This window comes from Kitasatospora sp. NPDC058048 (genome assembly GCF_042885555.1).
Lineage (GTDB): Bacteria > Actinomycetota > Actinomycetes > Streptomycetales > Streptomycetaceae > Kitasatospora > Kitasatospora lactacystinica.
Map to the genome: position 1 here is coordinate 227,429 of NZ_JBHVRT010000003.1, position 46,070 is coordinate 273,498.

At 74.5% G+C, this 46,070-nt stretch carries 45 protein-coding genes and 1 riboswitch (1 of these 46 cut by a window edge); of the genes, 22 read left to right on the forward strand and 23 right to left on the reverse strand.

Features of this window, described 5'->3' with window-relative positions:
* The 5 genes from ACFVVA_RS04770 to ACFVVA_RS04790 all read left to right on the forward strand — a co-directional run.
* Window positions 1-103 carry the 3' end of a DedA family protein gene (locus ACFVVA_RS04770; RefSeq protein WP_359905395.1) on the forward strand. The gene continues 566 nt to the left of window position 1, outside the view, so 103 of the gene's 669 nt are visible here — the last part of the coding sequence; its start codon lies beyond the left edge, outside the window; it ends in the stop codon at window positions 101-103.
* Complete coding sequence (locus tag ACFVVA_RS04775) at window positions 100-762, forward strand: phosphatase PAP2 family protein (protein ID WP_387685711.1); 663 nt, start codon at window positions 100-102, stop codon at window positions 760-762. Before ACFVVA_RS04770 ends, ACFVVA_RS04775 begins: the two co-directional genes overlap by 4 nt.
* Window positions 763-962: 200 nt before the next feature.
* On the forward strand, window positions 963-1,478 hold the full coding sequence (locus tag ACFVVA_RS04780) for a pyridoxamine 5'-phosphate oxidase family protein (RefSeq protein WP_387685713.1): 516 nt from the start codon (window positions 963-965) through the stop codon (window positions 1,476-1,478).
* A 160-nt stretch (window positions 1,479-1,638) separates the two neighbouring features.
* The gene (locus ACFVVA_RS04785; protein WP_387685715.1) at window positions 1,639-2,760 is read left to right on the forward strand and encodes a TIGR03364 family FAD-dependent oxidoreductase; all 1,122 of its coding nucleotides are present in this window, start codon (window positions 1,639-1,641) and stop codon (window positions 2,758-2,760) included.
* A gap of 11 nt (window positions 2,761-2,771) precedes the next feature.
* Complete coding sequence (locus ACFVVA_RS04790) at window positions 2,772-3,446, forward strand: phosphonatase-like hydrolase (protein WP_387685717.1); 675 nt, start codon at window positions 2,772-2,774, stop codon at window positions 3,444-3,446.
* A 46-nt stretch (window positions 3,447-3,492) separates the two neighbouring features.
* On the opposite strand, the gene ACFVVA_RS04795 is transcribed toward ACFVVA_RS04790, so the two are convergent.
* From ACFVVA_RS04795 to ACFVVA_RS04845, 11 genes are all read right to left on the reverse strand, one after another.
* Window positions 3,493-4,155, reverse strand: coding sequence for a hypothetical protein (locus tag ACFVVA_RS04795; protein WP_387685719.1), 663 nt, complete (start codon window positions 4,153-4,155; stop codon window positions 3,493-3,495).
* A complete protein-coding gene (locus ACFVVA_RS04800) occupies window positions 4,152-4,838 on the reverse strand; it encodes a hypothetical protein (protein ID WP_387685721.1) in 687 nt (228 codons plus the stop codon). Before ACFVVA_RS04800 ends, ACFVVA_RS04795 begins: the two co-directional genes overlap by 4 nt.
* A complete protein-coding gene (locus ACFVVA_RS04805; RefSeq protein WP_387685723.1) occupies window positions 4,828-6,156 on the reverse strand; it encodes a WXG100 family type VII secretion target in 1,329 nt (442 codons plus the stop codon). Before ACFVVA_RS04805 ends, ACFVVA_RS04800 begins: the two co-directional genes overlap by 11 nt.
* Window positions 6,153-6,449 (reverse strand): hypothetical protein, encoded by a 297-nt coding sequence (locus ACFVVA_RS04810; RefSeq protein WP_387685725.1) that lies wholly within the window; start codon window positions 6,447-6,449, stop codon window positions 6,153-6,155. Before ACFVVA_RS04810 ends, ACFVVA_RS04805 begins: the two co-directional genes overlap by 4 nt.
* A 170-nt stretch (window positions 6,450-6,619) precedes the next feature.
* A complete protein-coding gene (locus tag ACFVVA_RS04815; protein WP_387685726.1) occupies window positions 6,620-7,111 on the reverse strand; it encodes a hypothetical protein in 492 nt (163 codons plus the stop codon).
* A gap of 111 nt (window positions 7,112-7,222) precedes the next feature.
* Entirely contained in the window at window positions 7,223-7,546 is a 324-nt protein-coding gene (locus ACFVVA_RS04820) for a DMT family transporter (RefSeq protein WP_387685728.1), read from the reverse strand.
* A 1-nt stretch (window position 7,547) separates the two neighbouring features.
* The gene (locus ACFVVA_RS04825) at window positions 7,548-8,273 is read right to left on the reverse strand and encodes an HAD family hydrolase (protein WP_387685731.1); all 726 of its coding nucleotides are present in this window, start codon (window positions 8,271-8,273) and stop codon (window positions 7,548-7,550) included.
* 60 nt (window positions 8,274-8,333) lie between these two features.
* Window positions 8,334-9,419 carry an ABC transporter ATP-binding protein gene (locus tag ACFVVA_RS04830; RefSeq protein WP_387685733.1) on the reverse strand — a complete coding sequence of 362 codons (1,086 nt, stop codon included), beginning with the start codon at window positions 9,417-9,419 and terminating at the stop codon, window positions 8,334-8,336.
* 21 nt (window positions 9,420-9,440) lie between these two features.
* On the reverse strand, window positions 9,441-10,286 hold the full coding sequence (locus ACFVVA_RS04835; protein ID WP_387685735.1) for an ABC transporter permease: 846 nt from the start codon (window positions 10,284-10,286) through the stop codon (window positions 9,441-9,443).
* Window positions 10,274-11,254: an ABC transporter permease gene (locus ACFVVA_RS04840; RefSeq protein ID WP_387685737.1), complete on the reverse strand. Its 981-nt coding sequence runs from the start codon at window positions 11,252-11,254 to the stop codon at window positions 10,274-10,276. Before ACFVVA_RS04840 ends, ACFVVA_RS04835 begins: the two co-directional genes overlap by 13 nt.
* Before the next feature lie 43 nt (window positions 11,255-11,297).
* Window positions 11,298-12,467 carry an ABC transporter substrate-binding protein gene (locus ACFVVA_RS04845; RefSeq protein WP_387685739.1) on the reverse strand — a complete coding sequence of 390 codons (1,170 nt, stop codon included), beginning with the start codon at window positions 12,465-12,467 and terminating at the stop codon, window positions 11,298-11,300.
* 341 nt (window positions 12,468-12,808) lie between these two features.
* Here ACFVVA_RS04845 and ACFVVA_RS04850 point away from each other — a divergent pair, with 341 nt between their 5' ends.
* A complete protein-coding gene (locus ACFVVA_RS04850; RefSeq protein ID WP_387685741.1) occupies window positions 12,809-13,639 on the forward strand; it encodes a GntR family transcriptional regulator in 831 nt (276 codons plus the stop codon).
* Between the two features lie 112 nt (window positions 13,640-13,751).
* Here ACFVVA_RS04850 and ACFVVA_RS04855 read toward each other — a convergent pair whose 3' ends face one another.
* Window positions 13,752-15,350 carry a TauD/TfdA family dioxygenase gene (locus ACFVVA_RS04855; RefSeq protein ID WP_387685743.1) on the reverse strand — a complete coding sequence of 533 codons (1,599 nt, stop codon included), beginning with the start codon at window positions 15,348-15,350 and terminating at the stop codon, window positions 13,752-13,754.
* A gap of 258 nt (window positions 15,351-15,608) precedes the next feature.
* Here ACFVVA_RS04855 and ACFVVA_RS04860 point away from each other — a divergent pair, with 258 nt between their 5' ends.
* Entirely contained in the window at window positions 15,609-17,246 is a 1,638-nt protein-coding gene (locus ACFVVA_RS04860) for an APC family permease (RefSeq protein ID WP_380353748.1), read from the forward strand.
* Between the two features lie 67 nt (window positions 17,247-17,313).
* Here the strand turns inward: ACFVVA_RS04860 and ACFVVA_RS04865 are convergent, their stop codons facing one another.
* Complete coding sequence (locus tag ACFVVA_RS04865) at window positions 17,314-18,399, reverse strand: pyridoxal-phosphate-dependent aminotransferase family protein (protein ID WP_387685746.1); 1,086 nt, start codon at window positions 18,397-18,399, stop codon at window positions 17,314-17,316.
* 93 nt (window positions 18,400-18,492) lie between these two features.
* On the opposite strand from ACFVVA_RS04865, the gene ACFVVA_RS04870 reads away from it, so the two are divergent.
* From ACFVVA_RS04870 to ACFVVA_RS04900, 7 genes are all read left to right on the forward strand, one after another.
* Window positions 18,493-19,584, forward strand: a complete 1,092-nt coding sequence (locus ACFVVA_RS04870; RefSeq protein WP_387685748.1) for an amidohydrolase family protein — start codon at window positions 18,493-18,495, stop codon at window positions 19,582-19,584.
* 115 nt (window positions 19,585-19,699) lie between these two features.
* On the forward strand, window positions 19,700-20,377 hold the full coding sequence (locus tag ACFVVA_RS04875; RefSeq protein ID WP_359903447.1) for a uracil-DNA glycosylase: 678 nt from the start codon (window positions 19,700-19,702) through the stop codon (window positions 20,375-20,377).
* 224 nt (window positions 20,378-20,601) lie between these two features.
* The gene (locus tag ACFVVA_RS04880; protein ID WP_387685751.1) at window positions 20,602-21,588 is read left to right on the forward strand and encodes an SCO1860 family LAETG-anchored protein; all 987 of its coding nucleotides are present in this window, start codon (window positions 20,602-20,604) and stop codon (window positions 21,586-21,588) included.
* Window positions 21,589-21,773: 185 nt separating this feature from the next.
* The gene (gene glnII / locus ACFVVA_RS04885; RefSeq protein WP_387685753.1) at window positions 21,774-22,796 is read left to right on the forward strand and encodes a glutamine synthetase; all 1,023 of its coding nucleotides are present in this window, start codon (window positions 21,774-21,776) and stop codon (window positions 22,794-22,796) included.
* A 294-nt stretch (window positions 22,797-23,090) separates the two neighbouring features.
* Window positions 23,091-24,188, forward strand: a complete 1,098-nt coding sequence (locus ACFVVA_RS04890) for an LLM class flavin-dependent oxidoreductase (RefSeq protein ID WP_387685755.1) — start codon at window positions 23,091-23,093, stop codon at window positions 24,186-24,188.
* 153 nt (window positions 24,189-24,341) lie between these two features.
* Window positions 24,342-24,935 carry a hypothetical protein gene (locus ACFVVA_RS04895; RefSeq protein ID WP_387685757.1) on the forward strand — a complete coding sequence of 198 codons (594 nt, stop codon included), beginning with the start codon at window positions 24,342-24,344 and terminating at the stop codon, window positions 24,933-24,935.
* Window positions 24,936-25,031: 96 nt separating this feature from the next.
* Window positions 25,032-26,099, forward strand: coding sequence for a cobalamin-independent methionine synthase II family protein (locus ACFVVA_RS04900; RefSeq protein ID WP_387685759.1), 1,068 nt, complete (start codon window positions 25,032-25,034; stop codon window positions 26,097-26,099).
* Between the two features lie 158 nt (window positions 26,100-26,257).
* Here ACFVVA_RS04900 and cobC read toward each other — a convergent pair whose 3' ends face one another.
* Together cobC and ACFVVA_RS04910 are read right to left on the reverse strand one after the other, a co-directional pair.
* On the reverse strand, window positions 26,258-27,304 hold the full coding sequence (cobC, locus tag ACFVVA_RS04905) for an Rv2231c family pyridoxal phosphate-dependent protein CobC (RefSeq protein ID WP_387685761.1): 1,047 nt from the start codon (window positions 27,302-27,304) through the stop codon (window positions 26,258-26,260).
* Window positions 27,301-27,870, reverse strand: coding sequence for a cobalamin biosynthesis protein (locus ACFVVA_RS04910; protein WP_387685763.1), 570 nt, complete (start codon window positions 27,868-27,870; stop codon window positions 27,301-27,303). Before ACFVVA_RS04910 ends, cobC begins: the two co-directional genes overlap by 4 nt.
* A 400-nt stretch (window positions 27,871-28,270) precedes the next feature.
* Between ACFVVA_RS04910 and ACFVVA_RS04915 the strand changes: the two genes are divergently transcribed.
* The 3 genes from ACFVVA_RS04915 to ACFVVA_RS04925 all read left to right on the forward strand — a co-directional run bounded on the left by ACFVVA_RS04915 (window position 28,271) and on the right by ACFVVA_RS04925 (window position 31,649).
* Window positions 28,271-29,695, forward strand: coding sequence for an MFS transporter (locus ACFVVA_RS04915; RefSeq protein WP_387685765.1), 1,425 nt, complete (start codon window positions 28,271-28,273; stop codon window positions 29,693-29,695).
* Window positions 29,692-30,723, forward strand: a complete 1,032-nt coding sequence (locus ACFVVA_RS04920) for a TolB family protein (protein WP_387685767.1) — start codon at window positions 29,692-29,694, stop codon at window positions 30,721-30,723. Before ACFVVA_RS04915 ends, ACFVVA_RS04920 begins: the two co-directional genes overlap by 4 nt.
* An 83-nt stretch (window positions 30,724-30,806) precedes the next feature.
* Entirely contained in the window at window positions 30,807-31,649 is an 843-nt protein-coding gene (locus ACFVVA_RS04925) for a hypothetical protein (RefSeq protein ID WP_387685770.1), read from the forward strand.
* A gap of 138 nt (window positions 31,650-31,787) precedes the next feature.
* Here the strand turns inward: ACFVVA_RS04925 and ACFVVA_RS04930 are convergent, their stop codons facing one another.
* A complete protein-coding gene (locus ACFVVA_RS04930) occupies window positions 31,788-32,741 on the reverse strand; it encodes an EamA family transporter (RefSeq protein ID WP_387685772.1) in 954 nt (317 codons plus the stop codon).
* A 140-nt stretch (window positions 32,742-32,881) separates the two neighbouring features.
* On the opposite strand from ACFVVA_RS04930, the gene ACFVVA_RS04935 reads away from it, so the two are divergent.
* Together ACFVVA_RS04935 and ACFVVA_RS04940 are read left to right on the forward strand one after the other, a co-directional pair.
* Window positions 32,882-33,391, forward strand: a complete 510-nt coding sequence (locus ACFVVA_RS04935; protein WP_387685775.1) for a MarR family winged helix-turn-helix transcriptional regulator — start codon at window positions 32,882-32,884, stop codon at window positions 33,389-33,391.
* 85 nt (window positions 33,392-33,476) lie between these two features.
* Complete coding sequence (locus tag ACFVVA_RS04940) at window positions 33,477-33,929, forward strand: hypothetical protein (RefSeq protein ID WP_387685777.1); 453 nt, start codon at window positions 33,477-33,479, stop codon at window positions 33,927-33,929.
* A gap of 16 nt (window positions 33,930-33,945) precedes the next feature.
* Here ACFVVA_RS04940 and ACFVVA_RS04945 read toward each other — a convergent pair whose 3' ends face one another.
* Window positions 33,946-35,127, reverse strand: a complete 1,182-nt coding sequence (locus tag ACFVVA_RS04945) for an FAD-dependent monooxygenase (protein ID WP_387685779.1) — start codon at window positions 35,125-35,127, stop codon at window positions 33,946-33,948.
* A gap of 141 nt (window positions 35,128-35,268) precedes the next feature.
* Between ACFVVA_RS04945 and ACFVVA_RS04950 the strand changes: the two genes are divergently transcribed.
* Window positions 35,269-35,856, forward strand: a complete 588-nt coding sequence (locus ACFVVA_RS04950; protein ID WP_387685782.1) for a TetR/AcrR family transcriptional regulator — start codon at window positions 35,269-35,271, stop codon at window positions 35,854-35,856.
* Between the two features lie 52 nt (window positions 35,857-35,908).
* Window positions 35,909-36,247 carry a protein kinase gene (locus ACFVVA_RS04955; RefSeq protein ID WP_387685902.1) on the forward strand — a complete coding sequence of 113 codons (339 nt, stop codon included), beginning with the start codon at window positions 35,909-35,911 and terminating at the stop codon, window positions 36,245-36,247.
* 202 nt (window positions 36,248-36,449) lie between these two features.
* Here ACFVVA_RS04955 and cpt read toward each other — a convergent pair whose 3' ends face one another.
* The 6 genes from cpt to ACFVVA_RS04985 form a co-directional block, all read right to left on the reverse strand.
* On the reverse strand, window positions 36,450-36,986 hold the full coding sequence (cpt, locus tag ACFVVA_RS04960) for a chloramphenicol phosphotransferase CPT (RefSeq protein WP_387685904.1): 537 nt from the start codon (window positions 36,984-36,986) through the stop codon (window positions 36,450-36,452).
* An 85-nt stretch (window positions 36,987-37,071) separates the two neighbouring features.
* Window positions 37,072-38,472 (reverse strand): cobyrinate a,c-diamide synthase, encoded by a 1,401-nt coding sequence (locus ACFVVA_RS04965; RefSeq protein ID WP_387685784.1) that lies wholly within the window; start codon window positions 38,470-38,472, stop codon window positions 37,072-37,074.
* 4 nt (window positions 38,473-38,476) lie between these two features.
* Entirely contained in the window at window positions 38,477-39,082 is a 606-nt protein-coding gene (gene cobO / locus ACFVVA_RS04970; RefSeq protein ID WP_049655361.1) for a cob(I)yrinic acid a,c-diamide adenosyltransferase, read from the reverse strand.
* 6 nt (window positions 39,083-39,088) lie between these two features.
* Window positions 39,089-41,224 carry a putative cobaltochelatase gene (locus ACFVVA_RS04975; protein ID WP_387685786.1) on the reverse strand — a complete coding sequence of 712 codons (2,136 nt, stop codon included), beginning with the start codon at window positions 41,222-41,224 and terminating at the stop codon, window positions 39,089-39,091.
* 154 nt (window positions 41,225-41,378) lie between these two features.
* The gene (locus tag ACFVVA_RS04980) at window positions 41,379-42,917 is read right to left on the reverse strand and encodes a cobyric acid synthase (protein WP_380354269.1); all 1,539 of its coding nucleotides are present in this window, start codon (window positions 42,915-42,917) and stop codon (window positions 41,379-41,381) included.
* Window positions 42,914-43,906, reverse strand: a complete 993-nt coding sequence (locus tag ACFVVA_RS04985) for a cobalamin biosynthesis protein (RefSeq protein ID WP_387685789.1) — start codon at window positions 43,904-43,906, stop codon at window positions 42,914-42,916. The genes ACFVVA_RS04980 and ACFVVA_RS04985 overlap by 4 nt, the downstream gene beginning before the upstream one ends.
* Window positions 43,907-44,013: 107 nt before the next feature.
* Window positions 44,014-44,146: riboswitch (cobalamin riboswitch) on the reverse strand.
* Between the two features lie 368 nt (window positions 44,147-44,514).
* On the opposite strand from ACFVVA_RS04985, the gene ACFVVA_RS04990 reads away from it, so the two are divergent.
* The gene (locus ACFVVA_RS04990) at window positions 44,515-45,621 is read left to right on the forward strand and encodes an alpha/beta hydrolase (protein WP_387685791.1); all 1,107 of its coding nucleotides are present in this window, start codon (window positions 44,515-44,517) and stop codon (window positions 45,619-45,621) included.
* The last annotated feature ends 449 nt before the right edge of the window (window positions 45,622-46,070 follow it).

The following is a 46,070-nucleotide window of genomic DNA, read 5'->3' on the forward strand; positions in this document are numbered from 1 at the left end:
TCTGCTGCCCATCATCGGTCTGGTAGTAGTTGTCTCCGTGCTCCCCATTGTTCTCGAACTGTTCCGCGCCCGTAAGGCGCGACGTCACGGAGGTGACATGTGACGCCATCCCGGGCGCTCGCCGTGTACGACGGCAGCGGAATCGACGGCGGCCTGTACAGCCGGGTCAACGGCTGGGCGCAGTCGGCCCCGCACTGGCTGGACGAGCTGATCAAGGTCTGGTCGGCGCTCGGCCTCGGACTGTTCGCGGTCTTCATGCTCCTCGCGTGGTGGCGGGCGCGCGGCGCGGACTCGGCCGTGATGGCCAGGGTGCTCGCCTCGCCGGTGATCGTGGTCGTCGCGTACGGCGTCAACTCGGTGTTCAAGGGCGCGGTCGAGGAGCTCCGGCCGTGCGCCCAGATCCCCGGCAGCGTCGCGCTGGAGACCTGCCCGGGCACCGGGGACTGGTCCTTCCCGAGCAACCACTCGGTGATCGCCTTCGCCGCCGCGGCCGCGCTCTGGTTCGTCGACCGGCGGCTCGGCTGGGTGGCCGGCCTGTTCGCGGCGCTGATGGCCGCCTCCCGGGTCTGGGTCGGCGTGCACTACCCGCACGACGTGGCGGTGGGCGCACTGGTCGGGCTGCTGGTCGCGGTGGTGCTGGCGCCGCTCGCCGGGCGCTGCGGACCGCTGGTGGACCGGATGCGGGCGGGTGCGCTGCGGCCGCTGCTCGGGCCGGGCGCGCTGCCCCCGGTCGACCGCGGCTACGCGACGCAGGGGCGCTGACCCCGCCGCCGACGCCGCCGGGCACTCCGGACGCCGCTGCGCGCTCGGACGCCGTTTCTCGGGCCGCCCGCCCCTTGTCCGGTTTCGGACGACGGGTGGAGCATGTGAGCCGGGCGTGGGGCCTCCTCCGGGGGGCGCCCGCCCGGCTCAGTCGTGCTCGGGCGCGCCGGCGCCGGGCGTGCCAGCGGAGGGAGTGCCGAATGCCGTACCGACTCGACATCACGCAGGGGGACTGGCCGGGGGACCTGCTGCACAAGGGCGTCGAGGGGCTGCTGGCCGAGGCCATGGTGCTCACCCTCGCCACCGCGGGGCACGAGCACGGCCCGCACGCCAACCTGGCCTTCTTCGCGTACGACGACGACCTCGTCCTCTACTTCGTCAGCGAGCGCTCCACCCGGCACAGCCACCACCTGGCCGAGGAGGCCCGGGCCGCCGCCACCGTCTTCCTGCCGCCGCCGGCCTTCGGCGAGCAGCTGCGCGGCCTCCAGCTGACCGGCAGCGCGGGCGAGGCCTGGGGGCGGCAGGCCGAGGCGGCGCTGGCCGCCTACCAGGGGCGCTATCCGGCCTTCGCGCGGGACGAGGAGGCCCGGCGGCAGTTCCTGACCGGCGGCGGGGCGGCGGCGCTGTACCGGTTCCAGGTGGAGGAGCTGACGGCGGTGGACGAGCCGAACTTCGGCCGGCGCAACTACCTGCGGGCGCGGGTGGTGCGGTCGTAGCCGCCCCGGTCGTCCCGGCGGGCCCGGCGGCCGCGACCGCCGGGGCCGTGGGCGGCGCCACCGAATAGCCGTCGGGTTGTCTGTACAACTTCCCAGGTGGTTCATCTCCGGGACGGCAGCCCGACGCCCCTCGGACACCCGGGCGCATCAGCCTGGACGCATGAGAGTCATCGTCGTAGGAGCAGGCGTGCTCGGCAGCATGCACGCCTGGCAGGCCGTCGAGCGCGGCCACGAGGTCGTCCACCTGGAGCGCGAGACCGAGGCCCGCGGCGCCTCCGTGCGCAACTTCGGCCTGGTCTGGGTCAGCGGCCGGGCACAGGGCGAGGAACTGGACACCGCGCTGCGGGCCCGCGAACTGTGGGAGTCCATCGGCGCCCGCGTCCCGGACCTCGGCTTCCGGGCGAACGGGTCGCTCACCGCGATCCGCACCGAGGCCGAACTGGCCGTCGCCGAGCAGGCCCTGACCCTGCCGGACGCCGCCGCCCGCGGCTACCGGCTGCTCGACCCGGACGAGACCCGCGCCGTCAACCCGGCCCTGCGCGGCAAGCTGCTCGGCGCCCTGCGGTGCGAGCGCGACGCCGCCGTCGAGCCCCGCACCGCCCAGCGCGCGCTGCGCGGCCACCTGGAGTCCACCGGCCGGTACACCTTCCTGCCCGGGCGCGAGGTGCGCGAGGTGGTCGGCGAGAACGCCGTCCGCGACGACCACGGCGACGTCCACACCGGCGACCTGGTGATCCTCTGCACCGGCGCCTGGCTCGGCGGCCTGGTCCGCGAACTCGCCCCCGCCCTGCCGGTCCGCCGGGTCCGCCTCCAGATGATGCAGACCGACCCGCTCGGCGAGACCCTGACCACCTCCGTCGCCGACGGCGACAGCTTCCGCTACTACCCGGCCTTCGCCGGCACCGCCCTGGACCGGCTGCGCGAGACCCAGCCGCAGCCGCCGGTCGCCGCCGAGCACAGGATGCAGCTGCTGATGGTCCAGCGCCGCGACGGCGGCCTGACCATCGGCGACACCCACGAGTACGACCAGCCGTTCGGCTTCGACGTCGTCGAGGACCCGTACGACCACCTGGCCGGCGTGGTCGAGGAACTGCTCGGCCGCCCGATGCCGCGGATCCGCCGCCGCTGGGCCGGGGTGTACGCCCAGTGCGTCGACACCACCCGGGTCGTCCACCGCGAGCGCGTGCGCGACGGCGTCTGGCTGGTCACCGGCCCCGGTGGCCGCGGCATGACCTGTTCGCCCGCCATCGCCGAGACCACCGCCGAACTCGCCAACCTGTAAGGAACCTTGTTGTGACCACCGATATCCGCCTGGTCGTGCTCGACATGGCCGGCACCACCGTCGCCGACGACGGCCTGGTCGAGCAGGCCTTCACCGCGGCCGCCGCGTCGCTCGGCGTCGAGGCCGGCAGCCCGGAGTTCGACCCGATGCTGGCCCACGTCCGGGCCACCATGGGCGAGTCCAAGATCTCCGTCTTCCGGCACCTGTTCGGCGAGGAGGAGAAGGCCCAGCGGGCCAACGCCGCCTTCGAGACCGCCTACGACGACCTGGTCGACGCCGGCCACTGCGCCGCCCTGCCCGGCGCCGCCGAGGCCATCGCCGAACTGCGCGGCCGGGGCCGCAAGGTGGTCCTCACCACCGGCTTCTCCCGGACCACCCAGGACCGCATCCTGGACGCCCTGGGCTGGCGGTCCGTCGCCGACCTGACCCTCTGCCCCGCCGAGGCCGGCCGCGGACGCCCGTACCCCGACCTGGTGCTCACCGCGCTGCTGCGCACCGGCACCGACTCGGTCCACCAGGTCGCGGTCGCCGGCGACACCGGCTACGACATGCTGACCGGCACCCGGGCCGGCGCCCCGGTGGTCGCCGGCGTCCTCACCGGCGCCCACGACGAGGCCCGCCTGCGGGCCGACGGCGCGACCCACGTCCTCGGCTCGATCGCCGAACTGCCCGTCCTGCTGGGCTGATCCGGCACCCCGCCCCGGGCCCGGCCCGGGGCGGCGGCCGGCCGGTTCAGGCGCCCGCCCGGCTCGGACGGTCGACGGCTCGGACGGCCGACGGCCCGGGCCGGCGCACCGACCAGAGCACGGCGCCGTCGATCAGGACGTTGCAGCCGAGGAACAGCAGCAGGTAGGCGGGGGAGTCGACCTCGCCGGGGAGCTTGGGGGCGACCCGCCCGGCCGGGTCCATCCGGACGGTGACCACGTCTCCGCGCTCGAACAGCGCGTCGCGCTCCTCCAGCGGGCCGCCCGGGACCTCGTCGTTCAGCTCCGTGGCGGCCAGGGTGTACGCCCGCCCGGTGCCGTGGAGCGAGTCGGTGACCTTCTCGTCGACCACCACGGCCCGCACCGTCCGGCCCGAGCCCAGGATCAGGTTGGTCCAGGCGGTGGAACCCGCGAGGTACGCGACGAAGGCGACCGCGCAGATGCCCGCGCTCCAGCCGAACATCCTCTTCTGGAAGGCGGGGTTGGTGTCGGCGTCGCGGCGCAGGGCGAACGCGATCAGCATCACCAGGGGGTAGCCGAACCCGACGATGGTGGCGAGGAACGAGTTGACGTAGACGTCCAGCGCGACGACGGCGACGAGCATGGCGGTGGAGAGCGCGATGAGCGCCACCGCGCCCCCGAACCGGCGCGGGCCGCTTCGAGTCCCCTGGTCGGGCGGAGCGACCGTCATCCGAAGGCCTTCCGGACGTTGTCCCACTGGTCGGGCGGCACGGTGTCGCGGCTCTCGTCCCGGGGCGGGTGGAAGGAGATGCCCCGGTACGCGGCGGCGACCAGCGGCAGCCACTCGTCCCAGTGGTCGACGTCCTCGGTGGTGAAGACGGCGGCGACCACGTACGGGCTCCACGGGTGCGGGATCAGCAGTTCGAGCTGGCGGACCGTGCCGACGGCCGACTCCGGTACGCCGAAGACCGCGCCGGGCACCGGGACGGTCAGCTCGCGGGCGGCCAGGGCGGCGCGGCCGAGCGGCAGGTCCACCACGCCGACGTCGGCGTCCGGCCAGGCCTCGGCCAGCTCCGCGGCGACCCGCGCGGGGTAGCTGCCCGGCGCGCCGAGGTCCTGCGGGCGGAGGAAGACGGAGAGCACGCCGTGGATCGGACCGCCGTCCCCGGCCCGGACCAGGCAGCCGGACACGTGGACGGCGCCCTCCCGCAGCTGGGCCTGGAGCGCGGTCTCGGAGGCGATCACGGCGGCGAGCTTCTGCTCGGCCCCGGCGTCGGGGAAGAGCGCGTCCAACTGCTCCGCGGCCCGGGCCATCCGGTCGCCGGGGTCCTCGTCCAGGTCGACGGCGGTGAAGCCCGCGGGCAGGTCGAGCCAGAGCGGCGGGGCGGTGGCGCCCGGGGTCTCAGCGGCCATAGCCGGCCGCCCATCCGCCCATGCCGAGCAGGTTGCCGACGGTGGACACGCTGCCGATGATGACGTTGGCCTTGCCGCCGCCGGCCGCCATGCCCGCCGAGCCGATGACGTTGTTGCCACCGGTCGTGTAGTTGACCGCACCGGCGAGGTTGTCGCTCGGGTTGTCCTGGGTGAGCGCGTACGCGGTCGGGGCGTTGAGCCCGGCGGTGGTGGCGGCCTGGACGCCGTCGGAGACGTTCATCGCGGTGGCCTTGGAGACGCCGAGCTTGATGGCCGGCTTCTCGATCGCCGTGGTGAAGACCGGGTTGGCCGGGTCGATCCCCCGGGCGGCGGTCCGGACCTCGGTGGACCCGGCGGAGACCGCGCCGCGCACGCCCGCACCGGCGGCGCGGGCCTCCCGGACGGCGGTCACGCCCTTGGCCGCGACGCCCACGCCGGGGATCGCGCCGAGGACGTCGCCGCCCAGGGTCAGCCAGTTGCCGATGTTCTTCTGCGGCGGCCACAGCTGGCCCTTGGCGGCGTACTGGGTCGCGTGCGCGCCCGCGGCGGCGGCGCTCAGCAGGAGCGCCGGCAGCGCGAAGGCGGGGAAGAAGATCGCCGCGACGCCGCAGACGCCGGCCGCGACGGTCAGCAGGTCCGCGCCGTGGTTCTTGAACCAGTCGCCGACCTTGCTGAGCCAGCCGGGCTCCGGCGGGGCCTTGCTGTCGGCGGCCTTGCGGACGGCCTCGGCCGTCTTCTTCGCGTCCGACTGGTGGGTCCCGGCGAGCTCGTGGGCCTGCTTCTGGAGGCCGGCCAGCTCGTTGGAGGCGCTGGTGAGCAGGCCGGCGGCCGAGTCGAGGTGGCTCTTCGCCGTGTTGTAGCGCTGTTCGGCGGCGGCGAGGCTCGCGTCGTCGGAGTAGTGGCGGCCGGCCAGTTGGAGGTCGGGGGCGGCGGCCGCGGCGCTGTGCGCCCGGTCCGCTTCGTCCTGCTTCTTCTTGGCGGCGACCGCGGAGGCGGCCAACTCGGCCGCCTTGGGCTGGTGTTCGGTCAGCGCCTTGTACCAGACGTCGAGCGCGGTGTAGGCCGCGGTGATCGAGTCGGCGGCGTCCTGGAGGTAGCCGGGGAGCTTGTCGAACTGCTTGGCGAACTGCTTGGCGGCCTCGCCCGTCCACTCGCCCTGGTTGGAGGAGAGCTGGGAGAGTGTGGTGTGCACGCCGGTCAGGTGCTGGCCCACCCGGCGCAGGCCGGCGCTGAGCGCGGTGACGGCGGCGGAGTCGCCGGGGGTGGGGTTGAAGCCGAGGCCGGACCAGTCGGGCGCCGGTGGCGTCGGGGCGCTCACGACTGCCCCGCCGGGGTGAGGACCTTGACGATGCTCTGCTCGGTGCCGTCGTAGTTCTTCTGCACCTGCTCCAGGCCCTCGTCCAGGACCTTGACGCACTCGCGGACCTTCTTCAGGCCGAACTGCCACTTGTCCTTGAAGTGCCCGCAGGCCTCGTCCAGGAAGTCGAAGCCGGTGCCGGTGTGGCCGGCCGCTTCGAAGGCCTTGAGCCCCTGTTCGAGTTCGTCGCCGCAGCCTTTGAGGTCCTGGGCCAGCTTGGCGAGGAATTCTGAACTGACTTTGAAGTCGGACACTTTCGCCCCCCGATGCGTCGTTTGTCGGACCGGGCGAGCATAGCCCCGACCAGTGCGCCGATGATCGCCCGCGCAGGGGTCCGGGGGAGGATGTTTGCGGGACCTTTACGGGCCGTCGACGCCTTCTTGACGTCGGCGGCCCGGCCCGGGACGTACCCGCGGGGTCGGTCTCAGCGGCGCCAGAAGCCGCGCTTCTTCGGGGTGACGAGCCGTACCACGGCGGTGACGAACAGTTCGGCGACGGGCGAGGGCCCCGGGCCGTGGTTGAGGTGGCTCTCGGCGGTCCACTCGCCGAGGACGGTGCCGGGGCTGCCGTCGAAGGGGCTGAACGCGTGCTCCAGGGTCATGTAGCGCACCGACCTGGCGCCCTGGGGCTGGACGGCGGCGACGAAGTGGGCCTCGGTGGCGCCGACCGCGGTGGGCAGGGTGACCAGCAGCATGTGGTGGCCGTCGACCGACAGGTGCCGGCAGTCGAGGCCGTGGTGGGGCAGGCGGTCCTCGGGCGGCAGGGCGGCGCCGAGGTCGTCCCAGATCTGGGTGACGACGGGCAGCAGGCTGCCGCCGTCCGGGGTCGGGGTGGCCACGCGCGGGCCGAACTCCAGTACCTGGCGGGCGAGTTCGCGGTGGACGAAGCGGTAGTGATGGGGTCGGGGGTCCGTCATGGGGGACACCGTAGCGAAGGCTTCGGGGCGGGAGGTCGGCACGTCCGACGTCCCGCCCCGAAAGGGTGGTTGACCAGCGTATTCGGAAATTGACGAACCGTCAGAACGGTGTCAGGAGTGTCCGCCCTTGAGGTTGAGCACGACCACCCCGACGATCACCAGCGCTATGCCCACCAACTGGAGCCGCCCGAGCGACTCGCCGAAGGCGACCACGCCGATCCCGGCGACCGCCGCGGTGCCGGCCCCGGACCAGACCGCGTAGGCGACCGAGACCGGTATGTGCTTGAGTGCGCGGCCGAGCAGCACGAAGGAGAGCGCGTAGCCGATGCCGACGCCGAGGCTCGGCCAGAGCCGGGTGAACCCCTCGGTGAGCTTGAGGCAGCTGGTGGCGCAGACCTCGCTGACGATGGCGAGGGCGAGCAGGAGATAGGGCATGTCAGGGTCGAACCGCGCCGGGACCGGCGAGCTTCCCGAGCAGGGCGAGGTCGGCCTGCTCCAGGCTGGCGAGCAGGGTGATCCGCTCGCCCCGGGGCATCGGCACCGCGGTGGACGGCACGGCGAGCACGGCGCAGCCGGCCGCGGTGGCGGAGGCGACCCCGGTCGGGGTGTCCTCGACGGCGAGGCAGGCCGCCGGGTCCAGGCCGAGCCGCTCGGCGGCGGCGAGGTACGGGTCGGGCGCGGGCTTGGTGCGCTCGGTGTCCTCGGCGGCCAGGGTGATGGCGAACCAGTCCCGGCCGATGGCGGACAGCACCAGGTCCACCACCCGGCGCGGGGAGGCGGAGACCAGCGCGGTGGGCACCCGGGCGTCGCGCAGCGAGGCCAGCAGGGCGAGCGCGCCGGGGCGCGGAACGGTTTCGGCGGCGACCTTGCCGGCGAAGGAATCGCCGAGCCGGGCGGCTAGTTCGGCCTCGCCGAGCGTGGTGCCGCTGACCCTGTGCAGGTGGGCGGCGGTGTGCTCGATGGCCTGGCCGAGCACCTCGGGGGCGTCCTGGTCGGTGAGCGGGCGGTTCAGTTCCTCGGCGAGTTCGGCGGCGGCCTGCCACCACAGCTGCTCGGTGTCCACCAGGGTGCCGTCCATGTCGAAGAGGACGGCGGCGGGCAGCGCGGCGGGCGGGGCGGAGTTCCCGGGCAGGGCGGAGTCGGGCAGGGCGGAGTCAGGCATGGCGGTACCTTCGGTGGTTCTTCGGTGCTCCGGTGGACGGAGCAGGGAGGTACGAGGTTCTCAGGCGGTGCGGCGGTCCACCAGCACCGGGCGCTCCGGCAGGGTGAGCGCGGCCCGGGCGCCGGCCGGCAGGGCGGCGGCGGCCTCGGTGGGCAGGTCGGCCTTGACCTCGGTGCCGTCGTCCAGGCGGACGGTGAGCCGGGTGACGGCGCCCAGGAAGGAGGCGGTGACCACCAGCGCGGGGCCGTCCTCGGCCGGGGTCAGGGTGACGTTCTCCGGGCGGACCAGCACCTGGAGCTCGCCGTCGGCCGGGATCGCGCCGTCCACCGCGTGCCGGCGGCCGAGCACCTCGACGCCGTCCGAGGTGCGGGTGCACGGGATGCGGCTCATGGTGCCGACGAACTCGGCGACGAAGGCGGTGGCCGGCCGGCTGTACAGCTCGGACGGGACGGCGCACTGCTCCAGCCTGCCGGCCCGCAGCACCGCGACCCGGTCGGCCATCGACAGCGCCTCCTCCTGGTCGTGGGTGACGAACAGGGTGGTGATGCCCAGCTCCTGCTGGAGGCGGCGGATCTCGTCGCGCAGCTGGAGGCGGACCTTGGCGTCCAGCGCGGACAGCGGCTCGTCCAGCAGCAGGACGCGCGGCTGGAGGGCGAGCGCGCGGGCGAGCGCGATGCGCTGCTGCTGGCCGCCGGACATCTGGTGCGGGTAGTGGTCGGCGCGGTGCGGCAGGCCGACCAGCTCCAGCAGCTCCTGGGCCCGCTTGCGGCGCTCGGCCTTGCCGGTGCCGCGCATCCGCAGCCCGAAGGCGACGTTGTCCAGGGCGGTCAGGTGCGGGAAGAGGCTGTACGACTGGAACACCATGCCCGCGTCGCGCTTGTGCGCGGGGATCGCGGTGATGTCCCGGCCGTCGACCAGCACCTCGCCGGAGTCGTGCTGCTCGAAGCCGGCCAGGATGCGCAGCGCGGTGGTCTTGCCGCAGCCGGACGGGCCGAGCAGGGCGATCAGCTCGCCCGGGTGGACGGTCAGGTCCAGGCCGTCGAGGGCGGTGGTGGCGCCGAACGCGCGGCGCAGGGAGCGGAATTCGACGGTGGCGCTGCCGGGGGAGAGCGAGACGCCGTTGGCGATGGCGGTGGCCGTGGTCATGACTGGTGACTCCGGGGGGTTTCAGGAGGTGGCGGTCTTGGCGCGGCGCTCGCGCCCGGCGGTGGCCAGCAGGAGCAGCAGCAGCCAGGTGAGCAGCAGGCTCAGGATGGAGACCGCGACCGACATGTGGGCCTGGCTGTTGCCGACCGAGTAGATCCAGACCGGGAAGGGCTGGTAGCCGAGGATCGAGGCGGTGGTGAACTCGCCGAGGACCAGGGCCAGGGTGAGGAAGGAGGCGTTCAGCAGGGCCCCGCGCAGGTTGGGCAGGACCACGGTGAACACCGCGCGCGGCCAGCTCGCGCCGCAGTTGCGGGCGGCCTCGACCAGGGTGCGCACGTCCATCGAGCGCAGGCCGGCGTCCAGGGCGCGGTAGGCGAGCGGCAGGGCCATCAGCACGTAGGCGACGACCAGCACCAGCGGGAAGTCCGGGTCCTGGACGAACACGAAGGTCTGGAAGAACGGGGTGTCCATCAGGTAGTCCGGGCCCCAGCGCAGCACGCCGATGAGGCCGGCGGTCAGGGCGACCGGCGGGACGACCAGCGGAAGGGTGCAGAGCACGTCGATGACCGGGCGCAGCTTCGGCGAGCCGAGCCGGACGGCGATCAGCGCCGGGACGAGCAGGAGCAGCAGCACCACGACGGTGACCACGGCGAGGCCGAGGGTCAGCCAGAGGCTGTCCAGGAAGCCGGGGGCGGAGAGCAGTCCGGTGTAGGCGGAGAAGGAGATGCCCTTGGGCTCGTCGATCGAGAACCAGAAGGAGGCCGCGAGCGGGACGACGAAGTAGACGCCGGCGAGCAGCAGCACGGCACCGCGCCACCAGCGCACGTCGCGTCGGCCGGGGCGGGCGGGGGTGGTCAGCTGAGCCATCGGGCGCTCCGGCGCTGGAGGGGGAGGTACACGGCCATCACCAGGACGGCCACGACGATCATGTTGAGGCTGAGGGCGAGGGCGAGGTTGCCCTGGCCGACCAGCACGTTGCCGGAGAGCGCGTCCGCGATCGAGCGGCTGACCAGCGGGACGGTCGCGCCGACCATGGCGGCGGCCGTCGCGTAGGCGGCGAAGGCGCTGCCGAAGAGCAGCACGAAGCCGCCGAGCAGGGAGGGCAGCAGGATCGGCAGGGCGACGTGGAGCCAGTACTGGACGGTGGTGGCCCGGTTGTTCTGGGCCGCCTCGCGCCACTGGGTCCGCAGGCCGTCCAGGGCCGGGGTGATGGTGAGCACCATCAGCGGGATGAGGAAGTACAGGTAGACGACCGTCAGGCCGGTGAAGGAGTACAGCGACCAGCCGTGGTCGGTGAGGTGCAGCAGCCTGGTGATCTCACCGGCGTTGCCGAGGGTGGCGACGAACGCGAAGGCGAGCGGCAGGCCGCCGAAGTTGGCGAGCACGCCGGAGGCGGTGAGCACCGCCTGGCGCAGCCAGCCGCGCCGGGAGGTGACGACGGCCTGGGCGAGCGGTACGCCGAGCACGGTGGCGAGCAGCGCGGTCAGCGCGGAGAGCTTGAGGCTGCTCAGCATGGCCGTCCGGTAGCCGCCCTGGACGGAGGCCGTCAGGTTGTCGAAGGTGAACTGCCCGGCGCCGCTCTCCGCGTCGCTGGAGGCGGTGAACGCGCCGATCACGATGGCGACGCAGGGAAGTCCGAAGCCGATCAGGAAGAACAGCAGCAGCGGCACGGTGGCCAGCCAGGAGGCGCCGCCGAGGCGGGCGAGCGGCCGGCGCCGCGGGGCGGGGGCGGTGCTCGTGGGGGAGGTGGTCGTGGCGGTGGCGGACGCCCCCGCGCCGCCACCGGGGGAGGTGGCGGCGGGGGTGGTCGGCACCGGGGTGGGAGCCGTGGTCATGAGTGCCTTTTCTCAGCCCGAAGTGCGGTACGTGGCCGGGGTGTCAGCCCGCGACGGCCTTGGTCCAGTTCTCGGTGACGACCTTCTTGGCCGCGTTGATCTGGTCGATGGTCGGGAAGGTGGTGAACGGCTTCTCGACGGCCGGCAGCTTGGCGGCCGCGGTGGTGTCCAGGGTGCCGTCCTTCTTCAGGGCCTCGAAGGTGGACGGGGTGGCGTAGCCGCCGAGGAAGAGGTTCTGGCCCTCGGTGCTGAACAGGTACTCCTGCCACAGGCGGGCGGCCGCCGGGTGCGGGGCCCACTTGTTGACGGCCTGGTTGTAGAACTGGGCGTAGGAGCCGTCGGTCGGGATGGAGACCTTCCAGTCGACGCCCTTGTCCTTGAACTCGTCGGTGTAACCGGCGTTCAGGTAGGACCAGTCGATCGAGATCGGGGTCTCGCCCTTCTCGATGGTGGCCGGGGTCGACTCGACCGGGTTGAAGTTGCCGGACTGCTTCAGCTTGCCGAAGAAGTCGATGCCGGGCTGGACGTTGTCCAGCGAACCGCCGTTGGCGAGCGCGGCCGCGTAGACGCCGCCGAAGGCGGAGCCGGACTTGGTCGGGTTGCCGTTGAGGGCGACCTGGCCCTTGTACTCGGGCTTGAGCAGGTCGGCGAAGGTCTTCGGGCAGTTGGCGATCTTCTTGGCGTCGCAGCCGATGGAGACGTAGCCGCCGTAGTCGTTGACGGCGGCGCCGTTCGCGTCCTTCATGGTGTCCGGCACCTTGTCGAAGGTGGCGACCTTGTAGGGGGCGAGGATGCCGTCCTTGACCGCCTGGAGGGCGAAGGCGCTGCCCAGGTCGACCACGTCGGGGGCGCGGTCCTGGCCCTTGCGGGAGTTGACCGCGTTGATCTCGTCCTGGCTGGAGCCGTCCGGGTTCTCCTCCTCGACCTCGATGCCGTACTTGGCCTTGAAGCCGTCGATGATCTTGCCGTAGTTCGCCCAGTCCCGGGGCAGCGTGATGACGTGCAGCTTGCCCTCCTTCTTGGCCGCGGCGATCAGGCCGTCCATGCCGCCGAAGTCGGCGGCCGAGGTGGCCGTCTTGGCGTCCTTGGCGCCGTCCTTGGCGGCGTCGCCGGACTTGGCGCTCGAACCGGCGGAGCCGCAGGCAGTGAGGGAGAGCGCGGCGGCGGTCAGTACGGCCGCGAAGGCGGCGGCGCGGGCGCGGTGCACGGTCACGGGGAAGTCTCCTGTTAAGGGGGCGTACTGCGAGGGGCGTTCGCGGGGGGTTCCGCGGGCCTGCGTCTCGCGAAGGGCGGCGGACCGGCCGGGTGAGCGATCGATCGACGTCGTCCGAGTTGACTAGCCAACTTCGCTGACAGCAGTAAGTACGCCGGAGGCCGGTGACGGGAAGATGAACGGACGGCCCAGAACCGGGGTCGGCTGCGGGAACGGTGGAATCCGGCCATCGGAGCGTGAACCGTTCGGTGCGATGCTTCGAAGGCGCAGCGGGATAAGGTCGGGCAGTCCGCGCCGGCACGGCTGCGCAGGACACCGCCCCAGGAGGGACATTGACTGACGTGGCAACTGAGCCCCAGCGCCCCGGGGCCGAGGGGCGCCCGGCCGCCGGGGACCGCTCGGCCGCCGCGGAGCCCGCGGCCGAGCGCCCCGGCGCGCTGTACCGGAAGGTGGCCGCCGACCTGCGCGAGGCGATCACCACCGGCGCGTACGGCGAGGCCGGCCGGCTGCCCGCCGAGGGCGCGCTGGCCGAGCAGTACGGCGTCTCCCGCGGCACCGTCCGCCAGGCCCTCGCGGTGCTGCGCTCCGACGGACTGGTCACCTCCCGCCGCGGCACCCGCCGGGTGGTCCTCGGCGGCGCCCGGGTGCAGAGCTTCTCCGAACTCCTCAGCTTCACGCACTGGGCGTACTCGATGGGCGAGGAGCCCGGCGGCATCCTGGACTCGCTGGTGCGCCGCCCGGCCGACGCCGCCGAGCGCGAGCAACTGCGCCTGGAGCCGGGCGCCGAGGTGTACGTCATCGTCCGGCTGCGGACGCTGTCCGGCACGCCGGTGATGGTCGAGCGCACCGTGTACCCGCCGCGGGTCGGCGAGATCGTCGCCGAGCTGCCGCCGGACGTGGTCTCGCACACCGAAGTGCTGCGCGAGCACGGCATCCTGTTCACCGACGCCGACCACACCATCGACGTCGTCCCGGCCAACGCCGAGGACGCCCGGCTGCTCGGCTGCCGCCGGGGCGGTCCGCTGCTGCGCGAGCGGCGGCGCACGACCGACCCGACGGGCACGCCGGTGGAGTGGTCCCAGGACCGCTACCTGCCCGGGACGGTGGCGTTCAGCGTGCACAACTCCCTGGCCACCTCGGCGCTTTCGCGGCACGCGCGGGAGCTGGACTGAGCCCCTCGCGCGTGCCGCACGGGCGTCCTCACGGCGTCGGCGCCCTACGGCGTCAGCGCCCTCACAGCGTCAGCGCCCTCCTGCGGCGAGCGCCCTCACGGCGTGAGCGTCCTCACCGCATGAGGGCGGCGAGCAGCGGGCGGTAGTGCTCGAAACCGGGCGTCGGGGCGCCCGCCACCTTCGCCTGCTCGTCCCAGCGCCGCACCGCCACCGCGTCCCGCGCGCCCGGGAGTTCGGCGAAGGCGGCGGCCCGGCGCTCGTCCATCGGGCCGCCCTGGACGCCCAGCGTGTACTCGGAGGCCGCGGAGAGCCGCTCCCGGTACCCGGGCTCGACCGCGCACAGGTAGCGCTTGGCGGCCACGTGCAGCCGGACCGGCTCGGTGACCTCCGGGCCGAACCAGCGGGCCAGCCAGTCGGCCCCGGAGTCGCTGTGGCGATTGTCCTGACCCTCCATCAGATCCCGTCCGTGCGAGGATCCCTGGCCGTGTTCGTCGAAGAAGTGGCCGACGTCGTGCAGCAGCGCGGCGGCGACCAGGTGCGCCGGCGCCCCGGCGGCCTCGGCGGCAGCGGCGGCCTGGAGCATGTGCTCGGCCATGGTGACCTCCTCGCCCAGGTACTCCCCGGCGCCCTCGCCCGCGAACAGGGCGGCGATCGCGTCCAGCGCGGCGGCGCGGCGGCGCAGCACCGCGAGGGTGCTGTGCAGGGAGTCGAGGTCGGCGTAGCAGCCCTGGAGGTGGCGGTGGCCGTCCTGCCGGAAGGCCGTCCGGGCGTGCATCAGGCGGGTGTTGTCGAAGATCAGGCAGTCGCCGGGGCCGAGTCGGAAGGTGAGCCGGAGCCCGGGGCGCAGGGTGATCGCGGCGAAGCGGCGGTAGGCGGCGTAGAAGGCGTTCAGGCCGTCCGGGGCGCCGGCCCGGACGGTGCCGATCGAGCGGTTGTTGAACCTGACCTCGCGGATCCGGCCCAGCGGGTCCACGTCGATCAGCGGGCGGTCGGCGCGCAGTTCGGTGCCCCGGTCGCGGAAGACGAACGGGACGGGCGTACGGGTGAGGACCTCGAACGCGGCCGGCGCCTCCTCCCGGAGGAGCGCCGCGGCCTTGAACCCGTCCACCAGCCCGGAGTCGCCGCCGGTCGCCGAGTTCTCCAGGCAGTGCAGCAGCTGGAGGGTCGGCACCGGGTCCCGGTACGGGTTGTCGGTGTGCGGGGCGATGGCGACGCTGGTGAAGGCGAGGTTGTTCGGGTCCGGCTCGACCCGGACGTCGAACAGCTCCCCGTAGTTGGTGACCCGTACGTGGCCGAAGCTCTCCGCCACCCGCAGCACCTGCCGCTCGACGGCCGGCACCCCGCGCAGCACCGCGAAGCCGTCGTCCCGTACGGCGGCCAGCACCGCGGCCCGCTCGGCCGGGTCGGCCAGGTAGGCCTCCCACCGCGCCTGCGGGAGGCCGGACGCGAAGTCCGCCGCCGTCCAGAGCCGCTTGCCCCGCTCGGTGCGCCCGTCGCCCTCGTCGGCCCGGTCGAGCCACTCCAGCGGGTAGCGGGAGCGGTGGCCGTCCGACCAGCGCACCTCCAGGTGTCCGTCGGCCTCCGCGCTCCCGGCGACCGCCAGGTCCTCGGGCAGGTCGTCGATCTGGAACAGCTTCTGTCCGTTGCGCGGGTCCCGGCACTCGGCGCACGGGCAGTTGTCGCGCAGCCAGTACGGCGGCAGTTCGGTCATCGGTCTTCTCCTCGGCGGCACTACGGCTGTCGTATGGGCTGAAGTTGTATAGCCAACTTCAAGCTCTGTCCGGGAGCCTGCCTGCCGCCGGTGAGTTCCACGTGCCGGGCGGGTGAACGCTTCGGAAACTGTGCCGGTGGGCGGTTCCCGCGGGCTGTTCGGGTGAGGGGCACGGGGTGCGGGGCGTTTCGGGGAGGGGAGGCGCCCGGGCTGGGGCACTGTCGGAGGACTTCCTCCTGCTTCGAGAGGCGATCGGCCATGGCCCATTCCTCCTCCAATCCGCCCGGCTCCGGGCACACCGGGCTGCGGCGCGAGGTCGGCGTCATCGGACTGCTCTGGGCCTCGGTCGGGGCGATCATCGGCTCCGGCTGGCTCTTCGGGGCGCAGAAGGCGGCGGTGGCCGCCGGGCCGGCGGCGCTGCTGTCCTGGGGCATCGGCGCGGTGGCGATCATCCTGCTGGCGCTGGTCCACGCCGAGCTGGGCGGGCTGTTCCCGGTGGCGGGCGGGACGGCGCGCTACCCGCACTACGCCTTCGGCGGGTTCGCCGGGATGTCCTTCGGCTGGTTCACCTGGCTGCAGGCCGCGACCATCGCGCCGATCGAGGTGCAGGCGATGATCAACTACGCCCAGCACTGGAGCTGGGCGGACGGCCTGCTGAACAAGAACCTGACGCTGACCGGCTGGGGATTCGTCGTCGCGGCCGCCCTGCTCGGAGTCTTCGTCGCGGTCAACTTCCTCGGCGTGCGGCTGCTCGCCCACACCAACAGCGCGGCCACCGTGTGGAAGGTCGCCATCCCGGTGCTGACCATCTTCGCGCTCGGCCTCACCGAGTTCCACGGCTCCAACTTCGACGTGCACGGCTTCGCGCCGGACGGCGCCAAGGGCGTGCTCACCGCGATCAGCAGCAGCGGGGTGATCTTCGCGCTGCTCGGTTTCGAACAGGCCATCCAGTGGGCGGGGGAGAGCCGCAACCCGCGCCGGGACATCCCCCGCGCGGTGCTCGGCTCGGTGGTGGTCGGCACCATCGTCTACGTGATGCTCCAGGTGGTGTTCATCGGGGCCCTGCCGCCGGAGACCTTCGCCCAGGGCTGGAGCACCCTCGACTACCCCGGGATCAGCGGACCGTTCGCCGGCCTGGCGACCCTGATCGGCCTGGGCTGGCTGGCCACCGTGCTGTTCATCGACGCGGTCATCTCGCCGGCCGGCACCGGGCTGGTCTACATCACCTCCAGCTCCCGGGTCACCTACGGCCTGAGCCGCAACGGCTACGCGCCGCAGGTGCTGCAGTCCACCGACAAGCGCGCGGTGCCCTGGCTGGGCCTGCTCATCGCCTGGGTGGCCGGGGTGATCTGCTTCCTGCCCTTCCCGAGCTGGCAGCGGCTGGTCGGCTTCATCACCTCGGCGGTGGTGCTGATGTACGCGGGCGCCCCGCTGGCCTTCGGGGTGCTGCGCAAGCGGCTGCCGAAGATGGAGCGCTCGTACCACCTGCCCGGCGGCTCGGTGATCTCGCCGCTGGCCTTCGTGGTGGCGAGCCTGGTCATCTACTGGTCCGGCTGGGACACCCTGTGGCGCCTGGGCCTGGCGATCGTGATCGGCTACGCGCTGCTCGGCGGGTACTCCTGGTACGCGCGCTCCAAGGGGCTGCCGAACGCGCCCCGGATGGACTTCCGGGCCGGGCAGTGGCTGCCGGTCTACCTGCTCGGCATGGGCCTGACCTCCTGGCAGGGCACCTTCGGCGCGGGCGCGAAGGGGAACCTGCCGCTGTGGTGGGACATCGTGGTCGTGGTGGTGTTCTCGCTGGTCGTCTACTACTGGGCGCTGGCGATCGCGCTGCCGACGGAGGAGATCGAGCGGAACATTCGCGGCGTCGAGGTGGTGGACGTCAACGGGCACTGAGCCCGGGCACGGCCGAGGCCCCCGCAGGACGTCCTGCGGGGGCCTCGGCCGTGGGAGCCCGAACCGCTCAGGCCCGGACGGTCGCGCTCCAGGCGGCCTCGGCGGCGGCCAGCGCGGGCGCCGGGTCGGCGTCCGTCGCCCCGGCCAGGCCCGACAGGCAGGCGCGGACGGTGTCCAGCGCGGCCGCCCGTCCGTAGTGGTTGACCCGCAGCATCGAGCCGGCCAGGGCGCCGCCGCCCGGCTGGACGGGCAGGGCCGGGTCGAGACGGGCGGCGAGGGCGGTCGCGTCGACGCCGTCCGGGGTGCGCAGGGTGGTGGCGACCGGGGCCGCGTGGGCGTCCTCGACGACGTACGGGGCCAGGGTGCCGAGCGCGCGGACGCCGGCCCGGGTGGCGGCCGAGGCGGCGCGGTGGCGGGCGATCACGGCCGGCAGGCCGTCGGCGGCGATCCGGTCCAGGCAGGCGCCGAGCGCGAGCATCTCCAGCTGGGCCGGGGCGTGCGGCAGCACCGCGCGGCCGGCGTCGGTCCAGCGCTCCTTCCAGTCGAGCAGCGAGAGGTAGGAGCGGCGCGGGGCGGCCGGGTTGGCGGCGATCCGCTCCCAGGCGCGCGCGGAGACGGAGACGGCGGAGACCCCGGCCGGGCCGCCCATCGCCTTCTGGCCGCCGATGACGCACAGGTCGACACCCCACTCGTCGGTGAGCAGCGGCTCGGCGGCGACGGAGGCGACCGCGTCGAGCATCAGCAGCGCGCCGTGCTCGCGGACCACGGCACCGATCCCGGCGACCGGGTTGGTGTTGCCGGTCGCGGCCTCGGCGTGCACCAGGGAGACGAAGTCGATCCCCGGGTTGGCGTCGAGGGCCTCGGCCACCTGCTCGGCGCTCACCGCGCTGTCGAAGGGCACGGCCAGGTCGACGACCTTCGCCCCGCAGGAGCGCAGCCAGTTGCCGAAGGTCTGCCCGTACGGGCCGGTGACGATGTTGAGGGCGGTCGAGCCGGGGTGCGCGGCGCCGCGGATCGCGGCCTCCAGGGGCAGGAGCGCCTCGCCCTGGGTGACGATCACATCGGCCTCGGTGTGCAGCAGTGCGGCCACCCGGTCCTCGATCGCCGCGAACTCGGCGGCGCTGAGCGGGGGCAGGTCGAGGAAGGGACTCACGTCTTGATCGCCTTTCGCGGGGGTGGGGTGCGGAAACGAGTCTGCCGCATCGTGACTGCTTACACGGAACCCGCCCGTCGGTAGAGTGCGGCCATGAGCGATGGCGCGGTGCTGCACGTGCGGGGTCGGGTGCTGGTCGGTCCGCAGGACGTCCGGGACGAACTCTGGGTGGTGGACGGCCGGGTGAGCTTCACCCGCCCGCCGACCGCCGGGGACGTGCGGACGGTGAACGGCTGGGTGCTGCCCGGCCTGGTGGACGCGCACTGCCACGTCGGCCTGGACGCGCACGGCGCGGTGGACGCCGCGACCAGCGAGAAGCAGGCGCTCACCGACCGGGACGCCGGCACCCTGCTGATCCGCGACGCCGGCTCGGCCGCCGACACCCGGTGGATCGACGAGCGCGAGGACCTGCCCCGGATCATCCGGGCCGGGCGGCACATCGCCCGCACCCGCCGCTACATCCGCAACTACGCGCACGAGATCGAACCCGGCGACCTGGCCGCCTACGTGCGGGCCGAGGCCCGGCGCGGGGACGGCTGGGTGAAGCTGGTCGGCGACTGGATCGACCGCGAGCGCGGCGACCTCGCCGCCTGCTGGCCCGGCGACGCGCTGGCCGAGGCGATCGCGGCGGCGCACGAGGAGGGTGCCCGGGTCACCGCGCACTGCTTCTCCGCCGAGTCGCTGCCGGACCTGCTGGCGGCCGGGATCGACTGCGTCGAGCACGCCACCGGGCTGACCGAGGAGCTGATCCCGGCCTTCGCCGAGCGCGGGGTGGCGATCGTGCCGACCCTGGTCAACATCGCCACCTTCCCGGACCTCGCGGCCGGCGGCGAGGACAAGTTCCCGGCCTGGTCGGCGCACATGCGGCGGCTGCACGAGCGCCGGTACGACACCGTGGGCGCCGCGCACGACGCCGGCATCCCGGTGTTCGTCGGGACCGACGCGGGCGGCTCGCTGGCGCACGGGCTGGTCGCGGACGAGGTGGCGGAGCTGGTGAAGGCGGGGCTGAGCCCGGCGCAGGCGCTGTCGGCGGCGAGCTGGGGAGCGCGTGAGTGGCTGGGGCGGCCGGGCCTGGAGGAGGGCGCGCCGGCGGACTTCGTGGTGTACGCGCAGGATCCGCGGGCGGACGTCCGGGTGCTCGCGGACCCGCGGCTGGTGGTGCTGCGGGGGCGGCCGGTCGGGTAGACCCGCGGTGTCCTCGGTCGGGCCGAGGACACCGCCCGCGGACCCCGTCGACCTGCCTCGATCCCATGATCATCCACTGAAGGCGCTGTCGGCGTAGGCCGATAGGGTGGCGACCATGGCACCGCGTCCACTGAACGAGATCGTCGAGCCCGGCTGGGCCACCGCCCTGGAACCCGTCGCCGGACGGGTCGCCGCGATGGGCGACTTCCTGCGCGCCGAACTGGCCGCAGGCCGAACCTACCTGCCCTCCGGCCCGAACGTGCTGCGGGCCTTCCAGCAGCCCTTTGCCGACGTGCGGGTGCTGATCGTCGGGCAGGACCCGTACCCGACGCCCGGCCACGCCGTCGGGCTCAGCTTCTCGGTGGCGCCGGAGGTGCGGCCGATCCCGGCGAGCCTGATCAACATCTACCGGGAGTACGGCACCGACCTGGGCCTGCCGCAGCCGTCCAACGGGGACCTCACCCCGTGGACGCAGCAGGGCGTGCTGCTGCTCAACCGCGTGCTCACCGTGCAGCCGCGCAAGAGCGGCCAGCACCGCGGCAAGGGCTGGGAGGCGGTCACCGAGCAGGCGATCCGGGCGCTGGTGGCGCGCGGCGGCCCGCTGGTGGCGATCCTGTGGGGGAGCGACGCCCGCAACCTGCGCCCGCTGCTGGGCAACGTGCCGTCGGTGGAGTCGGTCCACCCCAGCCCGATGTCGGCCGACCGCGGCTTCTTCGGTTCGCGGCCGTTCAGCCGGGCGAACGAGCTGCTGGTGCGGCAGGGGGCGCAGCCGGTGGACTGGCGGCTGCCGTAGCCGCCGGTGCGGCGCGGCCGCGGCAGGCCCGTACGGTGCGGCCGCGGCAGGCCCGTACAGTGCGGCCGCGGTAGGCCGGTACGGTGCGGCCGCTGTAGCAGAGCTGGGTCAGCGCAGAACGCCAATCTCACTCCAACGAGTGAAATGACTTTCTGTGTTACTCATGTGACGGATTGTTCGAGAAGACTGGCGTCTCATCGTTTCATCTGTGTGGGGGTATCGCCATGTCTTCTCGCCGAATCGTTTCCGCCGCCGCGGCCACCGCCGTGGTGGCGAGCACCCTGCTCACCGCCGCGCCCGTCCACGCGGCCGAGCCCGCCCCGTCACCCGGCAAGGCCCGCGCCGTCACCGCCGAACTCGACCTGGACGTCAGCCTGTTGAACAAGGCGGTGGACGTCCCGGTGAACATCGCGCTGAACAAGGTGGAGTCGCCGGCGCAGCGCGACGGATCGATCCTGACGGCCACGGTGGCCGGGGTCGACCAGACCGGCCCGGTCGAGCTCGTCAAGGCCGACATCGGCAAGTCGGTGACCAGGGTCGACGCCAAGGGCGCCACCGCCTCCGTCAAGCTGGTCAACGCCGACGTGCACGCCCCCGGGCTGCCCACCACCGCGCTGCTCGGCCTGGAGGCGATGAGCGCCGAGGCGACCTGTCCGGTCGACGGGCAGCCGACCGCCGACGTGGTCGCGCCGGTCAAGCTCAGCGTGCTCGGCAAGCCGGTCACCGTCGGCGTGTACGGCCCGACCAAGGTGGACGTGCCGCTGGTCGGCAGTGTCTCGGTGGAGTTCTCCAAGAAGACCGTCACCACGACCACCGCCGCCGCCTCCGCGCTGGAGGTGCAGGTGGAGGTGAACCCGCTCAACCTGAACGTCGCCAAGGTCACCGGGAAGGTCACCGTCGCCTCGGTGAGCTGCGAGAAGCCCTCCGCGCCGTCGACCGCCCCGACCGCTCCGACCACCACGGGTACCGCGCCGGCCGACACGTCCGCCAGTGCGCCCGCGGCTCAGCCGGTCGCCGACACCACCACCTCGCGGGCCGCCGGTCCGCAGGCCGCGGTGGAGAAGTCGGAGAAGGCGGAGAAGCTGGCCGCCACCGGCGGCAGCAGCGCCACCGGCCCGCTCGCCGCGGGGGCCGCCGCCCTGGTCGCGGGCGGAGCGGCCGCGCTGTGGGCCACCCGGCGCCGTCGCGCCGCGCACGCCCGTCGTCACTGACCATGCCCGCGCCGTCACCGACGGCACCCGGAACAGCGGGAGTGCCACCCCCGGCACTCCCGCACCGTGACCGTGCCAACGCGGACGGTTGGTTCACATGCGCGTTACACGAGAGGAACAACCGGGAAACGGCGGCTTGCAACGCTACGCGGGCACCCACCACCCAGCAATGCGAGGGACACGACGTGGCAATCAAGGCCGAGTACATCTGGATCGACGGCACCAAGCCGACCGCGAAGCTCCGTTCCAAGACTCGCGTCCTGCCCAACGCCGACAAGATCCCCACCTGGGGCTTCGACGGTTCCTCGACCAGCCAGGCCGAGGGCCACGCCTCGGACCGCGTGCTGGACCCGGTGCGCGTGACGCCGGACCCGATCCGCGGCGGCGACAACATCCTGGTCCTCTGCGAGGTCCTGGAGACGGACGGCACCCCGCACGTCTCCAACACCCGCGCCCTGCTGCGTGAGGTCGCCGAGAAGTACGCCGCGCAGGAGTCGATCTTCGGCATCGAGCAGGAGTACACCTTCTTCAAGGGCTCCCGCCCGCTCGGCTTCCCGGAGGGTGGCTTCCCGGCCCCGCAGGGCGGCTACTACTGCGGTGTCGGCGCCGAGGAGGTCTTCGGCCGCGAGATCGTCGAGCTGCACCTGGACCGCTGCATCGACGCCGGCCTGGCCATCTGCGGCATCAACGCCGAGGTCATGCCCGGCCAGTGGGAGTTCCAGATCGGCCCGGTCGACGCGCTGACCGTCTCCGACGACATGTGGATCGCCCGCTACCTGCTGTACCGCACCGCCGAGGAGTTCGGCATCGACGCCACCCTGGACGCCAAGCCGGCCAGGGGCGACTGGAACGGCGCGGGCGCCCACACCAACTTCTCCACCAAGGCGATGCGCGAGGGCTACGACGCCATCATCACCGCCTGCGAGTCGCTCGGCGCCTCCCAGGAGAAGGTGCTGGAGCACGTCAGCCAGTACGGCGACGACATCCAGTCCCGCCTCACCGGCAAGCACGAGACCGCCCCGTGGAACGTCTACAGCTACGGCGTCTCCGACCGCGGCGCCTCCGTGCGCATCCCGTGGCAGGTCGAGGTGGACAAGAAGGGCTACATCGAGGACCGCCGCCCGAACGCCAACGTCGACCCCTACGTCGTCACCCGCCTCCTGATCAACACCTGCTGCGCGGCCCTGGAGAAGGCCGGCCAGGTCTGATCCACCGCTGTACCCGGCACCCTCGCCACGTCACGCCCGCAGGCCCCCTCCCGGTGCAGGAGGGGGCCCGCGGGCGTTGCGGCGTCGGGGCCTCCGAGGGTCGGGGCCGGGAGCCCGGGGGCTTGATCGGGGTGGGGGAGACGCGGAGAATCGGGGCATGACTGCTCCGGGCCGCCCCCTTCTCGTGCGCAGGCTGCACGTGGACCTGGGGCGGGTGTGGGCGGACGGGTGTCGCCGCGAGTGGGTTCCGACAACCGACCGCAGGCAGCACCGGCCCCAGGAGTGTGTCCGTCCATGGCTCTCACCTTCCACTGGTTCCTCCCCACCAACGGCGACAGCCGGCTGATCGTCGGCGGCGGGCACGGCTCCACGCCCGGCGCCGCCGGGTCGGACCGGCCGCCGGGCATCGGCTACCTCGGCCAGATCGCCCGCAGCGCCGAGCAGTTGGGCTTCGAGGGCGTGCTCACGCCGACCGGGGCCTGGTGCGAGGACGCCTGGCTGACCACCGCGATGCTCAGCCAGGTGACCGAGCGGCTGAAGTACCTGGTGGCGTTCCGGCCCGGACAGATCAGCCCGACACTGGCCGCGCAGATGGCCGCGACCTACCAGCGGCACTCCGGTGGGCGGCTGTTGCTCAACGTGGTGACCGGCGGGGAGTCCGCCGAGCAACGCGCCTTCGGGGACTTCCTGGACAAGGACGCCCGGTACGCGCGGACCGGCGAGTTCCTGGACATCACCCGACGGCTCTGGGCGGGGGAGACGGTCGACCACCACGGGCCGCACCTGCGGGTCGAGGGCGCGCGGCTGAACCGGCTGCCGGACCCGGTGCCGGCGGTGTACTTCGGCGGCTCCTCCCCGGCCGCCGGCGACGTCGCGGCCCGGTACGCCGACGTCTACCTGACCTGGGGCGAGCCGCCCGCCCAGGTCCGGGAGAAGATCCGCTGGATCCGCGAACTGGCCGCCGCCCGGGGCCGGGCCGTCCGGTTCGGCATCCGCCTGCACGTGATCACCCGGGACACCGCCGCGCAGGCCTGGGCGGAGACCGAACGGCTGCTCGCCGCGATGGACCCGGCCCGGGTGCGGCAGACCCAACGGGCGCTCGCCGAGAGCGAGTCGGAGGGGCAGCGGCGGATGCTCGCGCTGCACGGCGGCTCCGCGCAGCGGCTGGAGGTGTACCCCGGCCTCTGGGCCGGCATCGGCCTGCTGCGCGGCGGCGCCGGGACGGCACTGGTGGGCAGCCATCGGGAGGTCGCGGACCTGATCTGCGAGTACCACGCGCTGGGCATCGACGAGTTCGTGCTGAGCGGAATGCCGCACCTGGAAGAGGCGTACTGGTTCGGGGAGGGCGTGCTCCCGCTGCTCGCCGCCCGCAACCTGTGGGACCGCCCGTGACGCCTGGAGCCGGGGCGGGCCGGGCGGCGCGGTCGGGACCGCCCCGGGGCTCCGCCCGGCCGATCGCGGCCGGGACGCCCCGGGGCTCCGTCCGACCGATCGCGGCCGGCAAATCGCTGGTCAAGCGCCCTCACCGGACCGAGAATTCATGGCATGACCCAGCAGCCCCTGCTCCTGCTCGACGTGGACGGACCGCTCAATCCCTACGCCGCGCCGAAGCGGAGGCCCGAGGGCTACGCCACCCACCGGCTGCGCCCCTCCTGGTGGGTGGCGAAGCAGGAGCACCTGGCGGCGGTCCAGGCCCGGCAGGCGACCCGCGCCAAGCACGCCAAGCCGCCCGCCGTCCGGGTCAAGCCGCTGCGGGTCTGGCTCAACCCCTCCCACGGCGAGGCGCTGCTGGCGCTGCCGTACGAACTGGTGTGGGCCACCGGCTGGATGGGCGAGGCGAACACCCACATAGGCCCGCACATCGGCCTGCCCGAACTGCCGTACATCCGCTGGTCCGACCTGTTCGGGATTAACGCGGACGGGCTGCACTGGAAGACCCGGGACGTGGTCGCCTGGGCCGCCGGACGCCCGTTCGTCTGGGTGGACGACGAACTCGGCCCGCAGGACGAGGAGTGGATCGCCGCCCACCATCCCGGGCGGGCGCTGGCCCTGCACGTCAACCCCCGGATCGGCCTGTTGGCCGAGGACTTCGCCACGCTACGGGATTGGGCGGAGGGGTGTGCCGTTCCGGGGGCGTGAACGCAGAAGGGTGGGGCGCGCGGAGTGTGAACGGTCGGGCGGAATGCGCCGTGCGCCCCGTTGTGCTCGGGGCGCCGCCCTTTCTACCGTCCCGTCATGACCATTCTCACGGAGCCCATCGGCAGCATCCCCCGGCCGAGCAGCCTGCTCAACGCCCTCACCGAACACGCCGAAGGGCGGCTGTCCGACGCCGACCTGAAGAAGCTGCAGGACGAGGCCACCGCCGACACCCTGGCCAGGCTGGCGGAGCTCGGCTGCCCCGTCCTGGTGGACGGCGAGCAGGCCAAGCCGAGCTTCGTCACCTACCCCCTCGCCGGGCTGACCTCCCTCGCCGGGGACGGCGCCGTCATCCCCTTCGCCGACGGGCACACCCGGCAGCTGCCGCGGCTGACCGCCGGACCCTTCCGCTACCGCGTCCGTGCCGAGACCTACCTGCGCGAAGCCCTGCGCCACACCTCGCAGCCCGTCAAACAGGCCGTCATCGCACCCTCCGCGCTCAGCCTGCTCTACCCGGCCGACGGCATCGACGGGTACTCGCGCGAGAACTTCCTGAAGGACCTGGCCGACGAGGCCGAGGCCGACATCCGCGGCTGCCTGGACGCGGGCGCCCACGTCGTCCAACTCGACTTCACCGAGGCCAGGTTGTCGCTCAAGCTCGACCCGTCGGGCAGCCTGCTCGACGACTTCGTGGCCCTCAACAACCAGGTGCTCGACCGGTTCACCGAGGAGGAGCGGGCCCGCCTCGGCGTGCACACCTGCCCGGGCGGGGACCAGGACTCCACCCACAGCCTGGACGTCGATTACGCAGAGCTGCTGCCGAAGCTCTTCCGGCTCAAGGTCGGCAACTTCTACGTGCAGCTGGCGAGCGAGGCCGACCCCGACCGCGTGCTCGCCGTCATCGCGGATCAACTCCGCTCCGGAATCCGGGTGTTCGTCGGGGTGACCGACCCGATCGACCCCAGGGTGGAGACCCCGGAGGAGGTGCGCGACCGGGTGCTGGCCGCGGCCCGGCACATTCCGGTCGACCAGCTCGGCACGACCGACGACTGCGGATTCTCGCCCTTCGCCGACGACGCCTCCACCTCGCGGGACACCGCCTTCGCCAAGATCGCGGCCCGGGTGAAGGGCACCGCCCTGGCGGCGGAGGCGCTCGGGCTCCGGTAGCGCTCGCCGCGTCGGTGCGGGCTGAGCTGTTTGCACGTCGGGCCGGCTGGTTGCCCGGCCGGCCGTTCGGTCGTTCGTCTGTCCGTTCGTTCGCCCGTCCGGCCGGATGGGCGGACGGGCGGACGGCGGGCGTCCGGGGGGCGCTGGTGCCGCGCCGGTCAGGCCGAACCGAGTACGGCCTCAAGGGCGTTGAGGAATCGGTCGGTGGTCTCCTCGTCCCGGACGGCGATCCGCAGCCACTCCTCACCCAGCCCCGGGAAGGTGTCCCCGCGCCGGACGGCGAAGCCGTGCTCGCGCAACCGCTGCCGGACGGTCGCCGCATCCGGCAGCCGGACCAGGACGAAGGAAGCGGCCGGCTCGCCGTACAGCCGCACCGACCGGAAGGCGGCCAGGCCCTTCACCAAGTGCTCGCGCCGGAGCGCCAGTTCGGCCGCGGCCAGATCGGCCTCGGCGAGCGCCGCCGGGCCACTGCACACCTCGGCGGCGGCCAGTGCCGGGGTGGAGACCGGCCAGAGCGGCTGGGCGGCGCCGAGGTCGGCGATCAGCGGTGCGGGCCCGAGCACATAGCCGATCCGCAGTCCGGCCAGCCCCCAGGTCTTGGTGAGGCTGCGCAGCACGACGACCCGGCCGGGCAGATCCCGGGCGGAGGCGAGGGACTCCCGCTCGCCCGGCACGGTGTCCATGAACGCCTCGTCCACCACCAGGGTGCGCCCCGGCCGGGCCAGCGCGGCGACGGCCTCGGCGGGGTGCAGCACGGAGGTCGGGTTGGTCGGGTTGCCGAGGACGACCAGGTCCGCCTCCTCGGGGACGGCGCCCAGCCGGAACCCGTCCTCGGGGGAGAGCAGTACCCGGTGCACCCGGTGCCCGGCGTCCCGCAGGGCCGCCTCCGGCTCGGTGAACTGCGGGTGCACCACGACGATGTGACGTGGAGTCAGAACCCTTGCCAGCAGGACGAAGGCCTCCGCGGCCCCCGAGGTGAGCAGCACCTCCTCGACCGGGCGGGCGTGCCGGGCGGCCACCGCGGCGCGAGCGGCGCTCTGGTCGGGGTAGGCGGCGAGGTCGCCGAGCGTGGCCGCGAGGTGCTCGCGCAGCCACGCCGGGGGAGTGCCGGTGCGGACGTTGACGGCGAGGTCGACCAGGCCGAGCCCGTCGGCGCGCACCTCGGCGTCGCCGTGGTGGCGCAGGTCGGGTTCGGGGGCGGTCACGCGGGGTCTCCTTGCGGGTGCTTCGGGTGCTTCGGGTGCTTCGGGTTTCGGGCGGCTCGGGTGGCCCAGGTGGTTCGGCTGGTGCCGGTCGGGGCTGGTGGTGCCGGTGGGCAGGCGGGTGGCGGCGGGTCCGCGTCCACGTCGAGCGGCGCGAGACGTCCGTGCGCCGCCGTCCGGGCGATCGCGACCGTGGCCCGCGCCGACTTCCGCTTGGTGACCAGGAGCCGGCCGCCCGGCGCGCTCGCCAGTGCCGCCGCCTCGGCCACGCTCGCGGTGCCGACGGCCGTACCGACGGTCGCGGAGGGGTTCGGCACCGGCACGCCCGCCAGCACCTCGGGCGGGTGCTCGTCCACCGGCACCCCGGCGAGGTGGTCGGCCGCCCAGCGCACCGCCGGGTGGTCCGCCCTGCCCGTCACGGTGGCCAGCCGGGCCACGGCGGACGGCGTCAGGCCGGCCTCCCGGAGGGTGTCCGTGAGCAGTCGCAGGACCTCGGTCCGTTCGGCGCCGCTGCTCGCGCCGATCCCCACCACCAGGGTTCGGGGGGCGCCGGCGACCGGTTCGCTCACGTGCCGCACCTTTCGTCCCGAGCTCCGGTGATCCCACCACGCCCGGCCGGAACGGGTCAATCGCGGTGGGTGTGACCTCCGACGCGGGTCCGCCGTCCGCGCCGTCCGTGCCGGGTCCGCCGTTGGCGCCGGGTCTGCCGTCTGCTCCGTCCGTGCCGGGTCCGCCGCGGCGCGGCAGCTGTTCGCCTGTTCTTCATCTGCGTTGTGCGGTACACGACACCACGGCGCTCCTACTGTTCTCGGCGCTCCCGCCCAGGAATCCCCGACCTCCGGAGGACCCCATGGCCTTCGCACGACTGCGCGCCCCCGGAACCCTCGCCCCCGGCAGCCGTCCCCGGCCCCGTGCCCGGCCGCGCTCCGCGGGCGCCGTCGGCCGCACCGGAATCCGGAACTGACGGCCGTGTACGTCGCGGACTCGCGCAGCTCGAAGGCCCCCGCCGGGCAGCCTCCCGACGGGCCGTCCCCCGCCATGCCGACCACCGCCGGGCCGGCCGTGGGCCCGGTGCGGCGGGGCGCCGTGCCCGGGGCGGTGGTCGCCCTCGGTGCGGTCAGCCTGGTCACCGACATCTCCTCGGAGATGGTCACCGCCGTCCTCCCGCTCTACCTGCTCACCGGTCTCGGCCTCTCCCCGCTCGGCTTCGGTCTGCTCGACGGCATCCAGAACGGCTTCAGCGCACTGGTCCGGCTGGTCGGCGGCCACCTCTCCGACCGCCGCGGCCGCGACGGCGCGGCCCGCCACAAGACCGTCGCGGCCGTCGGGTACGGGCTGTCCGCGCTGTGCCGGCCGCTGCTGCTGTTCGTCCACACCGTGCCGCTGATCGGTGCCGTGATCGCCGTCGACCGGACCGGCAAGGGCCTGCGCACCGCCCCCCGGGACGCGATGATCTCGCTCGCCACCGAACCCGCCCACCGCGGCCGGGCGTTCGGGGTGCACCGGGCGATGGACACGGCCGGCGCCCTGCTCGGGCCGCTCACCGCCTTCCTGGTGCTGCGGCTGGCCGGCGGCCCGCTGCTCGCCGACGGCGGCGAGCGGCACGGCTACGACGCGGTGTTCGCGGTCAGCGCGTGCGTCGCGGTGCTCGGGGTGCTGATCCTGCTGCTGTTCGTGCCGAACCGGCAGCAGGGTGACGACTTGTCGACTTCCGCCCCCTCGCTGCGCGACAGCCTCACCCTGCTGCGGCTGCCGGGGCTGCGCCGGCTGACGCTCTGCGCCGTCCTGCTCGGTCTCACCACCGTCAGCGACTCCTTCCTCTACCTGCTCGTCCAGCGCCGGCTGGACCTGCCCGTCGGCCTCTTCCCGCTGCTGCCGCTGGGCACCGCCGCCGCCTTCCTGCTGCTCGCCGTCCCGCTCGGCGCGCTCGCCGACCGGATCGGCCGCCACCGGCTCTTCCTCGCCGGGCACGGGGTGCTGCTGCTCGCGTACGGGCTGCTGCTGTCACCGCTGCGCGGGCTGCCGGCGGTGCTCTGCGTGCTGGTGCTGCACGGGACCTTCTACGCGGCCACCGACGGCGTGCTCGCCGCTGCGGCCGCCGACGCCGTACCCGCCGAGCAGCGCGGCGCCGGGCTCGCCCTGGTCGGCACCGGACAGGCGCTGGCCCGGTTCGCCTGCTCGCTGCTGTTCGGCGCGCTGTGGGGGGTGGTCGGCGGCCCGGCGGCGCTGGGCTGGTCGGCGGGGGCGCTGGCGCTGTGCGTGCTCGGCGCGGCGGCGGTACTGCGCCCGTCCGGACCCGCCGCGGGGCCGGCCGGACCCGCCGCCGGTCAGCCCGTCCCCGTCGCCGAGCAGCCCGGACCCGTCGCCGCGAAGTCCCCGGAGGAGACCCCATGAACCTGCGGAACCGCACCAGGATGATCATCCTGCTGGCCGCCGTCGTGCTGCTCGGCGCGGTCGGCACCGGGGCCGTCCTCAACGCCGCCGACCGCACCGCCCGCCGGGACCAGGCCCAGCCCGGCGGGCCGTCCGTCACGTCCGGCCCGGTGTCACTACAGGTGCAGTCCGGCGGACGACAGCTGTTGTTCCGCAACATGGCCTGGGGCCCGCACCGGGACGAGATCACCTCCGTCGCCGCCGACCGCCCCGACGGCCCGCGCACCGCCTCCGGCGTCCAGTGCCTGCGCTTCCACGCCGCCGCCGGCACCGGCATCTGCCTCCAGGCCCAGCACGGCGCGCTGGAGGACACCTACCGCGCCGTCGTCCTGGACGACCACCTGCGCGAGCTCCGCTCGTTCCCGGCGGCCGGGATCCCCACCCGCTCCCGGGTCTCCCCGTCCGGGCACCTCGCCGCTTGGACGGTCTTCGTCAGCGGCGACTCGTACGCGGGCAGCGACTTCTCCACCCGCACCTCGATCGTGGACGTCCGGGACTGGAACCTGCGGGAGAACCTGGAGGACTTCTCGGTCGTCCTGGACGGCCACCCGTACCAGGCGCACGACATCAACATCTGGGGCGTCACCTTCGCCGACGACACCACCTTCTACGCCACTCTCGCCAGCGCCGGGCGGACCCACCTCGTCCGCGGCGACCTCGCCGCCCGCACCCTCACCACCTTGCACGACAACGTCGAGTGCCCCTCGCTCTCCCCGGACGGCACCCGCGTCGCCTACAAGAAGCGCGTTCCCGGCCTGCCCGCCGACGCCCCGTGGCGGCTGTATGTGCTCGACCTCGCCACCATGACCGAGACCGCCACCGCCGAGCAGCGCAACATCGACGACCAGGCGCTCTGGTCCGGCCAGGGCACTCTGGTCTACGCCCTGCCCGGCGACTACGGCGCCGACCTGTGGACCGTCCCGGCGGACGGTTCGGGCAGCGCGCAGCCGGTCACCAGGGCTGCGGTCGCCCCCGCCTACCTGGGCTGAGGAACTCTCGGCTACGGTCCCACGTCGAGCAGAGTGTGACGTCCTGATCAGGCGTCCTGAACGAACGGGGGAGCGAGACAACCGTGGACGGCATTCCACCCGAGCGCACGGTGACCGACTCCTGGCCCGCCCTGCACGGCCGCCCGGTCCTGCGGCGCACCGTCGCCGTCGGGCTGGTGCTCTGCGTGTCCGTCGCCGCCGCCCTCGTGGTGCGCGGCGTCAACGCGCTCACCGCCGGCGGCACCGGCCGCGAGACCGACCGCGACCGCGCCGAACGCCTGGCCGGCCTGCACCCGTCCCAGCATCCCGGCGTCGGCCGCTTCTACGTCCCGGTCGGCGCGGTCTACACCCACACCTCCGGCGGCGCCCCGGTCGCCTACCTGCACTACCGCCTCGGCGGCGGCAGGGCCCCCGGCCTCGGCGACTTCCTCAGCGCCTACGACCTCCCCTCGCCCGGGCCGGCCGCCCCGCTCCCGGCCGACCTGCTCGCCGCCCTCGGCGGTGACGAGCCGGCCGAGGCCCCGGAGCTCCCCGAGTCCGCGCCGACGCCCGCGCCCGCGCCCGGCCCGTCCGCCACCGCCGACCCCGCCGCCGCGCCCACCGAGAGCCCGTCCCCGGACGCCGGGCCCACCGACCCGGCCGGGCCCTCCGACCCCACCGCCGCCGCCCCGGACCCCGGTGACTCCGATGCCGACCCCGAGGACCCCACCGTCGAACCGGCCCCCGCGGCCGTCCCGGACGAGCCCACCCCCGACGACCCCGCCCCCACCCCCGCCCCGTTCCCCACCCCGACCTGGACGCCCACCCCCACCCCGACCCCCACCGACCTCCCCACCCACGCCCCCGCCGCCCGCCGCATCTACGTCGCCACCATCCCCGGCGGCCTGCCCGGCGCCGCCGACATCTACATCCGCGCCACCGGCTGACCCGCCGCCCGGGGTCCGGGTTCCGCCGTTCGCGCGGCCCGTCCGTCATCGCTCGCCGCCCGCCGAATACGCCTGTGCCCCGCCGCGACGGCGGGGCGCAGGCGTTCAGGGAGATGCCGGCCTGGGGGAGCAGCCCGGTCAGCGGGCGGTGGCCGGTTCGGGCTGGGGGGTGGGCGCGGTGGCCGGTGCCGGTGCCGGTGCCGATGTCGGGGCGGGGGCGGGGGTGCGGCGGGCGGGGGCCTGGCCGACGAGCATGGCGGCAAGGGCGAGGAGAAGGCCGAGGAGCTGCCAGGGGGTGAGGGTCTGGCCGAGGACGACGAGGCCGCCGAGGGTGGCGACGACCGGGTTGATCAGGCCGAGGAAGGAGGCCGGGCCGGCGCCGAGCTGCTCGATGCCGCGGAACCAGAGGAAGTAGCCGAGCGCGGTGCCGAACAGGCCGAGGTAGGCGAAGCCGGCCAGATTGGCGGCGCTCAGGGCGGGCGGCGCGCCCTCGACCACGGCGGCGAGCGGCACGAGGAAGACCGAGCCGGCCAGGAGCTGCCAGGCGGTGAGGTCGAGCAGGGTGGCGCCCTCTGGGCGGCCCCAGCGGCGGGTGAGGACGGTGCCCATGGCCATCAGCGAGATTCCGGCGACCATCGAGGCGATCCCGACGCCGTCCAGCCGGGCGCCGCTCTTGAGTACCAGCAGGGCCACTCCGCCGACCCCGACCAGTCCCGCGATCACCGCCCGCCGTCCGGGCCGCACCCGCAGCACGCCGATCGAGAACCCGGCGACGAGCAGCGGCTGGATCGCCCCGATGGTGGCGGCGACGCCGCCGGGCAGGCGGTACGCGCCGACGAACATCAGTGGGAAGAACAGCCCGATGTTGAGCATCCCGAGGGCGGCCGCGCGCCCCCACCAGCGCCCCTTGGGAAGTCGGCGGCCGATCAGCAGCAGGAGCAGTCCGGCCGGCAGGGCGCGGAGGGCGGCGAGCAGCAGCGGGCGGCCCTCGGGCAGCAGCTGGGTGGTGACGAGGTAGGTGGTGCCCCACGCGGCCGGGGCGAGTGCGGCGGTGACGGCGATCCCCGCGCGCTTGCGGTCCATGACGGCCATGACGTCCCCCTGAACGTTGATTATCTGAACGTTGAGATACTTTCTACGCCCAGGATCGGAGAACGTCAAGTATGTGAATGTTAAGATATCCGCGTTGGACGGAAGGCTTCGGATCGGACGGCCCCGGGAGGGCGGCGGACATGCAGCAGCGCGACACCGTGGACGACATCGTCGAGCAGTGGGCCCGGGCCCGCCCCGACCTGGACGCCGGCCCCATGGCCCTGATCGGCCGGCTCCGACGGCTCAACGTCCGGGTCGACAACGCCCTGCGCGAGTACTTCACCGCCTGCGGCCTGGACTCCTCCGAGTTCGACGTGCTGGCCACCCTGCGCCGCTCCGGCGAGCCGTACGAGCTCAACGCCCGCGCGCTGCTCAAGTCCGCGATGGTCACCTCCGGCGCCATCACCAACCGGGTCGACCGGCTGTCCGCCAAGGGCCTGGTCGAGCGCAACCCGTGCCCGAGCGACCGCCGCGCCGTCCTGGTCCGCCTCACCCCGGCCGGCAAGGAACTGATCGACGGCGCCCTGGCCGGCCACGTCGGCAACGAGGAACGCATCCTCTCGGTCCTCGACGCGGACGAGCGCACCCGGCTCGACGCCCTGCTGCGCAAGCTGCTCATCGCGCACGGGGACACCGAGCCGCTCCTGTGAACCGGGGCCGGGCACGCCGGGCCGCGTGTCCGGCGGCGTCCCGGCCGCGTTGTCCTCTGCGGAAGCCCAGCGGAGGAGAGACCCGATGAACGAGAAGACGCCCAGGGACATCGCCGTCGGCGACCAGCTGCGGGCCGCCGGTGCGGAGGGCGCCCGGTGGCTCACCGCCTCCGGGTGGGGACCGCCCGTCAGGGTGCCGCTGCAGCACGCGGCGAAGTGGCAGCAGGAGACCCGGGCCCGGATGCTGGCGGCCCAGCAGGACGAGTCCTGCACGTGGTGCGACCACCTGCTGTACGGCGGCCCCCAGCCCGTCGTCGTGCACGCGGAACACCCGACCCACCTGATCTGCCGCGCCTGCTCGGTCGCCGCCCGCCCCCGCCGCGTCTGCCTGGACTGCGGGGAGCCGGCCTCCTCCGAGTCCCCGGCCGACGGGCGCGAGGACGTCTTCATGGGCGCGGTGGCGATCTACACCCGGCTGCGCTGTGTCGCCTGCCACCGGTCCGACCCGCTCGACGGCACCTTCGGCAAGCTCGCCTGACGGCCGCCCGGACCCCTCATACCGCCCCGCCCGGGGTCGGCGGCCGCCAGTTGTACGTCGGGGCCGCGCGGCTCAGCAGGGCGCGGGCGGGGAGGAGGCCGGCGAGGGTGAGGGCGGTGGTGCGCAGGAAGGTGGCGGCGGGGGAACGGAGGGCGACGAGGTCGCCGATGCGGCGGGAGCCGGCGACGACGGCGGTGGTGCGGGGGAGCCGGGCGGCGGTGTAGGCGGGCAGGGCGGCGGCGGGGTCGGTGCCGGGGGTGAGCAGGGAGGCCAGGACGAGGGCGTCCTCGATGGCCTGGCAGGCGCCCTGGCCCTGGAAGGGGCACATCGCGTGGGCGGCGTCGCCGAGGAGGGTGACCCGGCCGTGGTGGTGGGCGGGCAGCGGGTCGGCGAGGTCCCGGACGTCGTGGCGCAGGACCCGCTCGGGTTCGGCCAGGGCGAACAGTTGCGGTACGGGGGCGCACCAATCGCCGTACCGGCGCAGGAGTTCGGCCCGCTCGTCCCCGTCGGCGGCCCGTTCGCCGGCTGGGGCGAGGGCGGCGCCGTACACGTAGACCCGGCCGTCGGCGAGCGGGATGATCCCGGCGAGCTTCCCGCGGCCCCACACCTCGCCGGCGGCGGCCGGGAGGCGGCCGGGGGTGACGATGGTGCGCCAGGTGGTGAATCCGCTGTAGCGGGGGCCGGGGTGCCGGGGGAAGAGCAGGCTCCGGGTCGCGGAGTGGATGCCGTCGGCGGCGACGACCAGGTCGGCCGTCTTCTCCCCGTCGGCGGTGCGGACGACGGCGGGCCCGGTCGCGCTGCCGGGGGTGACGAGGGTGGCGGGTGAGCCGGTGCGGACGGCGCCCTCCGGGAGCGCGTCGACCAGGGCAGTGATGACGTCGGCGCGGGCGACGGCGGCGATGGTGTCGCCGAAGCAGGCCTCGAAGGCCGACGTGCTGGTGCGGGCGAGCCAGCGGCCGGAGGGGTGGCGCAGGCCGACGGCGGGGTGCGGGGTGGCGAGGGCGCGCAGGTGCCCGCCGATGCCGAGCCGGTCGAGGCAGCGCAGGGCGTTGGGGGCCAGGGCGAGTCCGGCGCCGACGGGTTCGAGGGAGTCGGCGCGCTCGTGGACGCGGACGGGGACGCCCTGTCGGTGGAGGGCGAGGGCGGCGGTGAGGCCGCCGATGCCGCCGCCGATGACGATCGCCTGGTGCAGGCCCATGAGGGGGCTCCTCTTCTCGCGCGCTCTGGTCACTACAGATGTAGTGCCCGGTGCTCGAAACGGTACTACGTATGTAGTGAGTCGTAAACTACGGCTGTAGTGAGTTGGGGGAGCCTCTCCGGAAAGGCCATGATCGGACCCATGACACCCCCGCGCCCGACCCTGATCGCCGACGCCGCCATCGACCTGATCGCCGACGCCGGCCTGCGCGGGCTCACCCACCGCGCCGTGGACGACGCGTCCGGCCTGCCCGCCGGTTCGACCTCCAACCTCGCCCGGACCAGGGCCGCCCTGCTGGAGCTCGTGCTCACCCGGATCGTCGAGCGGGAGACCGCCGACTACCCGGTCCTCGTCGAGGGCGAGCTGCCGGCGGCCGCCGTTCCGCCGCGAGAGCAGCTGGCCGAGGTCGGCGCCGAGGTGCTCTTCCAGGCGCTCACAGGTGGCCGCCGGATCACCCTGGCCCGCCTGGAGCTCGCCCTGGAGGCCACCCGCAGGCCCGAACTGCGCTCCCTCTACGACCGTCTGGGCGCGCGCTTCGCCCAGCGAGCCGCCGAACTGCTCGCCGCCTCCGGTTCGAGCGACCCGACGGGGGACTCCCGCCGGTTGATCCGCTGGTGCGACGGCGTGCTGTTCAACGCGACGGCCGGCAGCGGGCACTGGCACGTGCCGATGCCCGAGGAGCTGCGCGAGGAGATCGACCGCTACCTCGCCGTGCTGCTCGACCGGTAGGCCCGGGATCCGGCGGGGCCCGCCTGTACCCCCTCTGCTCGATCAGGGAGCGATCCGCTCCGCGGAGGCGCTGCGTGCCCTCGCGCCGGCGCTGGCCGTGGCGCTGTCAGGGGTGCACCGGCTGGGGCTCGTCCACCGGGACCTCAAGCCCGCCGACATCATGCTGACCGCGGCCGGCCCGCGCCTGCTGGACTTCGGCAGCGCGGCGATCGTGGACGGCACCCGGCTGACCGCCACCGGCGGCGGCCCGGGCATCCTGACGTACATGGCGCCGGAGCAGTTCGGCGAGGAGCGGGTCGGTCCGGCGGCCGACGTGTGGGCGTGGGCGTGCTGCGTGGTGTGCGCGGCGCACGGCTCCAGCCCGTTCGCGGCGACCAGCACCGGAGCGTGATCCGCCGGATCGTGGAGACCGGGCCCGCGGCGCTGGCGGCGGCCCAGTCGCCGGCGCCGGACCCGGAGGCCGTCCACGACCAGATCGCCCGGGGCTGGCAGACCCTCGCGCTGTAGCGGAGGCGGCGAGCCCGGACCCGGTGCCCCGGACGACGGCGTGCGGACGCGTACGACGGGGCGCGACAGGGTCCGGCCGGGGCGGCTCAACCGTCGGACGCCACGCGCCCGGCGACGAGCCGGGCACAGTCGTCCACCGAGGCCCGCGAGGTGTCGACGACCAGGTCGTAGGCGACGCCCTGGTGCACCGCCGAGGCCTGCGCGGCGGCCATCCCGGCCACCCGGTCGCCGCGCGCGGCCTCTCGCGCCGCGGCCACCGCAGGATCGCAGCGCACCCCGACCCAGAGCACGTCCAGACCCTCCAGTGCCGCCCGCCACCGGGTCTGCGAAGCGGCGCCGCCGAGGAACACCTCGTCCACCACGATCCGCGCCCCGGCCCGGGCCATCGCCGCCACCCCGAGCGTCCAGGCGGCGTCCAGCGCGGCGAAGACCGGGCCGACCTCGACCGTTCCGTTCCCGCCCTCCAGCCCGCCGATCCCCTCGCCTCCGTCGCGCAACGACGCCGGCAGCGCCTCGACCATGGTGTCCGCGCCGAGGTGCAGCCACGGGTCCGGCAGCAGTTCCTGCAGGCGCCGGGCGATGCTCGACTTGCCGGAGCTGGACCCGCCGTTGAGAACGATCACATGCATGGGCGGAGCCTATGGCGGCACACCCCGCGGCGTCGCCGCGTTGTCCGGGGGCGCCCCGGGGGACGGGACGAGCCGTGGACTACAGGGCTCCGGCCGCCCCCGTCGCGAAGCCCGCCCCCGCCGCGAAGTCCGCCGCCGCGGCCGTGAAGGAGGACGCCAGCGCCGGTGCGCCCGCCCAGTGCAGGTGCAGGTAGGAGGCGTGCACGTTGCCGCCTCCGAAGCCCTCGGTGCGGGGGCCGGTGGGAAGGCGCCAGCCCCAGGCCGGGAGTTCGCCCGCCCCGGGTTCGCAGACCGTGCGGTGGAACTCGTGGCCACGCAGCCTGGTGCCGGCCGGGCCCAGCGGGGAGTCGTGCAGGGCGACCGCCTCCCGGTAGCCGAGGGTGAGCCGCTCGGTCATCCGGGCGTCGGTGGCCAGCACGCCGCACATCGGCAGGCCGTCCAACTCCCGCCCCAGGTAGAGCAGTCCGGCGCACTCGGCGGCGATCGGCCCGCCCGCGGCGGCGAACCCGGCGATGGCGGCGCGAAGTTCGGCGTTGCCGCTCAACTCGCGCACGTAGAGCTCCGGGAAGCCTCCGCCGATCACCAGGCCGGCCGTCCCCTCGGGCAGCGACGAGGCGTGCAGCGGGTCGAACGGGACCACCTCCGCGCCCGCCGCGCCGAGCAGTTCGGCGTTCTCCGCGTACGAGAAGGAGAAGGCCGCGCCGCCCGCCACCGCGATCCGCGGCCGGCCGGCCACCGGGGTGACCTCGGCCGACGGGTCCCACGGTTCGGCGTCCAGGTCCGGCGCCGTCCGGGCGAGTTCGAGCAGGGCGTCCAGGTCGACCGAGGAGGCCACCAGTTCACCCATGTCGGCGACCGCCCGCAGGGCCTCCGCCGAGCGCTCCACCGCCGGGATCAGCCCGAGGTGGCGGGACGGCGTGGCGACCGCCGCGGAGCGGCGCAGCGCGCCCAGCACCGGCACGCCGGAGCCCTCCTCCAGGGCCTCGCGCAGGAGCTGCTCGTGCCGGTCGGAGGCGACCCGGTTGAGGATCACTCCGGCGAGCCGCACCTGCGGGTCCCAGGAGGCGAAGCCGTGCACCAGCGCGGCGACCGAGCGGGACTGCGAGGAGCCGTCCACCACCAGCACCACCGGCGCCCGCAGCAGCTTGGAGACGTGCGCGGTGGAGGCCAGCTCCCCGCGCCCGGAGGCCCCGTCGAACAGGCCCATGACCCCCTCGACCACCGCGACGTCCGCCCCCGCCGCGCCGTGCAGGAACAGCGGTGCGATCCGCTCCGGCCCGCACAGGAAGGCGTCCAGGTTGCGGCCCGGGCGACCGGCGGCGAGCGCGTGGTAGCCCGGGTCGATGTAGTCGGGGCCGACCTTGTGCGGCGACACCGCCAGCCCGCGCGCGGCGAGCGCCGCGATCAGGCCGGTGGCGACGGTGGTCTTGCCGGCGCCCGAGGAGGGCGCGGCGACGACGAGGCGGGGGACGGTGCTCAACGGCCTACCACTCGATACCGCGCTGGCCCTTGCGGCCGGCGTCCATGGGGTGCTTGACCTTGGTCATCTCGGTGACCAGGTCGGCGAATCCGGTCAGCGCCTCGGGCGCGTACCGGCCGGTGATGACGACGTGCTGGCTGCCCGGACGGTCCTTGAGCACGGCCACCACCTCGTCCGGGTCGACCCACCCCCAGTGCATCGGGTAGGTGAACTCGTCCAGCACGTAGAAGCGGTAGGTCTCGGCCGCGAGGTCCCGCTTGACCTGCTCCCAGCCCTCCTTGGCCGCCTCCTCGCTGGACATCTCCTGCTCGGCGGAGCGCTGGATCCAGGACCAGCCGGAGCCCATCTTGTGCCAGTCGACGGTGCCGCCCTCGCCGGAGGCGCCGAGCACGCGAAGCGCGTTCTCCTCGCCGACCTTCCACTTGGCGGACTTCACGAACTGGAACACCCCGACCGGCCAGCCCTGGTTCCAGGCCCGCAGCGCCATGCCGAACGCGGCCGTGGACTTGCCCTTGCCGGGGCCGGTGTGCACGGCGGTGATCGGCAGTGTGCGGCGCTGACGGGTCGTCAGGCCGTCGTCGGGAACGCTCTCGGGGACACCCTTGGGCATGTCGGCTCAGGCCGCCTTTCGCATCGCGGTGGTTGCACGGTTCGCAGAACGGTTGTCGGACCGGCTCTCGCGGACGAGCGAGGCCACGCCCTCGGCGCGCAACTCGTCCAGGCCGACGGCGGTGCCGCCGAGCAGCCCGGCCAGGGTGCGGGCCAGGCCCAGGCGGACCGGGCCGGACTCGCAGTCCAGCACCACGCTTGCCGTGCCCTGCGCCGCGAACAGCGCGGCCGCGCGGTGCGAGCGGGCGAGCGCGTCCCGCCCGCCGGTGGCCCGGCCGTCGGTCACCACGACCAGCAGCGGGCGCCGGCTCGGGTCGCGCAGCCGCTCGACCCGCAGCACCTCGTGCGCGCGCAGCAGGCCGGCGGCCAGCGGGGTCCGCCCGCCGGTGGGCAGCGACTCCAGCCGGGCCGCGCCGACCTCCACCGAGGAGGTGGGCGGCAGCGCCAGCTCGGCACCCGCGCCCCGGAAGGTGATCATGCCGATCTTGTCGCGGCGCTGGTAGGCGTCCATCAGCAGCGACAGCACCGCGCCCTTGACGGTGGTCATCCGCTGCCGGGCGGCCATCGACCCGGAGGCGTCCACCACGAACAGCACCAGGTTGGACTCCCGCCCCTGGCGCACCTGTTCGCGGAAGTCGTCCTTGTGCACCACCAGCGCCCGCCCGCTGCGCCCGCGCGCCGCCTGGTGCGGCGCGGCGGCCTGGAGGGTCGCGGTCAGGTGCAGCCGGCCGAGTGCGCCCTGCGGGCGGCGGGCGCGGATGGTGTGCCCGCCGGTGGTCTCGGCGGGGGAGCGGCGGCCCTGGGCGCCGTGCCCGGTGCCCTTGACGGTGAACAGCTGCGTCCGGTACGGGTCCCCGGCCGCGACCGGAGCCGACTCCCGTGCGGGGGAGGGGTGTTGGGCGGGTACGGGCTGCTGCGCGGGCGCCTCGGGGCCCTCGGGGGAGGGTGCCTCGGGGGCCGACGGCTCGGGAGCGGACCCCTCGGGGCCGCCGTCGGACGGCTCGGGCGCGCCGCCGCCGTCGGGGCCGCCCCCGTCCGGGCCGCCCTCCGGCCCGTCGCCGTCGCCGTCGCCGTCCGGTCCGTCGCCGTCCGGGCCGGATCCGTCGCCCTCGGGCTCCGGCTCCTCCTGCTGCGCGTGCTCCTCCAGCGTCCGCTCCAGCTGCTCCTCGTCCAGCCCCGGCGCGTCGAAGGGGTTGCGGCGGCGCCGGTGCGGCAGCGCCAGCTGCGCCGCCTTGCGGACGTCCTCCTCCTGCACCTCGGTGCGCCCGTCCCAGGCCGCCAGTGCGACGGCCGTGCGGGCCATCACGATGTCAGCGCGCAGCCCGTCCACCTCGAACGCGGCGCACACGGCGGTGATCTGACGCAGCGCCACATCGGTCAGCTCGACCTTGGGCAGCAACTCCCGCGCCGCGACGATGCGTTCGGCGAGAGCCCGCTCCTCCTCGGCGAACCGCTCGGCGAAGCCGGCCGGGTCCGCGTCGTAGGCGAGCCGGCGGCGGACCACCTCGGCACGCTCGGCCGGATCCCGGGTGGCGGCGATCTCGACGGTCAGGCCGAACCGGTCGAGCAGCTGCGGCCGCAGCTCGCCCTCCTCCGGGTTCATCGTGCCCACCAGCAGGAACCGGGCCGCATGGCGCACCGAAACGCCCTCGCGCTCGACGTAGGAGCGGCCCATCGCGGCGGCGTCCAGCAGCAGGTCCACCACGTGGTCCTGGAGCAGGTTCACCTCGTCGATGTAGAGCACGCCGCGGTGCGCCCTGGCGAGCAGCCCGGGCTCGTACGCCTTGACGCCCTCGGCCAGCGCCCGCTCCAGGTCGAGCGAGCCGACGATCCGGTCCTCGGCCACGCCGACCGGCAACTCGACCAGCTGGGCCGGCCGTTCGGAAGCGGGCGGGGAGACGTGCGGCCCGTCCGGGCACTGCGGGTCGGGCGCGGCCGGGTCGCAGGCGAAGCGGCAGTCGTCCACGGTGGCGATGGACGGCAGCAGGCCGGCCAGCGCGCGCACCATGGTCGACTTCGCGGTGCCCTTCTCGCCGCGCACCAGCACGCCGCCCACGGCCGGGGAGACCGCGTTCAGCAGCAGCCCGAGCCGCAGGTCGGCCATGCCGACGATCGCGGTGAACGGATAGCGGACGTCACTCATGCCGTACCCCACTCCTGTCGTGCCCGGTCCCGCGGCACTGTCCGGTCCTGTGATCCTGCCCGGCTCGGTGATCCTGCCCGGTTGCGTGACCCTGCCTGGTCCCGTGATCCTGCTCGGCTCTGCTGCCGTACCCGGCACTGCCGCCGTACCCGGCTCATGCGTCACTCCCAGGGGCCCCGGGCGGGACGAACGGCAGCGATCCGGCCGCCGGCACCCCGCCCTCGATCAGCTTCCACAGCGCGTCGGTGTCGGCGTGCTCCTCGATCAGGTCGCCCAGCCGGTCCAGCCGGGCCTCGCGTGCCGCGGCGAAGGAGGTGTCCGGGGCCGGGACGAACGCCCGGCCCGACAGCGCGGCGACCTCGCGCAGGAGTTCGCGGCGGAACCCGTCGTTCTCCAGCGCGCCGTGCCAGGTCGTGCCCCAGACCGGGCCCACCCGGCAGCCGTCCAGACTCCGTCCCCGGCCGTCGGAGACGAACGTGTCCCCGCCCTCGACGGTGACCACCCCGTGGTGGATCTCGTAGCCCTCCACCCGCTGCCCGAACGCCTCGCCGACCGGCCTCGCCAGCACCTTCTCGGCGCCGAACCGCACCTGCGTCGGCAGCAGGCCGAGGCCCTCGACGGCCCCCGCCTTCGACTCGACCTCGTCCACGATCGAGCGCGCCAGCATCTGGTAGCCGCCGCAGACCCCGAGGACCGGCAGCCCGGCCGCCGCCCGCGCCCGCAGCGCCGGCTCCAGACCGCGCTCGCGCAGCCAGGCGAGGTCGGCGACGGTGGCCCGGGTCCCGGGCAGCACCACCAGGTCGGCGTCGGCCAGCTCCTCCGGGCGGGTCGCCCAGCGCACCAGCACGCCCGGCTCCTGCGCGAGCGCGTCCATGTCGGTGAAGTTGGACAGCCGCGGGAAGCGCACCACGGCCACCCGCAGCACGTCCGCGCCGTACGGCCCGGGCCCGTCCGCCCGGTCCACCACCGTCGACAGGTCCAGCGAGTCCTCGGCGTCCAGCCAGAGCCCGGGCAGCATCGGCAGCGTGCCCAGCACCGGACGGCCGGTCAGCCCGTGCAGCATCTCCAGCCCGGGCGCGAGCAGCCGCGCGTCACCGCGGAACTTGTTGACGAACCAGCCGGCCACGTGCCGCTGGTCCTCCGCCGACAGCAGCGCCAGCGTCCCGTACATCGCCGCGAAGACCCCGCCGCGGTCGATGTCCCCGACCACCACCACCGGCAGGGCGGCGGCCGTCGCCAGGCCCATGTTGGCGATGTCGCGGTCGCGCAGGTTGATCTCGGCGGGCGAGCCCGCGCCCTCGCAGACCACCACGTCGTAGCGGCCGCGCAGGTCCGCCAGGCACTCCAGGGCACGCTCCAGCAGGACGGGCTTGCGCTCGCGGTAGTCCAGCGCGCCCACCTCCGCCACCGGCCTGCCGAGCAGCACCACCTGGCTGCGGCCGTCCGCGCCCGGCTTGAGCAGCACCGGGTTCATCGCCGCCTCCGGCTCCACCCGGGCGGCCTGCGCCTGCATCGCCTGGGCGCGGCCGATCTCGGCACCGTCGGCGGTGACGAAGGAGTTGAGCGACATGTTCTGCGCCTTGAACGGCGCGACCCGCACGCCCTGGCGGACGAGCCAACGGCAGATCCCGGCCGTCACCACGCTCTTGCCCGCGTCCGAGGTCGTCCCCGCGACCAGCAGCGCCTTGCTCATGCCCGTCCCCTCTTCCTCAGCAGCATCCGCAGCAGGACGTGCCCCGCGACCGTCGTACCCAGCGCCAGTGCGCCCACCCGCCGGGAGAGCGCACAGGCGCGCTCGATGTCGTCCACCGTCACCGGCCGCAGCTCCGCACCCAGCACGGGCCGGTGCTCCACCCGCTCGCCGTACCGCAGCGCCCCGCCCAGCCGTACGCCCACCGCGCCGGCGAACGCCGCCTCGGCCTGGCCCGCGTTCGGGCTCGGGTGCGCGGAGCCGTCGCGCCGCCAGACCCGCCAGGCCGTACGGGGCTCGGGCGCGGCGGCCACCGTCAGCAGCGCCGTCAGCCGGGCGCCCGGCCAGCCCGCCAGGTCGTCCAGCCGGGCCGAGGCCCAGCCGAACCGGGCGTAGCGCGGCGAGCGGTGACCCACCATCGCGTCCAGGGTGTTCACGGCGCGGAAGGCCAGCAGGCCGGGCGTGCCGGCCAGGGCGCCCCAGGTCAGCGCGTTCACCACGGCGTCGGCGGTGTTCTCGGCCACCGACTCGACCACCGCCCGGGCGATCTGCTGGCCGTCCAGCGCGCTCGGGTCCCGCCCGCACAGGTGCGGCAGCCGCTCCCGGGCGGCCGCGAGGTCGCCCGCGGCCAGCGAGCGGCCGATGGTGCGCGCCTCCCGGGTCAGCGAGGTGCCGCCGAGCACCGTCCAGGTCGCGGCCGCCGCCAGCACCGCCCGGCCCAGCGGACGCCGGCCCACCGTACGGTCCAGGGCGAGCGCGCCCGCCGCGACCGCGCCCACGCACAGCGCCGTGTAGCCGGCCCCCGCGCCGCGGTCGTCGCGCCACAGCCGACGCTCCAGGCGGGTCGCGGCGCTGCCGAAGACAGCCACCGGATGGCCCCGGCGGGGGTCGGCGAAGCGGGCGTCGGCGGCATGGCCCGCGACGGCGCCGAGCGCGAACGCGGCGGCGCGGGCCAGCGGGCGCGGCGAGGAGGAGGGCCCGAGCGGGGTCATCGGGGGCACGGCGGAGGGCAGCTCGGAGTCCGGTGGGGCGGGGCAGCCTGCATCGCGTGCGTGTCCTCACTCAGGGTCCGCGCCCTGGATCGACGTGACGGGGGCGAGAGTCTCCTGGCTTCCGGGTCGAACGCACCCCCGGAGCCTTCCAGCGGCCGTCGACGGCCGCCGTGGCGATGTTCCGAGCGTGCTCCCCGGTGACAGTGGCGGGACCGCGCCGGAATTCCACCGGCTTCCTCTCCATGCCTCCGTTTGGCCCCAGGATCCCATCACGGGCCCGAACCGGGAGTCAACCGAGGTCACGGAGGGGTTGGTCACACGCGGACGCCGCCGACGCGCCGGGGGATCGCCCGGCGCGGGGCCGCCCTCCACCGGGAACACCACGTCCCTCCCACCGGGAACACCACCTCCCCTCCCACCGGGGCACCGCCGGCTCCGCCGCCGCCCCGCCCCACCATCCTCATTGCCCGCTTCCGACACCTCCTCGGCGCCGCCGGGCCGCCGCCCGGGTGACCCGGACGGCCCAGCCCGGTGGCCGGGCGGACGGAGCGCCGGTGAACTGGTGCCCGAACACCGTCCGGTCCGTGAGCAACAGAGCGGGGAGCGAAATGCGTTGGGGAACCGCCGCCGTCGTGGCGGCCGCCGCGGTCGGGGCCGCCGTGCTGGTGATCGGCCGTCGGGCCTCCGAGCGGACGGTCCGTCCGGTGGCCGCCGTCCCGGAGTCCGGGCCGGTCCTGGTCCGCGGCCTCGCCCCCGGCCGGGTCACCTTCACCCGCGGCCCCGAGAGCCTGCGCCCCGGCCGCTGGGCGGTCGAGTGGGCGGACGGTGGGCACGCGGTCGTCGAGGAGGTCCTGCACAGCGACGAGCGGGGCGTCACCCGCCGGCTGCTTCGCGCCGACCGGGGCACGCTCACCCCCGGCACCGAGGTCCGCTTCACCCCCCGGGTCCTCCTCGGCGACCCCACCGAGGCACTCGGCCTCCCCTTCACCGACACCACCGCCGACGGCGAACTCGGCGCCCTTCCCGCCTGGCGGCTCGACGGCAAGCGCGGCACCTGGGTGATCCTGGTGCACGGCCCCGAGGCCGACCGCCAGCAGACCCTCCCGGTGCTCCCCGTCCTCGACCGGCTCGGCCTGCCCACCCTCGCCGTCACCTACCGCGGCGACCAGGGCGCCCCCGCCTCCCCGGACGGGCTCAGCCACTTCGGCGAGACCGAGTGGCGCGACATCGAGGCGGCGGTACGGCTGGCGCTCGACAGCGGCGCGGGCAAGGTGATCCTCTACGGCTGGTCCGTCGGCGCGACCACGGCCCTCCAGACCGCGGCCCGCACCGCCTGGCCGCACGCCGTCAGCGGCCTCATCCTCGACTCGCCGGTGCTCGACCTCCCGGTCTCCGCCCGCCGGGACGCCGCCCGGGCCGGCTTCCAGGGCGTCGCCGCCGAGCTCGGGGCGCTGGCCGCGGAGGGCCGCACCGGCGTCGACCTCGCCGACTTCGCCCGCATCGCCGAGGGCACCGACCTGCGGGTGCCCACCCTTCTCCTGCACAGCCCCGAGGACCGGATCGCGCCCTTCGGCACCGCCGAGAAGCTGGCCGCCGCCCGTCGCGACGTGGTGAGCCTCCAGGCCTTCCCCGGTGCCGACCACGCCACCCTCTGGAACACCGCTCCCGACCGGTACACCGAACTGCTCCGCCGCTGGCTCACGCCGCTGCTGTAGGGCGCCGCCGGCGGGTCCTGCCGGCACGTCTCCCGGACGTGCCGCGGCCGGTGCTCCGCTTCCGCCCCCGCGGATCGGAACGCGGCCCCACCGTCGAGGTCCGGGTCGACCCGTCGACCCGTCGACCCGTCGAGCCGATCCGTCCGATCCGTCCGATCCGTCCGATCCGATCCGTCCGATTCGTCCGGCGGGATCCGCGAGGCCCGCAAGACCCACCGGCCGCGCCCTCGCCCCCCTCCTCGTGCGGGCGTTTCCGGCCGGGCCGCGCCGGTTTTTCCGGCGCGCTTCCCCCCTGCCCACGAATGAACGTTTCCCCCATTCCGCCGTAGGCGCGCGAGAAGTCGGCCGGTCCGACTTCTCGCGCGGCCCGATCCCCCCCCCCCCCCCCGCAACCCACCCGCTTAGGACAGGGCAGCACCCCCCGCAGTCGGCGGAAGGGGGTTACCCCG

What these genes read in the sequence shown, in the direction of transcription:
- ACFVVA_RS04780 (WP_387685713.1), top strand. Translation starts at nt 963, where the DNA reads ATGCCGTACCGACTCGACATCACGCAGGGGGACTGGCCGGGGGACCTG.
- ACFVVA_RS04785 (WP_387685715.1), top strand. Translation starts at nt 1,639, where the DNA reads ATGAGAGTCATCGTCGTAGGAGCAGGCGTGCTCGGCAGCATGCACGCC.
- ACFVVA_RS04795 (WP_387685719.1), bottom strand. Translation starts at nt 4,155, where the DNA reads ATGACGGTCGCTCCGCCCGACCAGGGGACTCGAAGCGGCCCGCGCCGG.
- ACFVVA_RS04800 (WP_387685721.1), bottom strand. Translation starts at nt 4,838, where the DNA reads ATGGCCGCTGAGACCCCGGGCGCCACCGCCCCGCCGCTCTGGCTCGAC.
- ACFVVA_RS04815 (WP_387685726.1), bottom strand. Translation starts at nt 7,111, where the DNA reads ATGACGGACCCCCGACCCCATCACTACCGCTTCGTCCACCGCGAACTC.
- ACFVVA_RS04820 (WP_387685728.1), bottom strand. Translation starts at nt 7,546, where the DNA reads ATGCCCTATCTCCTGCTCGCCCTCGCCATCGTCAGCGAGGTCTGCGCC.
- ACFVVA_RS04825 (WP_387685731.1), bottom strand. Translation starts at nt 8,273, where the DNA reads ATGCCTGACTCCGCCCTGCCCGACTCCGCCCTGCCCGGGAACTCCGCC.
- ACFVVA_RS04830 (WP_387685733.1), bottom strand. Translation starts at nt 9,419, where the DNA reads ATGACCACGGCCACCGCCATCGCCAACGGCGTCTCGCTCTCCCCCGGC.
- ACFVVA_RS04835 (WP_387685735.1), bottom strand. Translation starts at nt 10,286, where the DNA reads ATGGCTCAGCTGACCACCCCCGCCCGCCCCGGCCGACGCGACGTGCGC.
- ACFVVA_RS04840 (WP_387685737.1), bottom strand. Translation starts at nt 11,254, where the DNA reads ATGACCACGGCTCCCACCCCGGTGCCGACCACCCCCGCCGCCACCTCC.
- ACFVVA_RS04855 (WP_387685743.1), bottom strand. Translation starts at nt 15,350, where the DNA reads ATGACCGAACTGCCGCCGTACTGGCTGCGCGACAACTGCCCGTGCGCC.
- ACFVVA_RS04860 (WP_380353748.1), top strand. Translation starts at nt 15,609, where the DNA reads ATGGCCCATTCCTCCTCCAATCCGCCCGGCTCCGGGCACACCGGGCTG.
- ACFVVA_RS04870 (WP_387685748.1), top strand. Translation starts at nt 18,493, where the DNA reads ATGAGCGATGGCGCGGTGCTGCACGTGCGGGGTCGGGTGCTGGTCGGT.
- ACFVVA_RS04875 (WP_359903447.1), top strand. Translation starts at nt 19,700, where the DNA reads ATGGCACCGCGTCCACTGAACGAGATCGTCGAGCCCGGCTGGGCCACC.
- ACFVVA_RS04880 (WP_387685751.1), top strand. Translation starts at nt 20,602, where the DNA reads ATGTCTTCTCGCCGAATCGTTTCCGCCGCCGCGGCCACCGCCGTGGTG.
- ACFVVA_RS04890 (WP_387685755.1), top strand. Translation starts at nt 23,091, where the DNA reads ATGGCTCTCACCTTCCACTGGTTCCTCCCCACCAACGGCGACAGCCGG.
- ACFVVA_RS04895 (WP_387685757.1), top strand. Translation starts at nt 24,342, where the DNA reads ATGACCCAGCAGCCCCTGCTCCTGCTCGACGTGGACGGACCGCTCAAT.
- ACFVVA_RS04900 (WP_387685759.1), top strand. Translation starts at nt 25,032, where the DNA reads ATGACCATTCTCACGGAGCCCATCGGCAGCATCCCCCGGCCGAGCAGC.
- ACFVVA_RS04920 (WP_387685767.1), top strand. Translation starts at nt 29,692, where the DNA reads ATGAACCTGCGGAACCGCACCAGGATGATCATCCTGCTGGCCGCCGTC.
- ACFVVA_RS04930 (WP_387685772.1), bottom strand. Translation starts at nt 32,741, where the DNA reads ATGGCCGTCATGGACCGCAAGCGCGCGGGGATCGCCGTCACCGCCGCA.
- ACFVVA_RS04935 (WP_387685775.1), top strand. Translation starts at nt 32,882, where the DNA reads ATGCAGCAGCGCGACACCGTGGACGACATCGTCGAGCAGTGGGCCCGG.
- ACFVVA_RS04940 (WP_387685777.1), top strand. Translation starts at nt 33,477, where the DNA reads ATGAACGAGAAGACGCCCAGGGACATCGCCGTCGGCGACCAGCTGCGG.
- ACFVVA_RS04945 (WP_387685779.1), bottom strand. Translation starts at nt 35,127, where the DNA reads ATGGGCCTGCACCAGGCGATCGTCATCGGCGGCGGCATCGGCGGCCTC.
- ACFVVA_RS04950 (WP_387685782.1), top strand. Translation starts at nt 35,269, where the DNA reads ATGACACCCCCGCGCCCGACCCTGATCGCCGACGCCGCCATCGACCTG.
- cobO (WP_049655361.1), bottom strand. Translation starts at nt 39,082, where the DNA reads ATGCCCAAGGGTGTCCCCGAGAGCGTTCCCGACGACGGCCTGACGACC.
- ACFVVA_RS04975 (WP_387685786.1), bottom strand. Translation starts at nt 41,224, where the DNA reads ATGAGTGACGTCCGCTATCCGTTCACCGCGATCGTCGGCATGGCCGAC.
- ACFVVA_RS04980 (WP_380354269.1), bottom strand. Translation starts at nt 42,917, where the DNA reads ATGAGCAAGGCGCTGCTGGTCGCGGGGACGACCTCGGACGCGGGCAAG.
- ACFVVA_RS04985 (WP_387685789.1), bottom strand. Translation starts at nt 43,906, where the DNA reads ATGACCCCGCTCGGGCCCTCCTCCTCGCCGCGCCCGCTGGCCCGCGCC.
- ACFVVA_RS04990 (WP_387685791.1), top strand. Translation starts at nt 44,515, where the DNA reads ATGCGTTGGGGAACCGCCGCCGTCGTGGCGGCCGCCGCGGTCGGGGCC.